The sequence below is a fragment of the Enterobacter sp. RCC_40 genome (assembly GCF_041360735.1).
Classification (GTDB): Bacteria; Pseudomonadota; Gammaproteobacteria; order Enterobacterales; family Enterobacteriaceae; genus Enterobacter; species Enterobacter ludwigii.
The window spans coordinates 1-57,671 of the sequence record NZ_JBFUPR010000004.1 but is presented as its reverse complement, the minus strand read 5'-3'; the positions used below and the strand labels follow the sequence as shown (position 1 = coordinate 57,671).

General features: G+C 54.8%; 49 protein-coding genes and 1 pseudogene (1 of these 50 running past the window's edge). 31 read left to right on the top strand and 19 right to left on the bottom strand.

From position 1 onward, the window contains the following. Positions 1–91: the start of a response regulator gene (locus tag AB6731_RS14865; protein ID WP_014171487.1), read on the bottom strand. It extends 611 nt beyond the left edge of the window; the window shows 91 of its 702 coding nt (coding positions 1–91); its start codon is at positions 89–91; its stop codon lies beyond the left edge, outside the window. A 3-nt stretch (positions 92–94) separates the two neighbouring features. Continuing rightward, on the bottom strand, positions 95–1,732 hold the full coding sequence (locus AB6731_RS14860) for an ATP-binding protein (RefSeq protein ID WP_371006515.1): 1,638 nt from the start codon (positions 1,730–1,732) through the stop codon (positions 95–97). Positions 1,733–1,910: 178 nt separating this feature from the next. Here AB6731_RS14860 and yjdI point away from each other — a divergent pair, with 178 nt between their 5' ends. Then, complete coding sequence (gene yjdI / locus AB6731_RS14855) at positions 1,911–2,141, top strand: 4Fe-4S mono-cluster protein YjdI (protein WP_020883756.1); 231 nt, start codon at positions 1,911–1,913, stop codon at positions 2,139–2,141. A gap of 10 nt (positions 2,142–2,151) precedes the next feature. Next, positions 2,152–2,424, top strand: a complete 273-nt coding sequence (locus AB6731_RS14850) for a GNAT family N-acetyltransferase (RefSeq protein ID WP_014171484.1) — start codon at positions 2,152–2,154, stop codon at positions 2,422–2,424. Positions 2,425–2,452: 28 nt separating this feature from the next. On the opposite strand, the gene AB6731_RS14845 is transcribed toward AB6731_RS14850, so the two are convergent. After that, positions 2,453–3,064, bottom strand: a complete 612-nt coding sequence (locus AB6731_RS14845) for a LysE family translocator (protein WP_032680350.1) — start codon at positions 3,062–3,064, stop codon at positions 2,453–2,455. A 116-nt stretch (positions 3,065–3,180) separates the two neighbouring features. Between AB6731_RS14845 and AB6731_RS14840 the strand changes: the two genes are divergently transcribed. Beyond that, complete coding sequence (locus tag AB6731_RS14840) at positions 3,181–3,654, top strand: Lrp/AsnC family transcriptional regulator (protein WP_032670215.1); 474 nt, start codon at positions 3,181–3,183, stop codon at positions 3,652–3,654. A 32-nt stretch (positions 3,655–3,686) separates the two neighbouring features. Here the strand turns inward: AB6731_RS14840 and AB6731_RS14835 are convergent, their stop codons facing one another. After that, positions 3,687–4,916, bottom strand: coding sequence for an amino acid permease (locus AB6731_RS14835; RefSeq protein ID WP_020883758.1), 1,230 nt, complete (start codon positions 4,914–4,916; stop codon positions 3,687–3,689). Positions 4,917–5,034: 118 nt separating this feature from the next. Next, positions 5,035–5,496: a multidrug/biocide efflux PACE transporter gene (locus tag AB6731_RS14830; protein ID WP_014171480.1), complete on the bottom strand. Its 462-nt coding sequence runs from the start codon at positions 5,494–5,496 to the stop codon at positions 5,035–5,037. Positions 5,497–5,599: 103 nt separating this feature from the next. Here AB6731_RS14830 and AB6731_RS14825 point away from each other — a divergent pair, with 103 nt between their 5' ends. The 3 genes from AB6731_RS14825 (at position 5,600) to AB6731_RS14815 (ending at position 8,739) form a co-directional block, all read left to right on the top strand. Beyond that, the gene (locus AB6731_RS14825; RefSeq protein WP_025203325.1) at positions 5,600–6,466 is read left to right on the top strand and encodes a LysR family transcriptional regulator; all 867 of its coding nucleotides are present in this window, start codon (positions 5,600–5,602) and stop codon (positions 6,464–6,466) included. 93 nt (positions 6,467–6,559) lie between these two features. Beyond that, positions 6,560–7,738 carry an acetyl-CoA C-acetyltransferase gene (locus tag AB6731_RS14820; RefSeq protein WP_032680352.1) on the top strand — a complete coding sequence of 393 codons (1,179 nt, stop codon included), beginning with the start codon at positions 6,560–6,562 and terminating at the stop codon, positions 7,736–7,738. A gap of 317 nt (positions 7,739–8,055) precedes the next feature. Beyond that, on the top strand, positions 8,056–8,739 hold the full coding sequence (locus tag AB6731_RS14815; protein WP_014171477.1) for a porin: 684 nt from the start codon (positions 8,056–8,058) through the stop codon (positions 8,737–8,739). Between the two features lie 152 nt (positions 8,740–8,891). On the opposite strand, the gene AB6731_RS14810 is transcribed toward AB6731_RS14815, so the two are convergent. Further along, complete coding sequence (locus AB6731_RS14810) at positions 8,892–10,067, bottom strand: oligogalacturonate lyase family protein (protein WP_020883760.1); 1,176 nt, start codon at positions 10,065–10,067, stop codon at positions 8,892–8,894. Between the two features lie 298 nt (positions 10,068–10,365). On the opposite strand from AB6731_RS14810, the gene kduI reads away from it, so the two are divergent. The 3 genes from kduI to AB6731_RS14795 all read left to right on the top strand — a co-directional run bounded on the left by kduI (position 10,366) and on the right by AB6731_RS14795 (position 13,756). Next, entirely contained in the window at positions 10,366–11,202 is an 837-nt protein-coding gene (gene kduI, locus AB6731_RS14805; RefSeq protein ID WP_371006514.1) for a 5-dehydro-4-deoxy-D-glucuronate isomerase, read from the top strand. A gap of 63 nt (positions 11,203–11,265) precedes the next feature. Continuing rightward, positions 11,266–12,027, top strand: coding sequence for a 2-dehydro-3-deoxy-D-gluconate 5-dehydrogenase KduD (gene kduD, locus AB6731_RS14800; protein ID WP_014171473.1), 762 nt, complete (start codon positions 11,266–11,268; stop codon positions 12,025–12,027). Positions 12,028–12,322: 295 nt separating this feature from the next. Beyond that, a complete protein-coding gene (locus tag AB6731_RS14795; protein ID WP_226777985.1) occupies positions 12,323–13,756 on the top strand; it encodes a sugar porter family MFS transporter in 1,434 nt (477 codons plus the stop codon). A 38-nt stretch (positions 13,757–13,794) separates the two neighbouring features. On the opposite strand, the gene AB6731_RS14790 is transcribed toward AB6731_RS14795, so the two are convergent. The 4 genes from AB6731_RS14790 to AB6731_RS14775 are packed head-to-tail and all read right to left on the bottom strand — an operon-like array spanning position 13,795 to position 18,021. Then, the gene (locus AB6731_RS14790) at positions 13,795–15,081 is read right to left on the bottom strand and encodes an ABC transporter substrate-binding protein (protein ID WP_050737351.1); all 1,287 of its coding nucleotides are present in this window, start codon (positions 15,079–15,081) and stop codon (positions 13,795–13,797) included. Positions 15,082–15,095: 14 nt separating this feature from the next. Beyond that, positions 15,096–16,223 carry an ABC transporter ATP-binding protein gene (locus tag AB6731_RS14785; protein WP_014171470.1) on the bottom strand — a complete coding sequence of 376 codons (1,128 nt, stop codon included), beginning with the start codon at positions 16,221–16,223 and terminating at the stop codon, positions 15,096–15,098. A gap of 12 nt (positions 16,224–16,235) precedes the next feature. After that, the gene (locus tag AB6731_RS14780) at positions 16,236–17,138 is read right to left on the bottom strand and encodes a carbohydrate ABC transporter permease (protein WP_025203331.1); all 903 of its coding nucleotides are present in this window, start codon (positions 17,136–17,138) and stop codon (positions 16,236–16,238) included. Further along, on the bottom strand, positions 17,131–18,021 hold the full coding sequence (locus tag AB6731_RS14775) for a carbohydrate ABC transporter permease (protein WP_014171468.1): 891 nt from the start codon (positions 18,019–18,021) through the stop codon (positions 17,131–17,133). The genes AB6731_RS14780 and AB6731_RS14775 overlap by 8 nt, the downstream gene beginning before the upstream one ends. A gap of 541 nt (positions 18,022–18,562) precedes the next feature. Between AB6731_RS14775 and wzz(fepE) the strand changes: the two genes are divergently transcribed. After that, positions 18,563–19,687, top strand: a complete 1,125-nt coding sequence (gene wzz(fepE) / locus AB6731_RS14770; RefSeq protein WP_371006513.1) for an LPS O-antigen length regulator Wzz(fepE) — start codon at positions 18,563–18,565, stop codon at positions 19,685–19,687. 41 nt (positions 19,688–19,728) lie between these two features. Here wzz(fepE) and AB6731_RS14765 read toward each other — a convergent pair whose 3' ends face one another. After that, positions 19,729–20,052, bottom strand: a complete 324-nt coding sequence (locus AB6731_RS14765) for a cupin domain-containing protein (protein WP_020883766.1) — start codon at positions 20,050–20,052, stop codon at positions 19,729–19,731. Positions 20,053–20,188: 136 nt separating this feature from the next. On the opposite strand from AB6731_RS14765, the gene AB6731_RS14760 reads away from it, so the two are divergent. Then, complete coding sequence (locus tag AB6731_RS14760) at positions 20,189–20,881, top strand: aspartate/glutamate racemase (RefSeq protein WP_032678900.1); 693 nt, start codon at positions 20,189–20,191, stop codon at positions 20,879–20,881. Here the strand turns inward: AB6731_RS14760 and AB6731_RS14755 are convergent. After that, entirely contained in the window at positions 20,876–21,799 is a 924-nt protein-coding gene (locus AB6731_RS14755) for a LysR family transcriptional regulator (protein ID WP_014171464.1), read from the bottom strand. The genes AB6731_RS14760 and AB6731_RS14755 overlap by 6 nt on opposite strands. Positions 21,800–21,921: 122 nt before the next feature. On the opposite strand from AB6731_RS14755, the gene lysA reads away from it, so the two are divergent. Continuing rightward, positions 21,922–23,184 (top strand): diaminopimelate decarboxylase, encoded by a 1,263-nt coding sequence (gene lysA / locus AB6731_RS14750; protein WP_025203335.1) that lies wholly within the window; start codon positions 21,922–21,924, stop codon positions 23,182–23,184. Here the strand turns inward: lysA and AB6731_RS14745 are convergent. Further along, positions 23,154–24,191 carry a LacI family DNA-binding transcriptional regulator gene (locus AB6731_RS14745; protein ID WP_032678896.1) on the bottom strand — a complete coding sequence of 346 codons (1,038 nt, stop codon included), beginning with the start codon at positions 24,189–24,191 and terminating at the stop codon, positions 23,154–23,156. The two genes, lysA and AB6731_RS14745, sit on opposite strands and share 31 nt — an antisense overlap. Positions 24,192–24,491: 300 nt before the next feature. Between AB6731_RS14745 and AB6731_RS14740 the strand changes: the two genes are divergently transcribed. The 4 genes from AB6731_RS14740 (at position 24,492) to AB6731_RS14725 (ending at position 28,589) form a co-directional block, all read left to right on the top strand. Further along, entirely contained in the window at positions 24,492–25,817 is a 1,326-nt protein-coding gene (locus AB6731_RS14740) for a PTS sugar transporter subunit IIC (protein WP_020883770.1), read from the top strand. A gap of 7 nt (positions 25,818–25,824) precedes the next feature. Further along, positions 25,825–27,252, top strand: coding sequence for a glycoside hydrolase family 1 protein (locus tag AB6731_RS14735; protein WP_371006512.1), 1,428 nt, complete (start codon positions 25,825–25,827; stop codon positions 27,250–27,252). Between the two features lie 90 nt (positions 27,253–27,342). Beyond that, positions 27,343–28,116, top strand: a complete 774-nt coding sequence (locus AB6731_RS14730; RefSeq protein WP_014171459.1) for a GntR family transcriptional regulator — start codon at positions 27,343–27,345, stop codon at positions 28,114–28,116. Then, positions 28,113–28,589 carry a GNAT family N-acetyltransferase gene (locus tag AB6731_RS14725; protein ID WP_063925560.1) on the top strand — a complete coding sequence of 159 codons (477 nt, stop codon included), beginning with the start codon at positions 28,113–28,115 and terminating at the stop codon, positions 28,587–28,589. The genes AB6731_RS14730 and AB6731_RS14725 overlap by 4 nt, the downstream gene beginning before the upstream one ends. On the opposite strand, the gene galR is transcribed toward AB6731_RS14725, so the two are convergent. Continuing rightward, a complete protein-coding gene (gene galR / locus AB6731_RS14720) occupies positions 28,550–29,566 on the bottom strand; it encodes an HTH-type transcriptional regulator GalR (protein WP_020883772.1) in 1,017 nt (338 codons plus the stop codon). The genes AB6731_RS14725 and galR overlap by 40 nt on opposite strands. Before the next feature lie 424 nt (positions 29,567–29,990). Here galR and aas point away from each other — a divergent pair, with 424 nt between their 5' ends. Further along, positions 29,991–32,150 carry a bifunctional acyl-ACP--phospholipid O-acyltransferase/long-chain-fatty-acid--ACP ligase gene (aas, locus tag AB6731_RS14715; RefSeq protein ID WP_020883773.1) on the top strand — a complete coding sequence of 720 codons (2,160 nt, stop codon included), beginning with the start codon at positions 29,991–29,993 and terminating at the stop codon, positions 32,148–32,150. Beyond that, the gene (gene lplT / locus AB6731_RS14710) at positions 32,143–33,336 is read left to right on the top strand and encodes a lysophospholipid transporter LplT (protein WP_025203340.1); all 1,194 of its coding nucleotides are present in this window, start codon (positions 32,143–32,145) and stop codon (positions 33,334–33,336) included. Before aas ends, lplT begins: the two co-directional genes overlap by 8 nt. A gap of 78 nt (positions 33,337–33,414) precedes the next feature. Here lplT and AB6731_RS14705 read toward each other — a convergent pair whose 3' ends face one another. From AB6731_RS14705 to AB6731_RS14690, 4 genes and pseudogenes are all read right to left on the bottom strand, one after another. Then, a complete protein-coding gene (locus AB6731_RS14705) occupies positions 33,415–34,455 on the bottom strand; it encodes an NADP(H)-dependent aldo-keto reductase (RefSeq protein WP_025203341.1) in 1,041 nt (346 codons plus the stop codon). Positions 34,456–34,587: 132 nt separating this feature from the next. Continuing rightward, positions 34,588–34,806, bottom strand: coding sequence for a YgdI/YgdR family lipoprotein (locus AB6731_RS14700; RefSeq protein WP_020883776.1), 219 nt, complete (start codon positions 34,804–34,806; stop codon positions 34,588–34,590). Positions 34,807–34,934: 128 nt separating this feature from the next. Next, complete coding sequence (gene mutH, locus AB6731_RS14695; RefSeq protein WP_032678891.1) at positions 34,935–35,627, bottom strand: DNA mismatch repair endonuclease MutH; 693 nt, start codon at positions 35,625–35,627, stop codon at positions 34,935–34,937. Between the two features lie 154 nt (positions 35,628–35,781). After that, positions 35,782–35,847, bottom strand: a pseudogene (locus AB6731_RS14690) (hypothetical protein); the annotation flags it as partial. A 463-nt stretch (positions 35,848–36,310) separates the two neighbouring features. On the opposite strand from AB6731_RS14690, the gene rppH reads away from it, so the two are divergent. From rppH to recD, 12 genes are all read left to right on the top strand, one after another. Then, complete coding sequence (gene rppH, locus AB6731_RS14685) at positions 36,311–36,841, top strand: RNA pyrophosphohydrolase (RefSeq protein ID WP_013098553.1); 531 nt, start codon at positions 36,311–36,313, stop codon at positions 36,839–36,841. A gap of 12 nt (positions 36,842–36,853) precedes the next feature. Then, positions 36,854–39,100: a phosphoenolpyruvate--protein phosphotransferase gene (gene ptsP / locus AB6731_RS14680; RefSeq protein WP_014171450.1), complete on the top strand. Its 2,247-nt coding sequence runs from the start codon at positions 36,854–36,856 to the stop codon at positions 39,098–39,100. A gap of 213 nt (positions 39,101–39,313) precedes the next feature. Next, positions 39,314–40,189, top strand: coding sequence for a prolipoprotein diacylglyceryl transferase (lgt, locus tag AB6731_RS14675; RefSeq protein WP_014171449.1), 876 nt, complete (start codon positions 39,314–39,316; stop codon positions 40,187–40,189). 6 nt (positions 40,190–40,195) lie between these two features. Further along, on the top strand, positions 40,196–40,990 hold the full coding sequence (thyA, locus tag AB6731_RS14670; protein WP_013098550.1) for a thymidylate synthase: 795 nt from the start codon (positions 40,196–40,198) through the stop codon (positions 40,988–40,990). Positions 40,991–41,174: 184 nt separating this feature from the next. Then, positions 41,175–41,639, top strand: a complete 465-nt coding sequence (locus AB6731_RS14665) for a prepilin peptidase-dependent protein (RefSeq protein ID WP_151711765.1) — start codon at positions 41,175–41,177, stop codon at positions 41,637–41,639. Beyond that, positions 41,630–42,190, top strand: a complete 561-nt coding sequence (locus AB6731_RS14660; RefSeq protein WP_223398789.1) for a prepilin peptidase-dependent protein — start codon at positions 41,630–41,632, stop codon at positions 42,188–42,190. The genes AB6731_RS14665 and AB6731_RS14660 overlap by 10 nt, the downstream gene beginning before the upstream one ends. Beyond that, positions 42,187–42,588 (top strand): DUF2509 family protein, encoded by a 402-nt coding sequence (locus AB6731_RS14655; protein ID WP_049023265.1) that lies wholly within the window; start codon positions 42,187–42,189, stop codon positions 42,586–42,588. The genes AB6731_RS14660 and AB6731_RS14655 overlap by 4 nt, the downstream gene beginning before the upstream one ends. After that, entirely contained in the window at positions 42,573–42,896 is a 324-nt protein-coding gene (locus tag AB6731_RS14650) for a prepilin-type N-terminal cleavage/methylation domain-containing protein (RefSeq protein ID WP_063925553.1), read from the top strand. The genes AB6731_RS14655 and AB6731_RS14650 overlap by 16 nt, the downstream gene beginning before the upstream one ends. A gap of 12 nt (positions 42,897–42,908) precedes the next feature. Continuing rightward, on the top strand, positions 42,909–46,283 hold the full coding sequence (gene recC / locus AB6731_RS14645; protein WP_371006511.1) for an exodeoxyribonuclease V subunit gamma: 3,375 nt from the start codon (positions 42,909–42,911) through the stop codon (positions 46,281–46,283). 139 nt (positions 46,284–46,422) lie between these two features. After that, positions 46,423–49,305, top strand: coding sequence for a pitrilysin (ptrA, locus tag AB6731_RS14640; RefSeq protein ID WP_025203346.1), 2,883 nt, complete (start codon positions 46,423–46,425; stop codon positions 49,303–49,305). Next, a complete protein-coding gene (gene recB / locus AB6731_RS14635) occupies positions 49,302–52,844 on the top strand; it encodes an exodeoxyribonuclease V subunit beta (protein ID WP_371006510.1) in 3,543 nt (1,180 codons plus the stop codon). Before ptrA ends, recB begins: the two co-directional genes overlap by 4 nt. Next, positions 52,841–54,661: an exodeoxyribonuclease V subunit alpha gene (gene recD / locus AB6731_RS14630; RefSeq protein WP_079231712.1), complete on the top strand. Its 1,821-nt coding sequence runs from the start codon at positions 52,841–52,843 to the stop codon at positions 54,659–54,661. Before recB ends, recD begins: the two co-directional genes overlap by 4 nt. A gap of 34 nt (positions 54,662–54,695) precedes the next feature. Here the strand turns inward: recD and argA are convergent, their stop codons facing one another. Next, entirely contained in the window at positions 54,696–56,027 is a 1,332-nt protein-coding gene (gene argA, locus AB6731_RS14625) for an amino-acid N-acetyltransferase (RefSeq protein ID WP_020883786.1), read from the bottom strand. A 226-nt stretch (positions 56,028–56,253) separates the two neighbouring features. On the opposite strand from argA, the gene amiC reads away from it, so the two are divergent. Continuing rightward, positions 56,254–57,507 (top strand): N-acetylmuramoyl-L-alanine amidase AmiC, encoded by a 1,254-nt coding sequence (amiC, locus tag AB6731_RS14620; RefSeq protein WP_371006509.1) that lies wholly within the window; start codon positions 56,254–56,256, stop codon positions 57,505–57,507. Positions 57,508–57,671: the final 164 nt, after the last annotated feature.

Sequence of the window (57,671 nt, the reverse complement as noted above, 5' to 3'; positions counted from 1 at the left end):
GGAAATTTTGCTCGATATACTCGCGATGCAGTTCCGCCAGGTGCGGCTCATCCTCAACAATCACAACATCAAGTGCTCGGGTCGTGGTCATGCGTTAGCCCTGTCGAACGGGGAGTGGATTGGGAATAAACACAGAGAATATCGTGCCTTGAGGAGCGTTATCCGTTATCTCAATGCTGCCGCCCGCCTTGTTGATATAGCCTGCCACCAGAAACAGGCCAATACCGTGCTCTGTGCCCACAATGTCGTTCTCGCTTTCCGGCTTACTGCTGAATCCCTGGCGAAAGAGATGCGGTTTCATCGCCTCATCCACCCCGCAACCCCGATCGGCCACCTCTATCAGCAACTCCTGGTTGCGATCGGAAATGTAAAGCTCTACAGGTGCGGGAACCGGGGCTTTCAGGGTGGCGTCAACGGCGTTATCCAGCAGGTTGCCAATCACCGACACCAGCTCCGTTTCCGTGATGCTGGCAGGCATGCGGGTGAGCTGGCAGGCGGGATCAAACTGCAGTTCAACGCCCTTTTCCCGGGCGCTGACATATTTCCCTAGCAGCAATCCGCACAGGGCCGGCGAGACAAAATGGGCTGAGACGAAGTCCAGCACGCGCTGCGCTCCTTCTGACTGTGCCTGGATGTAACGGATCGCCTCGTCATAGTGTTTCATCTGCAGCAACCCCACCAGCGTGGCGGTCCAGTTCAGCTGTTCATGACGCATAATGCGCAGGTTATCCGCATAGCGTTTAATCTGGCTTAGCTGGCTGCTGAGAGTGTTGATATCATTCTTGTCGCGAAAGCTATAAACCCAACCGCTTTCAACACCAGGTTCAACCTCAATCGCCACGCGGTTCACAATCACCTCGCGCTGGTTAAGCACCGCAATCTGGTCGTGGCTGCCGCGGCTAACCGAGGCGTAGCGCTGAGATAAAAAACCGGGGGACGTTTGCAGAACGTCTTCCAGCGGTTTGCCGATAAGCGCTTTCTCACTTTGATGAATATCCAGCATCTCTCTGGCGGCACGGTTAATTAAAATCAGCTGCTTTTCTTCATTGACGGCAAATACCCCTTCATACATTGCTTCCAGCAGCGCGCGTTGCTGTAAGACCAGTTGCGCAATATCTTTTGGCTCAAGGCGGAACATCTGCTTTTTAAGATTGCGGGTAAACAACCAGGAAAAAATAAACAGTAACAGCAACAGACCCATACCGTATAACCCGGACTGCCAGAGAATACGCGCATTGATATTCGCAATGTACGACGTCAAATAACCGACCGAGACAATCCCAATCACCTGATGCTGCGCATTAAACATGGGCGCTTTGCTGCGCAGTGAAACCCCAATCCCACCCTTACGCACCGAAATAATTGTTTTGCCTTGTAATACCTCCGCATTATCCCCGCCGATCATCGGTAAATTGATGCGTTCCGGTGATTCTGAATGATAGAGATGCTGTTCCCGGGTATCGCCAATGACAATATAACTGGCATCACTTTCGGCCCGTATAGGCTGAATTAAACGGGCGATGGCGGGGATATTTCTGGCCGCGACGTTTTCCGCCAGACCCGGCATCAACGCGATTTCGCTGGCCTGAACCCGGGCGCGCTGGCCGAGATCGTGATGCAATTGCCGGTCAATAAAATGAAACAGGATGGTTCCCAGCAGAACTAACAGCAGGCAGGAGAAGCACACCAGCGCTAAAAAAAGTTTTACCTGAAAAGAGAGTCTGCGTTTCATACGACCTGATGCGGGGAGTCTGATTAGAGCGGTCTGCGCAGACTGACATGAGGAAATGGGGGATGCAATCTGGCGAAAACAGAGTTGTGACCTGGCTTTTCGTTTTGGGGGTTATAGCTATCAGGATCGCGTAAGGCTATGCTTCATTCAGCACCCGAATAATTACAGAGGCAATGTCGTGGATAAAGCGCTACTGGATGCAGGCTACCGGGCCTATACCGGAGAGAAAATTGACGTTTACTTCAACACCGCGATCTGCAAACACTCAGGAAATTGCGTGCGCGGGAGCGCTAAGCTCTTCAACCTGAAACGTAAACCGTGGATTATACCGGATGAAGTGGACGTCGAAACGGTTGTACATGTGATTGATACCTGCCCGAGCGGTGCGCTGAAGTATCGCCAAAAATAAGCGAGGAACCATGGATATTCTGGAAGGCCATAACAAGTTTTACGTCAACGATGCTGACGGTAACCAGGTTGCAGAGATTGTCTTCGTACCGACCGGTGAGCATCTGAGCATTATCGAGCACACCGATGTGGATCCGAGCCTGAAAGGGCAAGGTGTGGGTAAACAGCTGGTGGCAAAAGTGGTCGCGAAGATGCGCGGTGAAAATCGAAAAATTATCCCGCTATGCCCGTTTGCCAAACATGAGTTTGATAATACGCGGGAATATGACGATATTCGGGCGTAGAAACACACCGGCGATGGCCGGTGTTTTTTTATCTGATCTGTTCAAACAGCAGCACCACCGCAATCACTACCATCATTCCCCCTGATGCTCTGCTCACCAGACGCGCGGCCTGCGGGCGGGTGGCCAGGATGGCTTTTGAACCGTATCCCACCAGCAGATAGACCAGCGTACAGGTGATGAGGTGTAGCAAGCCCAGCGCGGACATCTGCATCGCAACCGACCAGCTTCCTTTCGGGTCAGTAAATTGTGGAAGCAGGGCCAGGAACAGCAAAAAAACTTTCGGGTTAAGGCCGCTGATACATAATCCCTTCACCGCCCACTGTTTCCAGTTTGCCGCCGAGGTTGTGGCGCTTTCCGGTGCGCCAGGAGCGCGTAACAGTGAGATACCAAGCCACAGCAAGTAAAGTGCTCCCGCTATCGTCAGCCCGGATAATGCCAGCGGATGTTGCGCCATCATGACGCCCACGCCCGCGACCACAATCAGTGTCGCCAGCAGATGGCCGGACATGAGGCCCATCACTGCGGGTACCACGCGCCGCCCGTGGATGCCGGCGCTAATAGCGTAAGCCCAGTCGGCGCCCGGCGTCATGATGAGCAGGAAAGACACCACCCAAAACCCAGCCACAATACTCATTTCCATCGTCTGTAAAACTCCAGAATTTCACCCGTCAACAGAGAGAAAGCATATCGGTATCCGGACGAAATGAGTTTTCAATGTTATGCTCAAAAGACGGTGAAATTGACAAAATCTTCCACATGGACAGCATCGATCGAAAAATTCTTGCGCAGTTGCAGGCTGATGGCCGTTTATCTCTTACGGAGCTGGCTGAACGGGTGAACCTGAGCCTCTCGCCGTGTCACCGGCGCGTGCGGGCGCTGGAGCAAAGCGGGGCCATTACGGGATACCGGGCCAGTCTCGATCCCGCCAAAATGGGGTTTAACTTTCTGGCGATCGTGTTTGCGACGCTAAAAGAGGGCGACAGAAAAGCGGTGAGCGCCTTTGAGGAGGCGGTGGAAGAGATCCCGCAAATTGTGCTGGCGCAGCGTTTATTTGGCGATCCTGATTATCTGATGCACGTCGTGACCCGCGACCTGCCGGCTTTTCAGAAACTTTATGATGAGAAGCTCTCTGCGATGCCCGGCGTTCAGCATCTTCGCTCAACGCTGGTCATGAAAACGGTCGTGCAGGACAGGCCGTTTCCGCTCGACATTTCAGGGCGTGACGAATAACGCGCCCGGCAGAACGCCGGGCGCAGGGGCGTTTAGCCTACAAACATCACTGACACGCACAGTACGCCAACGATCAGCGTCAGCAGGTTGCCGACAGATCGGTACGGTTTCAGGGACGGGATCAGGTACGTCGACAGCGTCGGCATGATAAACAGGATCATGGCGATAAGCGGACCGCTGATGGCATAAATCATCGAAATGGCATTCGGATTAATGCAGCACACCGCAAAGGTGATTAACGACACCCCCATGATGGAGATCGCGCGGTTAAAGGCGCGGCTCTTTTTCACGCCCACCTGGTTCAGCGATGACTTCACAATCTCCGTCGCCCCTTCGATCACCCCAAAATAGGTGCCGAGGAACGATTTCGACATGGCGATAATCGCCACAATTATCCCGGAAATCCCCAGCCATGCCGGAGAAGAGGGCATCATCGACAGCGCCGACAGAATGGTTACCCCTTCCTCTTTTGCCGAAACGATATAGGACGGTGGAATAGAGAGCAGGCAGCTGAACACGAAGAACAGCACGCTCAGGCAGATAATCAGGTACGCCACCTTCATGATTTTCTTGCACTTGTCCATGGCGGCGTCGCCAAACTTCTCACGGCGGTCAACGGCAAACGTCGAGATAATCGGCGTATGGCTGAAAGCGAATACCATCACCGGGATCGAAATCCAGACCTGATGCAGCGTATGGCGGTCAAATGCCATCTGGCTTGTGAGCAGCGCGGGTTGCCAGCTTCCGGTCAGATAGAGCGAGACAAACAGGAAGTAGGCGATCAGCGGAAACACCAGGAAGCCCATCACTTTTATGGTGATATGCCGTCCCATCAGGAAGATCAGATTTAACACCAGCACCACGCCAAAACTGACCAGCACGCGAACGGCGGTATCCACCGTCATGTGTTTTGCCAGCTGCTCAGTTAACGAGTTGGTGATGGCCACTGCATAAATCTGCACCACCACGAAGAAGGCGATGAAATAGAGCGTGGTGATCAGGTTGCCTATCTTCCTGCCGTAATAATGGGAGACGGCGCCGGTGATCCCTTCATTGCCTTTTGTTTTCGACGACAGGATGAATTGTGCCAGCGCGCGGTGCGGCCAGTAGGTTAATGGGTAGGCCACAAGGGCAGTGATAAACAGGACGATAGCGCCTGCGGAGCCCAGCTGAATGGGCAAGAACAGCGTTCCTGCGCCCACGGCCGTGCCATAGAGAGCGAAACTCCAGAGAGTCTCATCTTTTGACCAAATTTTCGACATTAGAGCAACGTATCAACTATCAAACCAACAGAATGGAGCGCAATTTACCATAATTATGGGTTGAGAGCGCAGTTGCTTCGAAGGAGTTTGGCCGGAGCGGGCGTCCGGCCAGAGGGAATTAGCCTGCGAGGGCGCGTCGCTGCTGGCGACGTTTAAGGAATTTCTCGCGCAGCGTATCGTAAGCCCAGTTATAGAACATGGTGTACGGCAGGAAGAACAGGAAGAAACCAATTTCCAGTGTGAATGCCTGCAGCAGCGTGACGCCCAGCACCGCGGCGACTATCGACACGCCGATCACAATAAACCCGCACTCGAATCCCAGCGCATGCAGTGCGCGGATTTTTGCCGTGCGTGTGATGCGGTGAACCGGCCAGAAACGGTCGAAGCCGACGTTATAGATAATGTTCCAGAGCATGGCCGTGGTTGCCAGGATAATGGTCAATCCACCCATCTCCACCACGGAACGTTGCATAAGCCACGCCGCCGTCGGGGCGAGGATCGCCGTGGCAATCCCTTCGAAACAGACGGCATGAAAGATCCGCTCCGGCAGTTTACGTTGGAGTGCATCCTGATGTTGCATAGTTTTAGACCTCGTGAATACGCATTTTGGCGTTGATGCGGCCTATTGTTATCGCTAAAGGTGATATATTAAAGATGGTATCCATCGATAAAGTAGATAGTGCATGCGTTATTCTCCTGAAGCCCTTACCGCATTCGTTGAGACCGTCGCGGCGGGCTCTTTTTCTGCCGCCGCGCGTCGGTTACGTAAAAGCCAGTCGACCGTGAGCACATCCATCGCCAATCTTGAAGCCGATCTGGGCTTCGATCTGTTTGACCGTTCGGCCCGTCAGCCGGTGTTAACCGCGCAGGGCGAACAGGTACTGGGTTATGTGCAGGCGATCCTCGCGGCCAGCACGCGGCTTGACGAGCTGGCGGTGTCGTTAACGGCACAAACGGAGGCGCGCCTGACGTTTGTTCTTTCCGATACCCTCAACCCGGACGTGCTGGAAGACCTGATGAACCAGTTCGACCAGCGCTTTCCCCATACCGAATTTGAATGCCTGATTGGCGAGGAAGAGGACGTTATCGATCTGCTGCAGAAGTCGCGTGCGCAGGTTGGTCTCACGGAAGCGCGTGACAGTTATCCGACCGATATTGGTTTTACCCGGTTGCCGATACAGACCCGGATGGCAATCTATGTCGCGACCAACCATCCTCTGGCCGGGCAGCAAGTAATCCAGGCCGATGAGCTGCACGGCTGGCGGGAATTGCGGCTCAGCACCTATCTGGAGCGGGAGGCAACGCTCGCACGCGGACCCGTCTGGTCGGCACCCAACTACCTGTTACTGCTGAGTATGGCGGTGCAGGGATTTGGCTGGTGCGTGCTGCCGTGCGCGCTGGTGGATGAATTTGCCGCCGCGAAATCGCTGGTGCAGCTGAATGTCCCCGGGTGGCCACGGGCGATCGGTATCGATCTGCTCTGGAATAAACGATCCCCGCCCGGCGTTGCCGGAAGCTGGCTGCGGCAGTATCTGCAGGATGCGCGCTAATCCTTGTGATTAAACTCACTATTTTTAAACAATTAAGATAATTGCCAATAACAATCCACTACTATCGTCATGTCATTTAACACAGAGGTTGTGATGAAAGATGTCGTTATAGTGGGTGCGTTGCGTACGGCTATCGGCTGTTTTCAGGGGGCGCTTTCACGCCACTCGGCTGTTGATTTGGGCAGCGTAGTGGTGAAAGCGCTGGTGGAACGCAGCGGGATTGCAGCACATGAAATTGATGAGGTGATCCTGGGACAGGTGCTGACCGCCGGTGCCGGGCAAAACCCTGCCCGTCAGGCGGCGCTCAAGGGTGGCCTGCCCAATACCGTCTCCGCTATCACCATCAACGACGTCTGTGGCTCAGGGTTAAAAGCGCTGCATCTGGCGACGCAGGCCATTCAGTGTGGTGAAGCGGATGTCGTGATTGCCGGCGGACAAGAAAATATGAGCCGGGCACCACACGTGCTGACCGACAGCCGTACCGGCGCGCAGCTGGGCAACAGCCAGTTGCTCGACAGTCTGGTGCATGACGGTCTGTGGGATGCGTTCAATGACTATCATATGGGCGTGACGGCGGAAAATCTGGCACGTGAGTATGGTATCAGCCGTGAGTTGCAGGACGCTTACGCGTTAAGCTCGCAGCAAAAAGCGCGCGCGGCGATTGATGCCGGGCGCTTTCGGGATGAAATCGTCCCGGTCAGCACGCAGCGTCAGAACGGTGAGGTTGCCGTGGTGGATACCGATGAGCAGCCGCGCACCGACGCCAGCGCTGAAGGGCTGGCGAGGCTCAATCCTGCGTTTGAAACTCAGGGCTCAGTGACGGCGGGAAACGCCTCCTCCATTAATGATGGCGCTGCGGCCGTGATGATGATGAGTGAAAGCAAAGCCCTCGAGCTGGATCTGCCCGTTCTGGCCCGCATTAAGGCATTTGCCAGCGTGGGTGTTGATCCTGCGTTAATGGGTATCGCCCCGGTTTATGCTACCCGTCGCTGCCTGGAACGTGCAGGGTGGCAACTCTCTGATGTGGATCTGATTGAAGTCAACGAGGCCTTTGCCGCACAGGCAATCTCGGTTGGCAAAATGCTGGAATGGGATCCCCTGCGGGTAAACGTGAACGGTGGGGCAATCGCACTGGGTCATCCTATCGGCGCGTCCGGTTGTCGAATTCTGGTATCGCTGGTGCATGAGATGAAAAAGCGCAATGCCCGCAAAGGCATTGCGACGCTCTGTATCGGTGGTGGACAAGGTGTCGCCCTCGCCATTGAACGCTAAAATCCCGCCCGCATAAAAGAGCCTCCCTTCAGGAGGTTTTTTTTTACATAACGAATGACGAATTAACCGTTATTAGCACATTCTCACTCTGGTATTGAATAATTACGGCCTTAATTATTATCGTTGTTAACGTCTTAGTGTGATCTCCCTCCGGTAATTTCACGTTAATACATCCTGTTTGTTGATGGGTGTCACGTCCATCTTTGCCAAAAAAAATGAAACAAATAATTACGATCTTTGTCACTAAAATAATGTTCTTTAAAAAATAAACTGCAGTTTCATAAATAAGAAACATTATTTCAGTTGAGGGTTTTTTCATGTTTAAGAAATCTCTGGTCCTTACTTCCCTTATCGGTACGTCCTTCATGGCTCAGGCCGTTACCGTCGATCTGCGCCATGAATATATCGACAGTGGTGCCAATGCTGACCGTGTCTCGGTCTCACATCGCTTTGCTAACGGGGTCGGTTTTTCTGTAGAAGCTAAATGGAAATCCGGTGGTGATAAAGCCGACCAGCCGTTTGCGGATGTGGTGGGTAACGGGCATGAAGATCAAATTAGCTGGCGCTGGAAAGCGACTGAGAATATTGCACTGACGCCGGCGTTTACCCTTGAAAGTAACGACAGCCGCACAATATATAAACCGAATCTGCATCTGCAATATAGTTTCGACAACGGCTTCTACGTTGCCGCGCGTTATCGTTATGAATATACCCGCTACCCGTCAAGCTCGAATAAAGATGACGACAAAGTTAACCGTGGTGATGCCTGGGTTGGCTGGGTAATGGGTGACTGGCGTACCGAACTCAATTATGTTTATGCGAAGAGTTCTGAAGGTATGGTTCGTAATAATAACAAAGATTATTCCAACGAATATAACGCCAAGCTGGCGTATAAATGGGATAAAAACTGGGCACCGTATGTTGAAGTGGGTAACATCGGCGTGAAAGATACCGATGAACGCCAGACCCGCCTTCGTTTAGGCGTGGCCTATTCTTTCTGATATCACGTTATTCCGCTGAACATTGCCGGGTAGCGCCAGTGCCTACCCGGCTTTCCCATGTCTGATAAGCGCCGCCCAACGGGCAAAAGCCCACTGAAAAAAAAGCCCTCCGAAACGGAGGGCAAGGCCAGTTACAGAAACACAAACTCAAATCATGCATGCAACATTTCAGGTTGCTCAGGAAGTTTCGCGATATAGAGGGCGGGTTGACCGTCTTTATCGGAACTGAACAGCACCGCTTTCTCGTCCGGAGTAAAGGAGGGATGCGGGTGGGTGACCTGGCGGCTATTTGCCACCGTTGCCCAGGACGTGTCGTGACGGGCAATGCGGAAGTAGCTTTTTTTCGCCACGTCAAAGGCGTACAGATACGGATCGTTATCGATGGTGTAACCGTGCGTATCCTTCACATCAACCGGCGTGCCTGAACCGTCGCCCACCAGCAGGGAGCCGTCAACGTTGCTCATCAGATGGGAACAGGCGGGCATTGGCATGACTGCGTCATTGACGCCCGTATCCGGATTGAAGCTGCAGATGGTGCGGCCCTTTTGGCCCTTCAGATAAGAGACATACACAAGGGCAGAACCGTTCGGCACCCAGAATTCATGGGTACAGCTTTCGCCTTCCGCATGCGTTTTCACTTTGCGCACGTGCGTACCATCTTCGTTGACCAGCCACATGCGGGCGTCGACCAGGTCGTGCGGCCCTTCATGGCAAAACGCCACCGTGTTGTCATCGAACGGACGATAGATAGGGTGGCCAAGCCAGTTTTTCTCTTCGTGGATTGTGGTGCTTAAACCGGTTTTCAGATCCACCCGCAGCAGTCGACAGTGCGGCCCCTTATGGAAGAAGTCGTGGAAAATTTTCCAGTCGTTGAGCGGCGTCCAGTCACGTCGGGCGATTTCTATCCCAACCAGTTTGGTGCAGTCGCTGTTGGCGACCCAGGTACCGTAACCGACCCAGTCATCAGGGACACGGTACACCTCGCGTTCTACCAGGGTATGGAGATCCACCTCCAGCAGCGTGCGGTCGTTCTTCACATAGTAGAAGGATTTATCATCCGGAGAGAGGAACCCGCCAAAGGTATTATCCCCCGCGCCTTCCGTCAGCTGTACCGCTTCGGCCTTCTGCAGATCCAGCAGGTAGTAGTTCCAGTGACCGTCAAACGCCCCTGCGAACAGCAGGTGGCTGCCATCATTAAAGAAGCACTTCTGGTAGAAGTAGTTGCGGTGACAGGTCACGTCGGGTGGGGTCAGGCGGGTGACTTCCACGCCTGTATCCGGATCGTGGCTGACCTCGTAGTTCAGCTTGACCCGCATACCTTTAGCCATAATGCACTCCTTTGAACGATAAAAGTAGATTAAAAAGTGAGTATTAAATTATCAAAACAATGTTTCATTATGTGTGACTGATGGCGCACTTTGTCTGTTTCATTGGCGAGATTAATGTCTGGCTCTCTTTATCGTGATCCGAACGCCATTTCTGGTATAAACAAACAGAAAAAATGAAACGTTGTTTTAAATGTAATTGAAAACCCCCTTCTCTGGGGCTAGACTGTGCTCATCATGAAAACGGAACGTCGTTTCGTTAATTTTCTGCCTGCGGGCACGATCATTTCTGGAGGTTACGGTGGACGTCAGACAAAGCATCCACAGTGCGCACGCCAAAACGCTGGATACTCAGGGGCTGCGCAATGAGTTTTTAGTCGAGCAGGTGTTCGAGGCCGATAAGTACACCATGGTCTACAGCCATATCGACCGTATTATCATTGGCGGGATTATGCCGGTGACGCAGACCGTCTCCGTGGGCGGTGAAGTGGGTAAACAGCTTGGTGTGAGCTATTTCCTTGAGCGTCGCGAGCTGGGCGTGATTAACATCGGTGGCCCCGGCACCATCTCAGTAGACGGACAGTGCTATGAGATAGGTCATCGCGACGCGTTGTATGTCGGTAAAGGGGCGAAAGAGGTCGTGTTCGCCAGCATCGACAGCGGTAAACCGGCGAAGTTTTACTACAACTGTGCGCCCGCACATACCCCGTATCCCACCAAAAAAGTGACCCCGGCGGATGTCGCCCCGGTGACGCTGGGTGACAACCTCACCAGCAACCGTCGCACCATCAATAAATACTTTGTTCCGGATGTGCTGGAAACCTGCCAGCTCAGCATGGGGCTCACCGAGCTTGCTCCGGGCAACCTGTGGAACACCATGCCGTGCCATACCCACGAGCGCCGTATGGAAGTGTATTTCTACTTCAACATGGACGAGGACGCCTGCGTGTTCCACATGATGGGGCAACCGCAGGAAACGCGTCATATCGTGATGCATAACGAGCAGGCGGTTATTTCGCCGAGCTGGTCTATTCATTCGGGCGTAGGCACGAAAGCGTACACCTTCATCTGGGGTATGGTCGGTGAAAACCAGGTCTTTGATGACATGGACCACGTCGCGGTTAACGATCTGCGCTAGCCGCAGGCAGTTAAGCATAAACCTGCCTGTTGGTGACAGGCGCTGAACGATTAAGGAACAAACATGATTCTGGATGCATTTTCTCTGCAGGGTAAAGTGGCTGTGGTGTCCGGTTGTGACACCGGACTGGGCCAGGGTATGGCGTTAGGGCTGGCGGAAGCGGGCTGCGATATCGTCGGGATTAACATTGTTGAGCCTACTGAAACCATCGAGCGCGTCACCGCGCTGGGTCGTCGTTTTCTGAGCCTGACCGCCGATCTGCGTAAAATTGACGCCATCCCTGAACTGCTGGATCGCGCGGTGGCGGAATTCGGCCATATCGACATTCTGGTGAACAATGCCGGACTGATTCGCCGTGAAGACGCGATTAATTTCAGCGAGCGCGACTGGGACGACGTGATGAACCTGAACATTAAGAGCGTTTTCTTTATGTCCCAGGCAGCGGCGAAACACTTCATTGCCCAGGGGAAAGGCGGCAAGATCATTAATATCGCCTCCATGCTCTCCTTCCAGGGCGGTATCCGCGTGCCGTCTTATACCGCATCCAAGAGCGCGGTGATGGGCGTTACCCGTCTGCTGGCAAACGAGTGGGCGAAGCACAACATCAACGTCAACGCGATTGCGCCGGGGTACATGGCGACGAATAACACTCAGCAGTTGCGTGCTGACGAACAGCGTAGCGCGGAAATCCTCGACCGTATCCCGGCGGGCCGCTGGGGCCTTCCGGACGATCTCAAGGGGCCGATTGTATTCCTGGCCTCTCCGGCATCCGATTACATCAACGGCTATACCGTGGCGGTCGATGGCGGCTGGCTGGCGCGTTAATTGCGTATTCCGTCTTAAACCTCTGCCGGTGGGTGGAGGTTTTTTTTGCCCAAAAATTGCCATTATCCATATGGCTCAAGACGAAAAATCCATACTAAAAAAACATAAATGATATGTATCACATTTTTATTGCTTAAAAATTAAATGATTAATAAAAACTGGCGGTATTTCATCGTTAGTTGAAATTGTAATGTCCATCACAGAACGCTATGCCACAGCGAAATAATCCATATCTTCGCGAATTACGGCCTGACACTTTTCCGCGCTATCTCGTAATTTCAGTTAACGAATTTCGCTGTTCAGGCAGGAAAATATGACATCTATAAATGACTCTACCCTTATGCCCGCCGCGTTGCGTGATACCCGACGCATGAATCAGTTTGTCTCCATCGCGGCTGCAGTGGCCGGTTTACTGTTCGGTCTGGATATTGGCGTGATCGCCGGGGCGCTGCCCTTTATCACCGATCACTTTACGTTGAGTAACCGCCTGCAGGAGTGGGTGGTCAGCAGCATGATGCTGGGTGCGGCCATCGGCGCGCTGTTTAACGGCTGGCTTTCGTTCCGCCTCGGGCGCAAATACAGCCTGATGGTGGGGGCGATTCTGTTTGTCGCCGGCTCCATTGGGTCAGCATTTGCCACGAACGTGGAAATGCTGCTGCTCTCCCGCGTGCTGCTCGGCGTGGCGGTGGGGATTGCCTCTTACACTGCGCCGTTGTACCTCTCCGAAATGGCGAGCGAGAACGTGCGCGGCAAGATGATCAGTATGTACCAGCTGATGGTGACGCTGGGTATCGTGCTGGCGTTTTTGTCTGACACTTATTTCAGCTACAGCGGCAACTGGCGCGCGATGCTGGGCGTGCTGGCGCTCCCGGCGCTGGTGCTGATTGTTCTGGTGATTTTCCTGCCAAACAGTCCGCGCTGGCTGGCGCAAAAGGGCCGTCATGTGGAAGCGGAAGAGGTGCTGCGGATGCTGCGTGATACCTCAGAAAAAGCACGTGAAGAGCTGAACGAGATCCGCGAAAGCCTGAAGCTGAAGCAGGGGGGCTGGGCGCTGTTTAAGATCAACCGCAACGTACGCCGCGCGGTGTTCCTCGGCATGCTGCTGCAGGCGATGCAGCAGTTCACCGGGATGAACATCATCATGTACTACGCGCCACGTATCTTCAAAATGGCGGGGTTCACCACCACGGAACAGCAAATGGTTGCCACGCTGGTGGTGGGGCTGACCTTTATGTTCGCCACCTTTATCGCGGTGTTCACCGTGGATAAAGCCGGACGTAAACCGGCACTCAAGATTGGCTTTAGCGTCATGGCGCTCGGTACGCTGATCCTTGGCTACTGCCTGATGCAGTTTGATAACGGCACTGCCTCAAGCGGTCTTTCCTGGCTCTCTGTTGGCATGACCATGATGTGTATTGCCGGATATGCGATGAGCGCTGCGCCCGTCGTGTGGATCCTGTGTTCCGAAATTCAGCCGCTCAAATGCCGTGACTTTGGCATCACCTGTTCCACGACCACCAACTGGGTGTCGAACATGATCATCGGCGCGACCTTCCTGACGCTGCTGGATTCAATCGGCGCGGCAGGAACCTTCTGGCTCTATACGGTTCTCAACGTCGCGTTTATCGGGGTCACGTTCTGGCTGATCCCTGAAACCAAAGGCGTCACGCTGGAGCATATCGAGCGCAGGCTGATGTCCGGCGAGAAGCTGCGTAATATTGGCGTGTAGTCTGTTGCCGGGTGGCGAAGAGGCCACCCGGCTTTTCGTTAGCGCATCGCGCGTTTCAGAATACGTTCAGCCTGACGCTGGAAGTCAGCGGCAGTCTCTTCCACGGATTTCTGTCCATAATCGATGTACTGCAGAGAGGTGCCGAACTGGGCCACAATCTGCGGATCGTCAAAGTAAGGTGACACGGAAAGTTTGGCCGGCAGAGACTGCGCCAGACGCAGCCCCGCGACCGACGGATCGCTCTCTTTGATGGTGCCGTCTTCGGTCAGGAACTGCACCGCGGCTTTACTCAGCGGCACGCCACGCTCCAGACCCAGCGTATCTACTCCCTCTTTGCTGTTCAGCAGGAAGTTAATCAGTTTCGCCGCCGCTTCCGGGTTTTTGGTGGATTTACCAATCGAGAGCATCTGCGCCGGTTTGAAGAAAAGGCCCGCATCGGTTGCGCCCGGCAGCATCGGGTAACTGCCCAGCACCAGTTTTGCCGGTGGCTTCAGGTTGTCGGAATACTTGTTGATGGTGGAGTTCCACATGTAGGTTCCCGCCCATTCTCCCTGGATCCACGGCTTCATCTCATACATGTTGCTCTTACCAAACGACGCATAGTATTTGGTGTCCGGCATGACGTGGCTATCCACCAGCGTTTTGTAGGTCTGGAAGAATTCCACCCACTGCGCTTTGCTGTAGGCGAACTTCTTGGTTTTCTCGTCAACGGCAGGGATGTTGTACTTCTGAATCATGTACGAGTTCAGCAACGCCAGCGTGTCCTGATGCTCCAGCACGACCGGGTAGTACTGCTTGCCGAGTTTACTCTCGAAGGTTTTACCCGCCGCCATCAGCTCGTCCCAGGTTTTCGGGTATGCAATACCGGCTTTTTTCCAGGTCTCGTCGTTGAAGTAGAACACGCGTGCGGTGACGGAGATCGGAATGCCGTTCAGCTTGCCGTTGATGGTGGTGGACTGAAGTTCTTTGGGATCGAACTGGGTCAGGTCGATCACGTCTTTCATTTTGTTCAGGTCGTAGAACCCGTCGCCGGTTTTCGAGAAGATTGGCAGCCAGTTCCAGTTGGTCTGCATCACATCCGGCTCGGTGCCGCCCGCAATTTGAGTGGTCAGGCGGGAGAGGTGCCCATCCCAGCCGGTGTACTCTGCTTTAACGTTGATATCCGGGTTCTGCTTATGGAATTCCTCCAGCGCTTTCAACGTCACCTGATGGCGGCCATTACCGCCCCACCAGGACATGCGTAATTCGACATCTTGCGCCATCGATGGCAAAGCGGTAAGGGCCAGCGTCGCGGAGATTGCTGCGCTTAAAAGCACTTTTTTCATTTTTATAAACTCCATCAGAGAGAGAGGTTCTGTTCAGTTTTTGCGTCAAAAATATGACATTTATTCATATCAAATTTGAAATACACCTTGCGATGAAGGCCTTTATCAATCATTGGCTTAGCTTCATCGGATGGAATTCTGGCGGTCAGTTCGTAGTCCGCAACCTTCAGATAGACGAAGAATTCGTGGCCCATGTTTTCCACGCGAACCATTTCGCCACTGCAGCCCCCGTCAACGAATGGTGCGTCGGAGAGGGAAACGAATTCCGGACGTACGCCGTAGTAAATGGCCTGCCCGGCATAAGCGGAGACTTTCTCCTGCATCCCGGCGTTCAGCGGCATGGTTTCATTGCCGATGGCGATGTGCAGTTTCCCGGCGCTTTCCACCAGCTGGCTTTGACGAATGTTCATCTCCGGCGCGCCGATAAAGCCTGCCACGAACATGTTTTTCGGCTTGTGGTAGAGGTTGTCAGGGGTATCAACCTGCATGATGTGGCCGAGCTTCATCACGCAGATGCGGTCGCCCATGGTCATCGCTTCGGTCTGGTCGTGGGTGACGTAGACGGTGGTCGCCGGTTTACCGGATTTCTTCAACTGCTTGTGCAGATCGGAAATACGAATGCGCATTGAGGCACGTAGTTTGGCGTCGAGGTTTGACAGCGGTTCGTCGAACAGGAATACATCCGGCTTTTTCACAATCGCACGGCCTACCGCCACGCGCTGTGCCTGGCCGCCGGAAAGCTGGCGTGGCAGGCGGTCGAGTAACTCTTCCAGCTCAAGGATTTTGGCCGCTTCGTTGACCTGAGATTCAATCTGATCTTTTGGCAGTTTGCTCAGCTTCAGACCAAAGGCCAGGTTTTCGCGCACCGTCATGTGGGGATAGAGCGCGTAGTTCTGAAACACCATCGCAATCCCGCGCTCTTTCGGCGCGAGGTTGTTCACAATCTTATCGCCGATGCGGACTTCACCCCCGCTGATGGTTTCCAGGCCAGCCAGCATGCGCAGGGTGGTGGATTTGGCGCAGCCGGAGGGGCCAACGATCACCATGAACTCTCCTTCAGCGATTTTCAGGTCAATGGCATGTACCGCTTTAAAGCCGTTGGAGTAGACCTTTTCCAGTTTGTTGAAGATAACTTCAGCCATAATATTTCCCTCTTAACCTTTAATTCCGCTGCTGGTGACGCCCTGGACGAAGTAGCGCTGTGCCAGGAAGAAGACAATGATGGATGGCAGAATGGAGATGCTCGCCATTGCCAGAATTTCGTTCCACGGCGCCCCTTCGGTGACGTCGATGGACATTTTCAGAGCCAGTGCAATCGGGTATTTATCCACGCTGTAGACATAAATCAGCGGCCCGATAAAGTCGTTCATTGACCACATGAACTGGAACAGGGCGACGGAGATAATGGCCGGTTTCAGGATCGGCACCACCACGTACCACAGCACCTGAAGCGAGTTACAGCCGTCAATTTGCGCCGCCTCCTCCATGTCACGCGGCACGCCGCGCAGGAACTGGATAAGCATGAAGACGAAGAACCCCTGGGTGGCGAAGGCCAGCGGCAGGTACAGCGGCATATAGCTGTTGAGCATGCCCATTTCACGGAACATCAGGTACTGCGGGATCAGCAGCACGGTGCTGGGGAGCAGCATGGTGGTGATGAGGGTAGCGAACCAGAATTTCTTCCACGGGATTTCAAAGCGCGCAAAGCCGTACGCCACGATGGTGGAGGAGATAATGGTCAGGATCACTTTCGGGATCACATACTTAAAGGTGTTCAGCATGTAATGGCCGAAGTTGTATTCGGTACCGGTTTTCCAGCCATTCACAAAACCGTCCCAGGTCGCATGGGCAGGCCACAGGCTGAGAGTGGTGAAAATCTCGTGGTTCGGTTTGAACGACGCCGAGAACATCCACACCAGCGGATAAAGCATCAGCAGGCCGACAAACAGCAGGATCACGTAGCGCACTGCGGCGTTAATTTTCTCTCTGCGCAGCGTGCGGGCGACTTCACGCTCGGCAATCGTCCTCGCCGTGGAAAGTTGTTGGATATCAGCCATTTTTGCCTCCTTTATCGGCGGAGTAGAACACCCAATATTTCGATGACTTAAAGGCGATACCGGCAAAAATGGCCACCACCAGGAACAGGATCCACGCCAGTGCTGCGCCGTAACCCATGTCAAAGTATTTAAACGCGGTGTCGTAGATGTAGAGTGAGAACAGGTAAGTGGAATACGTTGGCCCGCCGCCGGTAATGACATACGGTCCAGTAAATTCCTGGAACGCCTGGGTGGTCTGCATAATGAAGTTGAAGAAAATCACCGGCGTGATCAGCGGCACGGTCACTTTCGTGAACATCTGCCATTTGGATGCCCCATCGATCATCGCCGCTTCATACTGCGACTGCGGTACGTTTTGCAGCGCGGCCAGGAAGATGACCATCGCGGAACCGAACTGCCAGACGCGCAGCAGGGTGACCGACATCAGGGCCAGCGAGGGCTCACCCAGCCAGTTCACCGGGTCAAAACCAAATACGCCAATAAAGCTGTTCAGCAGACCATCAATGGCAAAGAGCGCGCGCCACAAAACAGCAATGGCCACGGAGCTGCCGAGGATCGACGGAATATAGTAGGCGGTACGGAAGAATCCAATACCGCGTAATTTAAAGTTCAGAACAAACGCAATCCCTAATGCAAAGGCGAGTTTCAGGGGGATGGTCAGAAATACATACGCAAACGTCACTCCCATTGATGTCCAGAAGAGCGTGTCTTCCGTAAACATGTAGCGATAATTTTCAATGCCGTTAAATACCGGCGGGCTCATCAGGTCGTAATCCGTAAAACTCAGGAAAAACGATGAGACGAAGGGGAAAGCCGTAAAGAGTATCAACCCAATGATGTAGGGTGATATCCACGCGAGCCCCAGCAGCTTGTTTTCATTCATACTTACCTACCTGGTAATCAATGGTTTAAAACGGAATCTGCGTCTGTAACAACCTTTCAGGCTGTCGAAACCGAGCCTGAACGGCGATGTTCTGGGTAATACGTGTCACGGTTACTTCATTTAACTTTGTTTTATAAGGCTTTTTTCGATTTCATCGTTGAGCGAAATGCCTGGGTTTCAATACGGTCGAACTCGTGTTTCTGGATAATAAAACGGCGTTTTATTTTATATTATTGCTATTTGTTTCTGCGTCATTCGCTTAATAGCGGAAATGTGATCAAAGTCGGAACAGTGTTTCAATAAGGTGATGAGGATGGCATTTTTGCGCTATTTTAGGCGTTCAAAGAAGAGAGAGGAGGGCGGGGCGGAAAGAAACGGATGATTAATAAAGACAATACCGTGGAGAAACTAACTACTAATTCTGATAGCAGGTCTACAGCTGGATCATTCTTTCGTTCAGATAATTCTTACTTTCTTGTATCATCGGACCACTGTAACCAATCAGGCAGAAATGGTCTGCACCCTCAAAAGAAGAATGGCTATGTCAGCAATGGATTTCAAAAAAAATACGGATCTCGACTTCCCCCATTACGCGGCTCCGGCAGTCAGTTCCAAAGAAATTGACCTTCTGGGACTGTTAGAAGTTCTTCTGGCGGCAAAAAAACGTATCGTCGTGATTGCCTTCGCATTCGCACTGGTTGGACTGGCCATCGCGTTCTTACTGCCACAAAAATGGACCAGTAAAGCGGTGATCACACCGGCGGAACAGACGCAGTGGAACCCGCTGCGCCAGATGATGGTCGCCCTGCAGGTGCTCGACGTGGACGTGAAAATTACCCGTCCGGACGTGTTTAACCAGTTTATTAAAAAGTTCCAGTCGCAGTCGTTGCTTGAGGAGTACATGAAATCCTCACCTTACGTGATGGCACAGCTGGAAGGCACTGATGTGGATCCGCTTGAGCTGCATCGTGCGGTGGTCAATATCTCCGAAAAGATGAAAGCGGTAGATAACACCCAGGCAAAAGACGCGGATAAAGTGCCGTACGTCGCGTGGACATTGAGCTTCACCGCGCCGACGGCGGGGGATGCGCAAACGGTTCTTAAAGGTTACGTGGATTACATCTCACAGATTGTTGAGCAGGAAACCATGGAGAATATCCGTAACCAGATCACCCTGAAAACCAAAGTGGTGGAGCAGCAGCTGGAGCTGGATCGGGTACGTCTGACGAATGTTCACAACACCAATCTGCAGCGTCTTAACTATTCTCTGGAAGTGGCCAACGCGGCGGGTATCAAAAAGCCGGTCTACAGCAACGGTCAGGCGGTTAAAGACGATCCGGATTACTCCGTCGCGCTCGGTGCCGACGGTATTGCGCAAAAACTGCAGATTGAAAAAAATCTCAAGGACATCGCTGAGCTGAACGCGGACTTCCAGAACCGGGAATACTACCTGGCGCAGCTGAAAAAGCTGTCTGTCGAAGACGTCAAACTTGAACCGTTCAAGTATCAGCTCTCTCCATCCATGCCGGTGAAAAAAGACGGTCCGGGCAAAGCCCTGATTGTGATCCTGGCGGGACTGCTGGGCGGGCTGTTTGCCTGTGGCAGCGTATTACTGCGTGAGGCCATGCTCAGCCGCAATCCTCTGGTCGAGCCTGTAACGGAATAAAAAACGCAGACGAGAAGGGCGCTGTTATCAGCGCCCTTTTTTTATTTCAAAAAATCCTCACGTACCGGCGTGAAGGTATCCAGCAGCGTGCCGGGTTTAAGACACACGCAGCCGTGCATCACATGTGGCTTTTTGTAGAGGGTATCCCCGGCTGTCACCACATGTTTTTCATCTCCAATCGTGAACTCAAACTCGCCGGACAGCACATAGGTTAACTGTTCATGAGGATGGTTATGCAGTGGGCCTGTCGCGCCCTGTTCAAAATTCACCTCCACCGCCATCATTTTACCGCCATGGGCAAGAATACGGCGCGTCACGCCGTTCCCCAGATCGTCAAGCGTGGTCTCGTTGTGGAAAATAAACATATCGTCACCCCAGAATGTATTAAAACAATGTTTCATTTAATTTATATCACCAGGGGTTAAAAAGAAACGACGTGACAAAGAACTGGAAACACGATCACAAGTTTGCTTCACTGGGATAAACACATAAGGAGGGATGATGAAAACGATCGGCCTGTTAGGGGGGATGAGCTGGGAATCGACAATCCCCTATTACCGCCTGATTAATGAAGGGGTGAAGCAACGTCTGGGGGGCCTGCATTCTGCCAGCCTGCTGCTGCACAGCGTAGATTTCCATGAAATCGAAGCCTGCCAGTCAAGTGGTGAATGGGATAAAGCCGGGGAAATACTGGCCGAGGCCGCGCTGGGGCTGGAGCGTGCGGGAGCAGAGGGGATTTTGCTCTGTACCAACACCATGCATAAAGTCGCGTCCCATATCGAAGCGCGCTGTTCGCTGCCCTTCCTGCACATTGCCGATGCAACCGGGCGGGCCATCACCGCAACCGGATTACGTCGTGTGGCGCTGCTGGGAACGCGCTACACCATGGAGCAGGATTTTTACCGCGGTCGGTTGAGCAGCCAGTTTGGCATTGAAAGCCTGATCCCGGATGAGGCAGACCGGGCCCGCATCAACCAGATTATCTTTGATGAACTCTGCCTCGGCACCTTTAGCGAATCATCCCGGGCATATTACGTCAGCGTGATTGAAAAACTCGCGCAGCAGGGGGCGGAAGGGGTGATCTTCGGCTGTACGGAAATCGGTTTACTGGTGCCGGTTGAGCAAAGCCCGATTCCGGTCTTCGATACCGCCGCGATTCATGCCGCCGATGCCGTGGAGTTTATGCTGTCATAAACTTTGCCGATCGGATAAACGAAGCGCCACCTGACGGGCATGGGCTATCAGGTGTTCCGTAAACGCCTCCACCAGCGCTGAGACCGGGCGATGGAGGGGGCGGATCAGGCTCACGGTGAACGGGACTGACAGGCTAAACGGGCGGATGACAATATCGCGCCCGGCGTAATCCAGCGCCGTCAGTGGATTCACCACCGAAACGCCCACCCCGGCGCGCACCATGGCGCAAATGGAGGCCGCACTGTGGGTCTCGACCACCATCCTGCGCTTCACCTGATGCTCGGCAAACAGTGAATCCAGCAGCTGCCGGTAGCTGTCGGTTTGTGACAGGCTAATGTAGTTCTCACCGTGAAAATCCGCTGGCGTCAGAATCTGCTTGCGGGCAAGCGGATGCCCGGCTGGCAGCACGCACACCTCATCTAAAGAGAGCAGTTCCGTGCGTTCCGTTCCCGCGGGCGTAGAGAGGGTTTCGGTCAGGCCTAAATCATGGCGCTGTGCGGAGAGCCACTCCTCGAGCAGCGGTGACTCCTGCGGGACAATCGTGAGATTCACCTCCGGATATCGGGCCAGAAAAGGCTGGAGCAGCGTCGGCAAAAAAGACTGTGAAAAGACGGGCAGGCAGACAATCGATAGCTCGCCCTGCCGAAACTCGCGCAGGCTTTCCGCCGCACTGACAATGCGGTCCAGCCCGTACCATGAGCGCTGCACTTCCTCGAACAGGCGCAGCCCCTGTACCGTCGGGTGAAGCCTGCCCCGGGTGCGTTCGAACAGCTTCAGTCCCAGCACTTTCTCGAATCGCGCCAGCTCGCGGCTGACCGTTGGCTGCGAGGTATGGAGCATCTGCGCAGCCTCGGTGAGGTTGCCCGTGGTCATCACGGCGTGAAAAATCTCGATATGGCGTAAATTGACGGCGGGCATAGGTCACCTGAATACAAAGAACTGTCCATATCATTTTTGCATAGACTCGCGATAAAACGATATTTTTTATTCTCTTCCTGCTGTGGCGTAATCATAAAAAAATATCACCCCGGAGAAAGACCATGCCACGCCCGCTTAACCAGACTGATACTGATTTGAATGCCGAAAACCTGCTACGCCTGCCTGCCGAGTTTGGCTGTCCGGTGTGGGTCTACGACGCGCAGATTGTTCGCGAGAAGATTGCTGCCCTGCATCAGTTTGACGTGGTGCGTTTTGCCCAGAAGGCGTGCTCCAATATCCACATTCTGCGTCTGATGCGTGAGCAGGGTGTGAAGGTCGACTCCGTCTCCCTGGGGGAGATTGAGCGCGCGCTGGCGGCCGGGTTTGATCCGAAAGCCGATCCTGACGCGATTGTGTTTACCGCCGATGTGATCGACGACGCCACGCTTGCTCGCGTCCATGAGCTGCAGGTGCCGGTAAATGCCGGGTCCGTGGATATGCTGGAACAACTTGGGCAAGTTTCTCCGGGCCACCGCGTCTGGCTGCGCGTGAATCCTGGCTTTGGTCACGGTCATAGCCAAAAAACCAATACCGGCGGCGAAAACAGCAAGCACGGTATCTGGTATGCCGATATGCCCGCTGCCCTGGACGTACTGCAGCGTTACAATCTGAAGCTGGTGGGCATTCATATGCACATCGGCTCCGGCGTGGATTACGCGCACCTTGAGCAGGTCTGTGGCGCAATGGTGCGCCAGGTGATCGAGTTTGGTCAGGATCTGGAGGCGATCTCCGCCGGGGGCGGTCTTTCCATTCCCTACCGTGAAGGGGAAGAGGCAATCGACACCGATCACTATTACGGCCTGTGGAGCGCCGCGCGTGACCAGGTCGCCGCGCATCTTGGTCATGCCGTGAAGCTGGAAATTGAGCCGGGTCGTTTCCTGGTGGCTGAATCCGGGGTGCTGGTGGCGCAGGTTCGCAGCGTGAAAGAGATGGGCTCGCGCCACTTTGTGCTGATTGACGCCGGCTTTAACGATCTGATGCGCCCGTCAATGTACGGCAGCTATCACCACATTTCGGCTCTGGCTGCCGATGGCCGCGATTTAACTCACGCGCCGCGTATTGAGACGGTTGTTGCGGGCCCGCTGTGTGAGTCTGGTGATGTCTTTACCCAGCAGGAAGGGGGGAAAGTGGAAACCCGCGCGTTGCCGGAAGTTAAACCAGGCGACTATCTGGTGCTGCACGATACCGGTGCCTACGGGGCGTCAATGTCCTCAAACTACAACAGCCGCCCGCTGCTGCCAGAAGTGTTGTTTGATAACGGCAAGGCGCGGCTGATCCGCCGCCGCCAGACCATTCAGGAGCTGCTGGCGCTGGAACTCGTCTGAGTGAAGTACGGCCCCGTCGTGACCGAGTCGCGTAATACCAGCGTACCGGTGAACGGCGGGATCGCATCGACCGGTTGGTTTTTTGCCAGCCGGATCGCCTGATCGATAGCCGTAACGATCATATTGTCGATAGGCAGATAAACCGACGAGAGCGCTGGCTCCAGCCATTTCGCGCATGGGGCATCGTCAAAGCCAAACAGGGAAATATCCTGTGGGATCCGCAGCCCCGCCTGGTGTAGCGCCTTGGACGCACCCAGCGCCATATCATCGTTACAGGCAAACAGAGCGCTAAACGCTATACCGTCGGCAATCAGCTCTTTGCAGAGCTCATATCCTCGCGTCATTCCCGCATCGCCATACTTAATCCGCCGCTCGTCCAGACGAATGCCGTGCTTTTCCAGCGCTTTACGGTAGCCCATCAGCCTCGCTTTCCCGGTTGGCGTGTGGATCGGGACGGTGATACAGGCGATCTCCCGGTGGCCCTGGTTGATCAGGTAATCCACGGCCTTAAAGGCGGCATCCTGCTGTTCGAAGAACACGCAGCGATCGGGCGCCTGGCTGACTTCACGGTTGATGACCACCAGCGGGGTTTGCACCGAATGGATCAGCTTCATGATCGCTTTTTCGCTCATGTAGCGGGTGTAAAGCACGATGGCATCGCATTTGCGATCGGCCAGCATTTGTACCGCCTGCTCTTCCTGCTCCGGGGCGTCGTGACCATCCGTGACGATCAGCTGTTTGCCGTGGGTTTCCGTCTGCCGGGAGGCCTGCTGAAGAAGACGACCAAAGTAAAAACCATCAAAGGTAGAGACCACCAGACCAATGCTGTTGCTGGTCTGGTTCGCCAGCGAACGCGCGAGAAAATTTGGGCGGTAGCCCAGCTCTTCCATCGCATTAAACACCTGCTGACGCGTACTCTCTTTAACCTGACCTGTGCCGTTCAGCACGCGCGATACCGTGGCTTTCGACACGCCCGCGCGCAATGAGACATCCAGCATTGTTGCCATTAGACATTCCTGATTCCACGTAACGATCTGCAGTTTAACACAGACCATCCGGTGCATAAGCGATGCGGGAAGGGCAAAACTTCCAGCACGATCACGCTTTTAGGTAACGATCGGTCAGTTCGACATACAGGGTTTTAAGTGGTATGCCAAAATCGATATAAACCGCATTTTGGAATACCTGTTACGTCGTTGAGAGCTTAATCACAGAACAAAACCCGACATGTAGCTATTTTTGGTATGCCAATAGTATCCGGCTGTACACCTTATCCAATAAAAGCCCTTTTACTGAGGTATTACCCTATGGCATTACAGGAAAAACTGATCGACGCTCTGGGCAGTTTTGCCACAAAATTCAACAGTTATCGCTATATCATGGCGATCAAGTCTGCCTTTATTACCTTAATGCCGGTCATCATCGTTGGGGCATTCTCTGTCTTGATCTCCAATATGGTACTGGATCCGAAAAATGGCCTGGCGAGCTTCCAGTCCCTCTCTTTTCTCGCCACGCTAAAACCCATCACCAGCGCGCTCAATTACGCCACCCTGAATTTCCTTAACATTGGCGCGGTGTTCTTAATCGGTATCGAACTGGGCCGCATCAACGGGATCAAATCCTTATTCCCTGGCCTGCTGGCGGTGATCTGCTTTATCTGCGTGACGCCGACAACCGTCGAGATGCTGGTGGATGGTGAAATGCACGTGGTGAAAGACGTGCTGCTGCGTCAGTTCTCTGATACCCGTAGCCTGTTCCTCGGCATGTTTATCGCGATTCTGTCGGTTGAAATTTACTGCTGGCTGGAAAATCGCAAGGGGCTGAAGATCAGGATGCCGGACACCGTACCGCCAAACGTGGCGGCATCGTTCTCCGCGCTGATCCCGGCGATCATCACCACTACCGCGATTGCCACATTGGGTTTCGTCTTCCATCAACTCACCGGCATGTATCTCTATGACGCGGTCTATCAGGTGGTGCAACAGCCGCTGGAGCGCGTGGTGCAAAGCCTGCCGGGCATTCTGCTGCTGATGTTTGTCGCACAGCTTTTCTGGGTGATTGGTATTCACGGCAACCAGATGATCAAGCCGATCCGCGAGCCGCTGCTGTTAGGCGCCATCACCGTTAATATGAGCGCCTTTGAGCAGGGCAAAGAGGTGCCGAATATCATCACCATGCCGTTCTGGGATGTGTACATGAGCATCGGCGGGTCGGGGCTGACCATCGGCCTGCTGATCGCGGTCATGATTGCCACCAAACGCAAAGAGATGAAAGAGATCGCCAAGCTTTCCATTGGTCCGGGGCTCTTTAACATCAACGAGCCGGTGATCTTCGGCATGCCAATCATGCTTAACCCGATCCTCGCCATTCCTTTCATTATCACGCCGCTGGTGACCGGCTCTATCGGTTACTTTGCCACTGTGACCGGCTTTGCCGGTAAAGCCGTGGTGATGGTGCCGTGGACCACGCCGCCGCTGATCAACGCCTGGCTCTCCACCGCCGGATCGATGGGGGCGGTCATCACTCAGCTTATCTGCATTGTGACTGCCGTCATTATCTACCTGCCGTTTGTGAAGATTGCTTCACGACGTGCCGAACAGGCCGCACTGCAACAGGCGACCGACAATGCATGAGGATGTGATGACGACGAAACAGATAACCATTCCGCAGGATTTCATTCTGGGCGCGGCCGCGTCAGCCTGGCAAACCGAAGGCTGGAGCGGCAAAAAGGCGGGGCAGGATTCGTGGATCGATCTCTGGTACAAAAACGATCGCCACGTCTGGCACAACGGCTATGGCCCGGCGGTGGCGACCGACTTTATCAACCGCTTTCGCGAGGATGTGGCGCTGATGAAGCAGGCGGGGTTGACGCACTACCGAACCTCGATTAACTGGTCACGTTTTTTAACCGACTATGAAAAAGTGACGGTGGACGAGGAGTACGCCGCCTATTACGACGCGTTATTCGATGAGATGCACCGTCAGGGTATTGAGCCGATGATCTGCCTTGAGCATTACGAGCTGCCGGGCGTGCTGCTTGACACTTACGGCGGCTGGGCTTCAAAGCAGGTTGTTGAACTGTTTGTCCGCTATGCGGAAAAAGTCTTTGAACGCTACCACGGTAAAGTCACCCGCTGGTTTACCTTCAATGAACCGATCGTGGTACAGACCCGCGTTTATCTCGATGCGCTGCGCTGGCCCTACGAGCAGAATACCGGTAAATGGATGCAGTGGAACCACAATAAGGTTCTGGCGACGGCAAAGGTTGTACAGCTGTTTCGTGCCAAAGGCTACCCTGGCTCGGTTGGCTGTATTCTCAACCCCGAAGTCACCTATCCTCGATCGTGCGCACCGCACGATGTTAACGCCGCAGAGAAGTACGATCTGTTCTATAACCGCGTATTTCTCGATCCGCTGGTGCACGGGCGCTACCCGCCAGAACTGTTTACGCTGCTGGAACAGCATCAGGTGGCGTGGGACTACACCGCAGAAGAGCTGGAACTGATTGCGCAGAACACCGTCGATGAGCTGGGGATAAACCTCTATTACCCGCATCGGGTGAAAGCGCCGTCTCGTGCCTGGCATCCGGAGACACCGTTCCACCCGGTGTACTACTACGAACCGTTCGAACTGCCAGGACGGCGAATGAATAAATCCCGCGGCTGGGAAATCTACCCCCGCATTATCTACGATATGGCGATGCGGATAAAAAATGACTACCGCAATATCGACTGGTTCGTGGCGGAGAGCGGGATGGGCGTGGAGAACGAAACGCAATTTCGCAACAGTGACGGGGTCATTGACGACGAGTACCGCATTGCGTTCATTCGCGAGCACCTCTATTACACGCTGCTGGCGCGGGAGGAGGGGGCAAACTGTCATGGCTATATGCTGTGGGCCTTTACGGACAACGTATCACCGATGAACGCCTTCAAAAACCGCTACGGGCTCATTGAGATCGATCTCGATAACAATCGCGCCAGGCGGGCGAAAAGGTCGGCGAGCTGGTTCCGGCAGCTGCGCGATGCGCGCGTGCTCACGCTCCCGGTCGATGATGAATGGAAGTAAGCGAAAACCATGCTGGTTCTGGTAAAATAGCGCACAAACTGGCCGGGAGGACGCCCGGCCTGCGCATTAACTGAAAAAACAGGTGAAAACGTGGATAAGGCTGTCATCCTGCCGGAAAAAAAACAGTACCAGGAAATTGGCGAGGATTTACGGGCGCAAATTATCCAGGGGCACTATCCTGTAGGTTCCCGTCTGCCGCCCGAGCGTAATATTGCTGAGAAGTACGGCGTAAGTCGTACCATCGTGCGTGAGGCATTGCTGATGCTGGAGCTGCAGGGCACGGTGGATATCCGCCAGGGTTCTGGCGTTTATGTGATGCGCATTCCTGAAGAACACGAAAACGAAGAAGAGCGTTTTCTGAACAGCGACGTCGGCCCCTTTGAGATCCTGCAGGCGCGCCAGCTCCTCGAAAGCAACATCGCCGCGTTTGCTGCCAAAATGGCGACACGCGCAGACATCGACAATCTGCGCCGTATTATTGAGCAGGAGCAACGCGCCATTGCCGCCAACGATAACAGCCAGGACAACAATAAAATGTTTCACCTGGTGCTGGCGGGGGCAACGCAAAACCAGATGCTGCTGGCAACGGTAGAGAGTATCTGGCACCACATGGACAGCAGCCCGCTGTGGCAGCAATTTAATGGGCATATCGCCAGCCGTGCATACCGCCTGAAATGGCTGGGCGACAGGCAAACTATCCTCGCGGCGCTTCGTCGTCGTGACGTGATGGGCGCCTGGCAGGCGATGTTCCAGCATCTGGAAAATGTGAAAAAGAGTTTACTTGAACTCTCCGATGAAGATGCGCCGGATTTTGACGGTTATCTTTTTGAATCTGTGCCCGTTTTTCAGGGGAAGCTGGTGTGACTATTCTGCCTCTCTATGCCGCGCCTCAGTATGCGGAACAGGTAACTGACTGGATCTGGCAGGCGTTCGGTGACGGGCTTACGCGGGCGTTTTTCCAGAGCATCGTTGAACACAGCCAGACGCCGGGCGCGTTACCGTTGACCTTTATTGCTCTGGAGGGCGAACAGCTTCTGGGTACGGTCGGGCTCTGGCGCTGCGATTTAATCACCCGACAGGATCTTTGTCCGTGGCTGGCTGCGCTGTACGTTGATGAAGCGGCGCGTGGTAAGGGACTGGCGGGAAAACTGCAGCAGCATGTTATCGCCTATGCCGCGCAGGCCGGCTATCACGAACTGCATCTGTGGTCTGCCTGCCGCGACTTCTACGAACGTTACGGCTGGCAGTACATTGGCGATGCGCTTGAATACCCGAACAAAACGGTACATCTGTATCGCTATTCCTCTCCCGCTTCTGCTGGCGAACCTACAGAGTGACGGCGGACTAAGGTGGGGCTGAACAGGTGGGTGATATCCGGTGGCTGGCGTTGTTCGGCCAGCGCCAGTGCCAGCTCCGCAGCCTGCGTTGCCATTGTGATAATCGGGTAACGTACGGTGGTCAGGCGGGGACGCACGTAGCGGGACACCAGCACATCATCGAAGCCAATGAGTGAAATTTCTCCCGGCACCTCGATTCCGTTGTCATTTAACACCCCCATTGCCCCGGCGGCCATCGAGTCGTTATAGCTGGCAACCGCCGTGAAATTCCGTCCACGCCCCAGCAGCTCTGTCATTGCCTGTTCGCCGCCACTCTCATCCGGTTCGCCGTAGGCCACCAGCCGGTCATTACACGGCAAACCGTTTTCGCGCAGGGCATCGTAGTAGCCCTGCAGGCGATCTTCGGCATCGGAAATCGGGTGATTGGAGCAGAGATAACCAATGCGGGTATGGCCCTGCTGAATCAAATGGCGGGTAGCAAGCCAGGCGCCGTAGCGGTCGTCGAGTGCCACGCAGCGTTTCTCAAAACCGGGAATAATTCGATTGATGATCACCATGCCGGGGATCTGCTTCATCAGATGAATGAGTTCAGCATCGGGGATCATTTTGGCGTGAACAACCAGCGCAGCGCAGCGGTGGCGCATCAGCTGTTCGATAGCCTGGCGTTCTTTTTGTTCGTTGTGATAGCCATTGCCGATCAGCAGAAAATTGCCGGTCTGATAAGAAACCTGTTCAACCGCTTTTACCATGGCGCCGAAAAACGGGTCAGACACATCGCCCACCACCAGTCCGATGGTTTCAGTAGACTGTTGGGCAAGGGCCCGGGCGTTGGCATTCGGATGGTAATTCAATGATTCCATGGCGTTTTGCACCGCCTGGCGTGATGCGTCACTGGCTTTAGGGGAGTCGTTAATCACGCGCGAGACGGTCGCCACGGAAACACCAGCCAGACGGGCCACATCCTTTATTGTCGCCATTACATACCTTCTTAGTGGGGGTAAGCGTTTACACACGAAATAGTGTTGCGGAAAAGCGCCGTGCATTCAAGGGGCGCGGGGGTTCGCCCTCCACAAACGTGACGCAGCACAACCCTGGCCGTGTAATCGTTACACGGCCAGTCATGTCTGAATAATGTCAATCTGAACCTTTAGTTACACTTTGCCTCAGGCTGTTGCGATTGTCCGATGGCGAGGATGAGGGGGAGATTGATAGAGTCGAGATCCCAGAGGTATTGATTGGTGAGAATTCTTAGTACGGTTTCGTACTCTTCTCTTGCACCAACCTGCGCGGATGCGCAGGTTTTTTTTCGCCTCAACTTTGCAGTCGCTCCCGTATCACTTCTCGTGTAATCTGCCACCATTTACTATCAACCCTTCACACTGGCTGGCAAAGGGAGTTGAGATGCTTTTTGGGTTCTTCCGTACACTCTTTCGTATTCTCTTTCGCATTCGCGTCACTGGCGATGCTCAGGCGCTTCGCGGCGAACGCGTTCTTATCACACCAAACCATGTTTCCTTTATCGACGGCATTCTGCTGGCGCTATTTCTGCCCGTGCGTCCGGTGTTTGCGGTTTATACCTCCATCAGCCAGCAGTGGTACATGCGCTGGCTCACGCCGCTGATTGATTTTGTGCCGCTCGACCCGACCAAACCGATGATGATTAAACATCTGGTGCGTCTGGTGGAGCAGGGGCGTCCGGTGGTTATTTTCCCGGAAGGGCGCATCTCGGTGACCGGTTCACTGATGAAAATCTACGACGGCGCCGGGTTTGTCGCGGCGAAGTCAAAAGCAACCGTGGTGCCACTGCGTATTGAAGGGGCGGAGCGCTCCTATTTCAGCCGTCTGAAAGGGCTGGTAAAGCAGCGCGTGTTCCCAAAAATTACGTTGCATATCCTGCCGCCAACGTCGTTACCGATGCCTGACGCGCCCCGTGCACGCGATCGCCGTAAAATTGCTGGAGAGATGCTGCACCAGATTATGATGGAAGCGCGTATGGCGGTCCGCCCGCGCGAGACGCTGTATGAATCCCTGCTGTCGGCACAGCACCGCTACGGCGCGAAGAAAAACTGCATCGAAGACATCAACTTTACCCCGGATACCTATCGCAAGCTGCTGACCAAAACATTGTTCGTGGGCCGTATTCTTGAGAAGTACAGTCAGCAGGGCGAAAAGATTGGCCTGATGCTGCCCAACGCAGGCATCAGTGCGGCGGTGATTTTTGGAGCCGTTTCCCGTGGCCGTATTCCGGCGATGATGAACTACACGGCGGGCGTGAAAGGGCTGACCAGCGCCATCACGGCAGCGCAAATCAAAACCGTCTTTACCTCCCGCCAGTTCCTCGACAAAGGCAAACTGTGGCATCTTCCTGAACAGCTTACCCAGGTACGCTGGGTCTTCCTGGAAGATCTTAAAGCGGACGTGACGACAGGCGACAAACTGTGGATTTTTGCTCATCTGCTGATGCCGCGTCTGGCCCAGGTGAAACAGCAGCCGGAAGACGACGCGATTATCCTCTTCACCTCTGGCTCTGAAGGCAACCCGAAAGGTGTCGTCCACAGTCACAAGAGTATTCTGGCGAACGTTGAGCAGATCAAAAGCATTGCCGACTTTACCGCGAAAGACCGGTTTATGTCAGCGCTGCCGCTGTTCCACTCGTTTGGCCTGACGGTGGGGCTTTTCACGCCGCTGCTGACCGGTGCCGAAGTCTTCCTTTATCCAAGCCCGTTGCATTACCGCATTGTGCCGGAGCTGGTGTATGACCGTAACTGTACCGTGTTGTTTGGAACCTCAACCTTCCTCGGAAACTACGCGCGTTTCGCCAATCCGTATGACTTCTTCCGCGTGCGCTACGTGGTTGCTGGCGCGGAAAAACTGCAGGAGAGCACGCGACAGATCTGGCAGGACAAATTTGGTCTGCGCATCCTCGAGGGGTATGGCGTGACAGAGTGTGCGCCGGTGGTCTCTATCAACGTGCCAATGGCGGCGAAGCCGGGGACAGTAGGCCGAATTCTGCCTGGGCTGGATGCTCGTCTGCTGGCGGTGCCTGGTATTGAAGACGGCGGCCGTCTGCAGCTGAAAGGGCCAAACGTGATGAACGGCTATCTGCGCGTGGAAAACCCCGGTGTGCTGGAAGCACCGACCGCAGAAAACGTTAATGGCGAGATTGAAACGGGCTGGTACGACACCGGCGATATTGTACGTTTCGATGAGCAAGGCTTTGTGCAGATCCAGGGGCGTGCAAAACGCTTTGCCAAGATTGCGGGTGAAATGGTCTCGCTTGAGATGGTTGAACAGCTGGCATCGGGCGTATCCGCCGACAAGATGCATGCCACGGTTGTGAAGAGTGATGCAAGTAAAGGCGAGGCGCTGGTGCTGTTCACCACCGACAGCGAGCTTAAGCGCGACCAGTTACTGAGCTATGCCCGCGAGCACGGCATTCCGGAGCTGGCGGTACCTCGTGATATTCGCTACCTGAAACAGCTTCCGGTGCTCGGCAGCGGTAAGCCCGACTTCGTGACCCTCAAGGGCATGGTTGAACAGGCGGAACAACATAATGCGTGAGTCAGTACACACTAACACCTCTCTGCGCTCAAAAGGCATGATGGCGGTGATTGCCGCCCAGTTCCTTTCCGCCTTTGGCGATAACGCGCTGCTGTTTGCCACGCTGGCACTGCTCAAGGCTGAGTTTTACCCCGACTGGAGTCAGCCGGTTCTGCAGATGGTGTTTGTGGGCGCTTACATTATCTTTGCACCGTTTGTCGGACAGGTTGCGGACAGCTTCCCGAAAGGCCGGGTAATGATGTTTGCCAACGGTCTGAAACTGCTGGGAGCCGCCAGCATTTGTTTTGGTTTCAATCCATTTATTGGCTATACGCTGGTCGGCATTGGTGCCGCAGCCTACTCCCCGGCGAAGTATGGCATCCTCGGGGAGCTGACCACCGGTGATAAGCTGGTGAAAGCCAATGGGCTGATGGAGTCCTCCACCATTGCGGCAATCCTGCTTGGCTCCGTCGCAGGCGGTGTCCTCGCTGACTGGCACGTGCTGGCGGCCCTCGGCGTGTGTGCTGTGGTGTACGGTGGCGCGGTAGTCGCTAACCTGTTTATTCCGAAACTGCCGGTGGCGCGTCCGGGGCAATCCTGGCGCTTTAAGCCGATGACCGGCAGCTTCTTCAATGCCTGCCGCGTGCTGTGGCGTAATGGTGAAACGCGATTCTCTCTGATGGGCACCAGTATGTTCTGGGGCGCAGGCGTTACGCTGCGCTTCCTGCTGGTGCTGTGGGTGCCGGTGGCGCTGGGGATCACGGACAACGCGACGCCAACCTACCTTAATGCGATGGTGGCGATCGGGATTGTGGTGGGCGCGGGGGCAGCGGCAAAACTGGTGACGCTCGACACCGTTGCTCGCTGCATGCCGGCAGGGATCCTGATTGGCGTTGCGGTGCTTTTTTTCGCACTGCAACACGCGTTATTGCCAGCCTACGTACTGCTGATCCTGATTGGTATTCTGGGGGGCTTCTTCGTGGTGCCGCTGAATGCGCTTTTGCAGGAGCGTGGCAAGCAGACGGTCGGGGCGGGCAATGCTATTGCGGTGCAAAACCTCGGTGAAAACCTGGCGATGCTGCTGATGCTGGGCCTGTATTCGCTGGCGGTTAAAGCCGGCGCGCCGGTGGTGGGGATTGGCGTCGGGTTCGGTGGACTGTTCGCGCTGGCGATTGCTGGCTTGTGGGTCTGGCAGCGCCGCCGCTGATTCGGGTCGTCTTCAGCGCCTTTTCACAAGCGGGTGCAAACATTAAAAACGGCAACAGAGGTTGCCGTTTTGTTTTTTTTACGGTGCCGGATAGGTATAAACCTGATGCACCGCGTCAATCTCCGCCAGCACGTCCTCGCTCAGGTCCAGATGGAAACTCTCAATGTTGGTTTTCAACTGTTCCATCGTCGTTGCGCCCAGCAGGGTGCTGGCCACAAACGGCTGACGGCGTACGAAGGCCAGTGCCATCTGGGCAGGATCGAGCCCGTGACGCTTCGCAATATCAACGTAGGCCGCGACGGCTTTCTGCGTCTGCTCGCCGCTATAGCGGGTAAAGCGGCTGAAAAGCGTATTACGCGCGCCGGCCGGCTTCGCACCGTTCAGGTATTTACCCGTCAGCGTACCAAAGCCCAGGCAGGAATAGGCGAGCAGCTCAACCTCTTCATATTGCGTCACTTCGGCCAGACCCACTTCGTAACTGCGGTTGAGCAGGCTGTAGGGGTTCTGGATGGTGACAATGCGCGGCAGATCGTGTTTATCAGCCAGGTGCAGGTAGCGCATAACGCCAAAAGCCGTTTCGTTAGACACGCCGATGTAGCGGATTTTGCCCGCTCGCTGGCATTCGGTCAGCGCTTCCAGCGTTTCAAGCAGCGTAACGGCGGGAGCGCTTTCGTTCCAGCTGTAGCCGAGCTTACCAAAGCAGTTGGTTGGACGCTGCGGCCAGTGTACCTGGTAGAGATCAAGATAATCGGTTTGCAGGCGCTTCAGGCTGGCATCCAGCGCGGCACGGATATTCTTGCGATCGAGGATCTGGTTTGGGCGGATCCCGGCATCGCTGTTACGCGCAGGGCCGCTGACTTTCGAGGCGATAACCAGTTTTTCGCGATTGCCGCGTTTTGCCAGCCAGTTGCCGACGTAGGTTTCGGTAAGCCCCTGCGTTTCCGGGCGTGGAGGAACAGGGTACATCTCTGCGACATCAATCAGGTTAATGCCCTGGCTGACGGCATAATCGAGTTGTGCATGGGCATCGGCTTCGCTGTTTTGTTCACCAAATGTCATCGTGCCCAACCCCAGTTGGCTTATCTCCAGAGAGCTGTGGGGGATACGGTGATAATGCATAGCCGGCTTCCTTCAATAGACATGTAGACCGCGTCAGGAACCTCCCGACAAAGGAATATAAACATGGCAGAGGGGAAGCAAAAGGGGAAGAAAAAAATCAAAAAGGCCAGCAAGGTACTGACCTCTCTCTGTTTATCGCTCGATAATTTGCGAGACTTCGTCGCGATTGATCTGCATTTTATTCCCGGACTGATCGCGGTAGCTGACCAGGCCGGTGTCATCATCGACTTCCGGCTTGCCGTCTGTCAGGATCATCCGGCCATCTTTTGTCGCCATCACGTAATCGCTGCTACAGCCCGATACTGCAAACGCTAATCCGACTGCTGAAATTAACACTGCCCATTTTTTCATCGTTATCGTCCTCACCTGGCTCGTATCAAATCATAGTGTAGTAATAACCCGATATTTCGACAGGAGGAAGCGGTAAAATCTTAAAAACCAGGTGATTATGTTTGAGCGCTCTCAAAATAAGTAAAAAACTACGTTTTGAGTAAGAAATGGCGAGCAAGGAGCGCCCCGGTAAAGTTCTTTTTGAGATAAAAACCGCGTGGCAATGTCAGTATCGGCTCGCCCCGGGCACCGATTGCTTCCGTGAGCGCTTTACTGTTCGCCGCCTTTGGCCGCAGCTGTAACACCTCTCCGTGTCGGGCGGTGATGCGCTCAACCTGACCGAGGACAATCATATCCATCAGCTCTTCCCAGTCCAGACGCAGCTGATGCTCTTCATCTTCATCCGGACTCCACAACAGCGGTGCGCCAACCCGGCGTTCAGCCAGCGGGATCTGACGTTCTCCTTCTACGGGAACCCAAAGCACGCGCTTCAGTTTATGGCGAACGTGACTGGTTTCCCACGTCACACCGGTATTCCCGGTTAACGGTGCAACGCAGACAAATGTCGTTTCCAGGGGCTTCCCAAGGCTATCGATGGGAATGGTTTTTAACTCTACGCCCAGGGCGGCGAAATCCTGCTCCGGTTTACTCCCTGCGCTTGCACCCAGCCACAGCTCCAGCAGCATGCCGATCCAGCCTTTATCCCGCTTCAGATCCTGAGGGATCGGCAGGCCAGCCATTGCCGCCAGCTCGCCAAGCGAAAAGCCAGCCAGACGCTGCGCCTGCTGTAGCAACTGGGTTTCGCTGGACGGCGGTGAAAGCAAGGGTAAAAGCGAATGCATGAAGGTAACCTTTTGATTAAAAAATACACTAAGAAATTGTCCCCTGTGGATAGAGTTTAACTTTTTCTGTACGAATATGCCATGTGCATGATTTATAGGTTTTTTTAGTACACTAAAAATGGATGGCGAGGGACAAAAATTCGGTTGTTCAATTCTGGTCACTGACAATGAACAGGATCTTACACCATGTTATCCACAGAAAAGTGGGATAACTGGGCATAACCCTGACTACTGTTTCAATTTACAGCCTTGACGTGCGACGAAAATCCAATTTTCAAACAAATTGTGCCTAACTTATTGGCACAATCTGTGGATAAAACCGACGCTGTTCGATCTTTCATCAGCACAACGATCCCTGATGTGACGATCGTCACGCTTAAGCGGTGTGGGTTGGTTTTATGACGATTAACTTTATGAAAATAATGATTTTATTTTTTATTGGTAATGGAGGGAGATTGACGGCGGCTGAGGTTGTTCATCGGTAATCAGACACTTCTTCACAACTATATCCACAGAAAAGGTGAATAAAATTCCCCTCAGAGCCGCTCATCTGTTTATAACTCTGCCTGTATTTGTGAGTTATTCAAATGTTATTAGGTTGCAGCCCTGTAAGAGAGTGGTTTACCGCCTCCCTGTAGTGTGAAACAATCATTCATATATAAGGTTTAGTTTGGGGTAGTCCGGTGATTGATGACGATGGCTACCGCCCGAACGTAGGAATAGTAATTTGTAATCGTCAGGGCCAGGTGATGTGGGCCCGTCGATATGGTCAGCACTCCTGGCAGTTCCCGCAAGGCGGGATCAACCCGGGAGAGTCCCCAGAACAAGCGATGTACCGGGAGCTGTTTGAAGAGGTTGGTTTAAGCCGAAAAGATGTTCGCATCCTGGCTTCGACCCGCAACTGGTTGCGTTACAAGTTACCGAAACGTTTGGTGCGTTGGGACACAAAGCCGGTTTGTATCGGCCAGAAACAAAAATGGTTTCTACTGCAGTTGGTGGGCAACGATTCAGATATCAATATGCAAACCAGCAGTACGCCGGAGTTTGATGGCTGGCGTTGGGTGAGCTATTGGTATCCTGTTCGTCAGGTCGTGTCATTTAAACGCGATGTTTACCGTAGGGTGATGAAAGAGTTCGCAAGTGTTGTCATGCAGCTTCAGGAGATCCCGCCTAAGCCGCAGAGCGCACCTGCCTGGCGACGTAAAAGAGGTTAAGCTACGCAAATCATGCTCACCCGCTTGCGAGAAATAGTCGAGAAGGTGGCCAGTGCGCCGCGTCTGAATGAGGCGCTGAACATTCTGGTTACCGACATCTGTCTTGCGATGGAGACCGAAGTCTGTTCGGTGTATCTGGCCGACCACGATCGGCGTTGCTATTACCTGATGGCGACCCGTGGTTTGAAAAAGCCACGTGGACGCACCGTAACGCTCGCGTTTGATGAAGGTATCGTTGGTCTGGTTGGGCGACTCGCCGAACCTATCAACCTTGCCGACGCGCAAAAACACCCCAGCTTTAAATATATCCCCTCCGTAAAAGAAGATCGTTTCCGCGCCTTCCTGGGCGTGCCGATTATTCAGCGCCGTCAGCTGCTTGGTGTGCTGGTGGTACAGCAGCGTGAGTTGCGTCAGTACGATGAAAGCGAAGAGTCTTTCCTCGTCACGCTGGCCACGCAGATGGCCGCGATCCTCTCCCAGTCCCAGTTGACGGCACTGTTTGGTCAGTATCGTCATACGCGTATTCGCGCGCTTCCGGCGTCGCCGGGCGTCGCTATCGCCGAAGGCTGGATGGACGCCACTCTGCCGTTGATGGAGCAAGTGTACGAAGCCTCAACGCTTGATGAAGCGCTTGAGCGTGAGCGTCTCACCGCCGCGCTGGAAGAGGCGTCGAATGAGTTTCGTCGCTACAGCAAGCGCTTTGCCGCTGGGGCGCAAAAAGAGACGGCGGCCATTTTTGACCTCTACTCGCACCTTCTCTCCGATGCACGTCTGCGCCGCGAGCTTTTTGACGAAGTCGACAAAGGTGCGGTTGCGGAGTGGGCGGTTAAAAAGGTCATCGAAAAATTTGCCGAACAGTTTGCGGCACTGACCGACGGTTACCTGAAAGAGCGGGCCGGTGATTTACGCGCCCTGGGGCAGCGTTTACTGTTCCATCTTGATGACACTATTCAGGGCGCGAATGCCTGGCCAAAACGTTTTGTGCTGGTTGCCGATGAACTCTCCGCGACAACGCTGGCTGAACTGCCTCATGACCGCCTGGCGGGCGTAGTGGTACGTGATGGCGCGGCGAACTCGCACGCGGCCATTATGGTGCGCGCGCTGGGAATTCCCACCGTTATGGGGGCGGATATCCAGCCATCGGTGCTGCACCGACGCACCCTGGTGGTCGACGGTTATCGCGGTGAGCTGTTGGTTGATCCTGAGCCGGTTCTGCTTCAGGAATACCAGCGCCTTATCAGCGAAGAGAATGAATTAAGCAAGCTGGCAGAGGATGACGTTAATCTGCCCGCGCAGCTCAAAAGCGGCGAGCGAATCAAAGTCATGCTCAACGCAGGTTTAAGCCCCGAGCATGAAGAGAAGCTCGGCAGCCGCATCGACGGTATCGGCTTATACCGCACCGAAATCCCGTTCATGCTGCAAAGTGGCTTTCCCTCTGAAGAGGAGCAGGTTGCGCAGTATCAGGGCATGCTGCAGATGTTTAACGACAAACCGGTCACCCTGCGCACCCTTGATGTCGGGGCAGATAAACAGCTGCCGTACATGCCGATCAGTGAAGAAAACCCGTGCCTGGGCTGGCGTGGGATACGCATTACGCTCGATCAGCCTGAGATCTTCCTGATCCAAGTGCGTGCCATGCTGCGCGCGAATGCGGCGACGGGTAACCTCAGCATTTTACTGCCGATGGTCACCAGCATTGATGAGATTGACGAGGCGCGGCGTCTGATTGAGCGTGCCGGTCGTGAAGTCGAAGAGATGATTGGCTATGCGATCCCCAAACCACGAATTGGGGTGATGCTTGAAGTGCCGTCTATGGTCTTTATGCTGCCGCAGCTGGCTAACCGTGTCGACTTTATCTCGGTCGGTACCAATGACCTGACGCAGTATATTCTGGCCGTCGACCGTAACAACACGCGTGTTGCCAGCATCTATGACAGCCTGCACCCGGCGATGATCCGGGCGTTAGCGATGATCGCGCGAGAAGCCGAACAGCACGATATTGATTTGCGCTTGTGTGGTGAAATGGCTGGAGATTCGATGTGCGTTGCAATCCTGATTGGGCTGGGGTACCGCCACCTCTCCATGAACGGCCGTGCGGTTGCCCGCGTGAAGTACCTGCTGCGGCATATCGATATTGAGGATGCCCGCGAGCTGGCTGAACGCAGTCTTGAAGCGCAGCTGGCCGCCGAAGTGCGTCATCAGGTGGCTGCTTTCATGGAACGACGCGGTATGGGCGGCCTGATTCGCGGCGGTCGCTAATACGTACTTTTCTCCTCACTCCGTCCTCGTCCTTTGTGACAGGGCGGAGGTGAGGATATAACACACTCCTCTATACACATCTTTTACATCTCTGGCGCATCCTCCGCGTCCGCCTTATGCTATGATTCGCAACTTTGGAGCCTCTGCTAACAGCAGAATCGCATTTCTACCGCTGTCCACTTTCAGCGGAATAACAACATCTTGTGGTGACAGATGAACAGTGGTTATCTGCATTTTCCGGAATTTGATCCGGTCATTTTCTCAATAGGACCTGTTTCGCTTCACTGGTACGGTCTGATGTACCTGGTCGGCTTCATTTTTGCCATGTGGCTTGCTGGCCGTCGCGCCAGTCGTCCCGGCAGTGGCTGGACCAAAAACGAAGTCGAGAACCTGCTGTATGCAGGCTTCCTTGGCGTGTTCCTGGGCGGCCGTATTGGGTATGTTCTGTTCTATAACCTCCCGGTATTCCTGAACGATCCACTCTACCTGTTCCGCGTCTGGGATGGCGGCATGTCCTTCCACGGCGGGCTGATTGGTGTGATCCTGGTGATGGTGATTTTTGCCAAACGCACCAAACGCAACTTCTTCCAGGTGTCAGATTTTATCGCGCCACTGATCCCGTTTGGTCTGGGAGCAGGACGTCTGGGCAACTTTATCAATGGTGAGCTCTGGGGGCGTGTCGACCCGAGTGTCTCCTTTACCATGCTGTTCCCGGGCTCGCGTGCAGAGGACATGGCGCTGTTGCCGTCTCATCCTGAGTGGCAATCCCTGTTCGATACTTACGGTGTTCTGCCGCGCCACATGTCTCAGCTTTACGAGCTGGCGCTGGAAGGTGTGGTGCTGTTTATCATCCTGAATCTGTTTATCCGTAAACCGCGTCCGATGGGGTCTGTCTCCGGTCTGTTCCTGATTGGCTACGGTGCATTCCGTATCATCGTCGAGTTCTTCCGCCAGCCGGATGCACAGTTCACCGGCGAATGGGTACAGTACATCAGCATGGGGCAGATCCTCTCCATTCCGATGATTGTCGCGGGTGTCATTATGATGATTTGGGCGTATCGTCGTCGTCCACAGCAACAACTTTCCTGAGGAACCATGAAACAGTATCTTGAACTGATGAAAAAAGTGCTCGATGAGGGCACGCCGAAAAATGACCGTACCGGTACCGGCACGCTCTCCATTTTTGGCCACCAGATGCGCTTCAATCTGCAGGAAGGTTTTCCGCTGGTGACGACAAAGCGCTGCCACCTGCGCTCGATCATTCATGAACTGCTCTGGTTCCTGCAAGGCGATACCAACGTTGCGTATCTGCATGAAAACAACGTCTCTATCTGGGACGAATGGGCAGATGAAAACGGCAACCTGGGCCCGGTGTACGGTAAGCAGTGGCGCGCATGGCCTACGCCGGATGGCCGCCATATTGACCAGATCACCACCGTGATGAACCAGCTGAAAAACGATCCGGACTCGCGCCGTATTATCGTTTCCGCCTGGAACGTCGGCGAGCTGGACAAAATGGCACTGGCACCGTGCCATGCGTTCTTCCAGTTCTATGTGGCAGACGGTAAGCTCTCCTGCCAGCTCTATCAGCGCTCCTGCGACGTGTTCCTCGGCCTGCCGTTCAACATTGCCAGCTATGCGCTGTTAGTGCATATGATGGCGCAGCAGTGCGATCTGGAAGTGGGCGATTTCGTCTGGACCGGTGGGGATACCCACCTCTACAGCAACCATATGGAACAGACGCATCTCCAGCTGACTCGCGAACCGCGCGCCTTGCCTAAGCTGATTATCAAACGCAAACCGGAATCCATTTTTGATTACCGCTTTGACGATTTTGAGATTGAGGGTTATGACCCTCATCCTGGCATCAAAGCGCCCGTCGCTATCTGAGGCCGTCAATCGTGACATAACCGGTGCTGTTTAGCGCCGGTTTTTTTTCGCCTTCTTCCCGCTTTCCGACGCGTAATCCAGAACGTATGCAACACACTGCAACCGCTTAACTTTCCTTGATAAGGGCTCGTAAAACGGTCATCCGTTGCTCGTCAATTCCAGGCCATTTCGCCACACTCCCGGCATGAAAAAAGAGAACGGTTTTACGCTTATCGAAACCCTGGTGGCTATCTCGCTGGTGGTCATTCTCAGCGCCTCCGGGCTATACGGCTGGGACAACTGGCAACGGCAGCAACGGCTCTGGCAAACCGCCGGGCAGGTGCGTGATTACCTGGTATTTCTGCGTAATGACGCAAACCGGCACAACCGTGACCACCAGGTCACACTGCGACGCGACAGGGGTGTCACCTGTCTGATGAGCGCATTCGTGCAGGGCTGTGATAAGGGCAGTCCGTTTGTATTTATTCCCCTGTGGCCGGAGATCACGGTAAGTGAAATAACGCCGTTATTTGGCTTCTATGGACTCAGGGATACGGCATGGGCAGGGCGAATACGCCTGCAAAGTCGTGCAGGAGAATGGCTCGTCATTGTCTCGAATGGAGGGCGAATCAGGATGTGCAATGTCACAGGAGAAGGTTCATGTCCCTAAACCAGCAGGGTTTCTCACTGATGGAAGTTCTGATTGCCACGGCGATCAGCAGTCTGTTACTGATAAGCGCCTCGCGCTTTTTACCGGGCTTGCAGCGGGCTGTTTTACAGCAGTCCGGTCAGCGGGAGCTTGAGGAGGAGGTGTGGCAACGCCTTTTTTCCCTCGGCAAACAGCTTCAGCGTGCGGGGTATTGCGCCGGAAACTGTGCGGGGCAGGGACTGACGATCGGCAGGCAAGGTCGCTGTGTCATTGTACGGTGGGATGCAAACAGTAACGGTAACTGGGATAGCTCGTCTTCGGAAAACGACAGCACAGGTTTTCGTCTGGAATCAGGTGCACTGGAGACCCTGCATGGGGCGACATCGTGTGAGGGTAAAGGATGGGAGAAACTCACTGACCCCAACAGGCTTCTCATCCAGCACTTTGTGGTGAGTCAAGTTGAGCATGCGGGGTTTGCCCCCCAGCTGAATATTGAAATGACCGCCCTTCGTCAGGGCGAGCAGGGGGTGCCTTGTCAGGCTTTTTATGGCGTCACGGGGTACAACCTGTGAACCGGCAGCGCGGGATGTCCTCGCTGGCGCTGGTGTTACTTTTACTGGTGTTGGGCACGCTGATCCTCACCGGCCTCAATCAGCAGCTGGCCACGTTTAGCGCACTGGTGGGCGGTGAGAGCCGCTCGGTTCAACAGCAGGCATCCGTGCAGTCAGCGCTTGAATGGGGACGCGTTCAGAGCTGGTTATCTGAGCCTGAGATCCAGTGCAAAAAGGTATCGGCGTGGCGAGTTTGCCTGCGGCTACTGAATGAAGCGCGTGTGCTGCTTATCGCCGGGAGTGATGACCTGCTGCTATGGCGCAGAGGCGAAATCATCGACGGTAAGATCCATTTCTCGCCACACGGCTGGAGTGATTTTTGTCCGCTTAAGGAGAATGCGTTATGCCAGTTGCCGTGAGCAGAGAAAAAGGCTTTAGCATGGTTGAGGTGTTACTGGCGATGATGCTGCTGGTGATGATTGTCACGGCACTGTCGGGTTATCAGCGGGCACTGGCGACGCGGTTCTCCATGTTTAATCAGTATCGTCAGCTCTGGCACCATGCCTGGAATCAGTCTCAGCTTTCAACAATTGCTCTCCCGGCAGGCTGGCAGGTCAGTCGGGGGCAGACAACACTCTCTGGATGTGTCAGCATCACGGTTACACTTATTTCTCCTCTGGGGCGGCGCGGCGAGATGACGCGTCTGCATTGCCCGGTTAGCCAGTAGTCGGGAGCGTCTATGTTAAGGGTCTACCACTCAAATCGTCTGGATGTGCTGGAAGCGCTGATGGAATTTATCGTTGAGCGCGAGCGGCTTGACGATCCTTTTGAGCCAGAAATGGTGCTGGTGCAGAGCACCGGTATGGCACAGTGGCTGCAGATGTCGCTTTCGCGTAAATTCAGCATTGCCGCAAATATCGATTTCCCGCTGCCCGCGAGTTTTATCTGGGAGATGTTTGTCCGCGTGTTGCCGGACATCCCGGAACAGAGTGCCTTCAACAAGCAAAGCATGGGCTGGAAGCTGATGGCATTGCTGCCGGACATGCTGCAGCATGATGAATTCGTCATGCTGCGCCACTACCTCAATGACGACACCGATAAACGCAAACTGTTCCAGCTGGCATCGCGCACCGCCGATCTCTATGACCAGTATCTGGTGTATCGCCCGGAATGGCTGACTCGCTGGGAAGCGGGCGAGCGGGTCGACGGGTTACCGGAGGCGCAAGTCTGGCAGGCACCGCTCTGGAAAGCGCTGGTGGAACACACTGAGAAACTCGGCCAGCCGAAGTGGCACCGTGCAAACCTCTACCAGCGGTTTATCTCCATACTGGAAAACAGCGCTGAGCGACCAGCCCGGCTGCCCTCTCGCGTATTTATCTGCGGCATCTCGGCGCTGCCACCGGTGTATTTGCAGGCGCTGAGTGCGCTGGGTAAACACATCGACATACATATCCTCTTTACCAATCCGTGTCGCCAGTACTGGGGCGACATTCAGGATGAACGCTGGCTTTCGCGGCTGGTGTCTCGTCAGAGACGACGCCTGTTTGAAGAGCGTACCGTGCCACTGTTTAAAGACAGCGCGTCTGCCGCACAGCTATTTGATGAGCACGGCATTCAAAATCTGCCGAACCCGCTACTTGCCTCCTGGGGAAAGCTGGGCCGTGACTACATTCACATGCTCTCAGACATCACGTCGTCAGGCGAAGGGGATGTGGATGCCTTCGTCGAGATCGCTCCGGATAGCCTGCTGCATAATATCCAGCTCGACATTCTGGATCTCGAAAACCGCGCCGTCATGGGCGTTACGGCGAAAGAATTTGAACGCAGCGACAGTAAGCGCAAGCTGGACGGCGACGATCGCAGCGTCACGATCCACGTTTGCCACAGCCCGCAGCGCGAGGTTGAAGTGCTTCACGATCAACTGCTGGCGATGCTGCAGGACGATCCTGAGCTGACGCCACGTGACATTGTGGTGATGGTGGCGGATATCGACAGTTACAGTCCTTTTATTCAGGCTGTTTTTGGGAGTGCGACAGGTGAACGCTACCTGCCGTACGCCATTTCTGACCGACGGGCCCGCCAGTCTCATCCGGCCTTGCAGGCCTTTATTACTTTGCTTTCATTACCGGATAGCCGGTTTATCTCCGAAGATGTCCTGGCATTACTGGATGTCCCAGTCCTGGCCGCACGTTTCAATATCAATGAAGAGGGGCTGCGTTACCTTCGTCAGTGGGTTAACGAGTCCGGGGTACGCTGGGGCATTGATGATGACAACGTTCAGGCGTTCGAGCTTCCTCCCACCGGCCAGCACACCTGGCGGTTTGGCCTGACGCGTATGCTGCTGGGCTATGCGATGGAAAGCAGTCAGGGCGAGTGGAATGAAGTCCTGCCCTACGATGAGTCCAGCGGGTTGATCGCTGAGCTGGTCGGTCATTTAGCTTCCCTGCTGATGCAACTTAACCGCTGGCGGCTTGAGTTGATGCAGCCGCGTCCGCTGGATGCGTGGCTCCCGGTTTGCAGGGCATTGCTCAATGATTTCTTCCTGCCGGACAGTGATACTGAAGCCGCTATGGCGCTCATTGAAACGCAGTGGCAGGCAATCGTCGAAGAGGGCGTGAGTTCCCACTATAACGAGGCTATCCCGTTGTCATTGCTGCGCGATGAGCTGACGCAACGGCTCGATCAGGAGCGAATTAGCCAGCGTTTCCTGGCAGGCCCAATCAATATTTGCACCCTGATGCCAATGCGTTCTATCCCGTTCAAAGTGGTGTGCCTGCTCGGAATGAATGACGGTATATACCCACGCGCCCTGGCGCCGCTGGGTTTTGATCTGATGAGTGCGAATCCAAAGCGGGGCGATCGTAGCCGTCGTGACGATGACCGCTATCTCTTCCTTGAGGCGCTCATTTCGGCTCAACGTCAGCTGTATATCAGCTATATCGGCCGCTCTATCCAGGACAACAGCGAGCGCTTTCCTTCTGTTCTGGTGCAGGAACTGGTGGATTATATCGGGCAGAGCCACTATCTGGCGGGGGATGAAGCCCGTAACTGTGATGAAAGCGCGCAGCGAGTGAAGGCGCATATCACCCGCTTCCATAGCCGCATGCCGTTTGACCCGGTGAACTACGTGGTCAGCGATCATCAGAGCTATGCCCACGAATGGCTGCCTGCGGCGAAAAAAGAGGGGAGAGCGCATACCGATTTCATTCAGGAGCTTGATCCTCGCCCGATAGACACCCTGACCTTTGAACAGCTTCAGCGGTTTTGGGGGCATCCGGTACGCGCTTTCTTCCAGCAACGGTTGCAGGTCAATTTCCGTTCTGAAGAGAGTGAAATTCCTGATGCAGAGCCGTTTACGCTGGAAGGGCTGGAGCGTTATCAGCTAAACCTGCAGCTGCTGAACGCGCTGGTTGAAGAGGAAGATGCCGACAAGCTTTACCGCCGCTACCGTGCTGCGGGGCAGTTACCCTACGGGGCGTTCGGAGAAATTGTCTGGGAGGCGCAGCGCCAGGAGATGGAAGCTCTGGCAGAACGCGTGAGGGAATGCCGGCAACCCGGAACCAGTCTTGAAATCGATCTCAACTGCCAGGGTGTGCAGCTCACGGGCTGGCTAACTCAGGTACAGCCGGATGGGCTCCTGCGCTGGCGTCCTTCCATGCTTAGCGTTTCACAAGGTTTGCAACTCTGGCTCGAACATCTTGTCTACAGTGCTGGCGGCCATAAAGGCGAAAGCCGTATTTTTGTCCGCAAAGAGGGCGAATGGCGCTTTCCGCCGATGGACGCAGAGCAGGCGTTACGTTATTTATCCTTGTACGTTGAAGGCTACCTGCGGGGAATGAATAAACCGCTCCTGCTACTGCCCGAGAGCGGTGGCGCCTGGATAAAAGCTTGTTATGACGCACAGAATGATGCCATGTTAACGGATGACGCTTCACTGCAGAAAGCACGGAGTAAATTCATGCAGGTGTATGAAGGTAACATGATGGTGCGCGGCGAAGGTGAGGATGTCTGGTATCAACGTTTATGGCGAACGCTTGAGCCTGAATACTTCGAGGCTATCACGGAAGAAGCACAACGCTACCTGTTACCGTTGTTCAAATTTAATCAGTCCTGAGTGCTGTATAAAAATTGCGCAGCATGGGGTGTTCATTTATGATGCACTTCTTATCACGGACTGATGTACCCAAAGAAAGAGATGTTGGTGAGTCCAGCACGCAGTTTGTTAATGATGTAGCCGTGATAAAGAGGTCGTAATGCCAGGCAGCACCTTGTTCAAAGCGTTTGTTTTGTTTGTCGCCCTTTGGGCACCTTTCACTCAGGCAGGCTCCGGTTGGCAACCCATTCAGGAAACTATCCGTAAGAGCGAAAAAGATACCCGTCAGTATCAGGCTATTCGCCTTGATAACGGGATGACTGTGCTGCTGGTTTCCGATCCGCAGGCGGTAAAATCCCTGTCGGCACTGGTGGTGCCGGTTGGGTCGCTGGAAGATCCGGAAGCCCACCCTGGGCTTGCACACTATCTGGAACATATGACGCTTATGGGTTCCAAAAAATACCCACAGCCAGATAGCCTGTCCGAATTTCTCAAAATGCATGGCGGCAGCCACAACGCCAGCACGGCGCCGTACCGTACAGCCTTCTATCTCGAAGTTGAGAATGATGCGCTGGGAGGTGCAGTGGATCGTCTGGCGGATTCTATCGCGGCTCCCCTGCTGGATAAAAAATACGCTGACCGCGAACGCAATGCCGTTAATGCTGAACTGACCCTTGCCCGTACGCGAGACGGGATGCGCATGGCGCAGGTGAGTGCAGAAACCATTAACCCGGCGCACCCGGGATCGCGTTTTTCCGGTGGTAACCTGGAGACGCTGAGCGATAAACCGAACAGCCCGGTGCTGGATGCCCTGCATGCCTTTCGCGATAAATACTACTCCGCCAATCTGATGAAAGCGGTCATCTACAGCAACAAACCGTTGCCTGAGCTGGCAAGCATGGCGGCACGGACGTTTGGCCGGGTACCGAATAAAAATATCGACCTGCCGCAGATAAACGTTCCTGTGGTCACGGACGCGCAAAAAGGGATCGTTATCCACTACGTTCCTGCACTGCCGCGTAAAGTGTTACGCGTTGAGTTCCGCATTGATAACAATACGGCGCAGTTTCGCAGCAAAACCGATGAACTGGTCACCTACCTGATTGGCAACCGTAGCCCGGGAACACTTTCTGACTGGCTGCAAAAACAAGGGCTAGTGGAAGGTATCCGTGCCGACTCCGATCCGGTTGTGAACGGCAACAGCGGCGTGCTGGCGATCTCCGCCACCCTGACTGACAAAGGTCTGGCTCACCGTGATGACGTCGTAGCGGCTATCTTCAGCTACCTCTCTTTGCTGCGCGATAAAGGCGTCGATAAACGCTACTTTGATGAACTGGCGCACGTGCTGGATCTCGATTTCCGTTATCCGTCTATTACCCGCGACATGGATTACGTTGAGTGGCTGGCGGATACCATGATCCGTGTGCCGGTGGAACATACCCTCGACGCGGTCAATATTGCCGACCAGTATGACGCCGACGCGGTAAAAGCCCGCCTGGCGATGATGACGCCGCAGAATGCCCGCGTCTGGTATATCAGCCCGAACGAACCGCATAACAAAATGGCCTATTTTGTCGATGCCCCTTACCAGGTGGATAAAATCAGTGACCAGACCTTCGCCGACTGGCAGAAAAAGGCCGGTGAGATCGCGCTTAAATTGCCGGAGCTGAACCCCTACATTCCGGATGATTTCTCGCTGATTAAAACCACGAAAGCCTATCCGCACCCGGAACTTATCGTTGACGAGCCGACGCTGCGCGTGGTGTATACGCCAAGCCGCTATTTCGCGAGTGAACCGAAAGCCGATGTGAGCGTGGTTCTGCGTAACCCAAAAGCAATGAACAGCGCTAAAAATCAGGTGATGTTTGCGCTCAATGACTATCTTGCCGGTATTGCACTCGATCAGCTTAGCAATCAGGCGGCCGTCGGCGGGATAAGCTTCTCGACCAACGCCAATAACGGTCTGATGGTCAATGCCAACGGCTACACCCAGCGTCTGCCGCAGCTGTTCCAGGCGTTACTGGAAGGTTATTTCAGTTATACCCCGACCGAAGAGCAACTTGAGCAGGCCAAATCCTGGTATGCGCAGATGATGGATTCTGCCGAGAAGGGTAAAGCGTATGACCTGGCGCTCATGCCGACGCAAATGCTTTCGCAAATTCCCTATTTCCAGCGCGAAGATCGCCGGGCGCTGCTGCCCTCTATCACCTTAAAAGATGTGCTGGCGTATCGTGATGCGCTGAAAACGAACACGCGTCCGGAGTTCCTTATCGTCGGGAATATGAGTGACGTACAGGCCAAAACACTGGCAGAAAATGTCCGTACGCAGCTTGGTTCAAAAGGCGACGAGTGGTGCCGCAACCAGGACGTACTGGTTGAGAAAAAACAGAATGTGATTTTTGAAAAGGCGGGTAACAGCACGGATTCTGCACTGGCCGCTGTGTTTGTACCCACGGGTTATGATGAATTCACCAGTACCGCGCAGAGTGCGGTGCTGGGGCAGATTATTCAGCCGTGGTTCTACAACCAGCTGCGTACAGAAGAGCAGCTTGGTTACGCGGTCTTTGCCTTCTCCATGAACGTGGGTCGCCAGTGGGGGCTGGGCTTCCTGCTGCAAAGCAGTGATAAACAGCCTGCTTATCTCTGGCAGCGTTATCAGGCATTCTTCCCACAGGCGGAAGCGAAGCTGCGGGCGATGAAGCCGGAGGAGTTTGCTCAGATTCAGCAGGCCGTCATCGCGCAGGTGATGCAGCCGCCGCAGACGCTGGGTGAAGAAGCATCACAACTGAGCAAAGATTTTGATCGCGGTAATCTGAAATTTGATTCGCGTGATAAAGTAGTGGCCGAGATAAAACAGCTGACGCCGCAGAAGGTTGCTGATTTCTTCCACCAGGCGGTGGTTAAACCGCAGGGAATGGCGATTCTGTCGCAGGTTTCCGGTAGTCAGAACGGGAAAACGGACTACGTTAACCCGAAAGGCTGGACGATCTGGAAGAGCGTCAGCGCGCTGCAGCAATCTATGCCCTGGAGTAAGAAAGAATGACCGATACCGCTGAGCCCCTTAATCCCTTACGTTTACCTCTACAGGGTGAACGATTGATTGAAGCCTCAGCGGGAACGGGAAAAACCTTCACCATCGCCGCGCTCTATCTGCGTCTTCTGTTAGGGCTTGGTGGTAACGCCGCTTTTCCACGTCCGTTAAGCGTGGAAGAGCTGCTGGTGGTCACCTTCACCGAGGCCGCTACCGCTGAGCTGCGCGGTCGTATTCGTGCCAATATTCATGAGCTGCGCATCGCCTGCCTGCGCCAGACCACGGATAACCCTCTCTACGCCAGCCTTCTTGAAGAGATTGCAGATAAGCAACAGGCCGCCCAGTGGCTGCTGTTGGCGGAACGGCAGATGGACGAAGCGTCCGTTTTCACCATTCATGGTTTTTGTCAGCGCATGCTGAGCCTGAATGCGTTTGAATCCGGAATGCTGTTTGAACAGCAGCTCATTGAAGATGAATCTGTGCTTCGCTATCAGGCCTGTGCGGATTTCTGGCGTCGCCACTGTTACCCTTTATCGCGCGATATCGCTGAAGCGGTCCATGCGTTGTGGAAAGGTCCCGAAGAGCTTCTTCGCGCTATCGACCGTTATCTTCAGGGCGAAGCGCCGGTTATCAAATCTCCGCCACCTGCTGACGAAACGCTGGCTTCACGGCATGAAAAGATTGTCGGAAAAATTGCTGCGCTCAAGCAAAAATGGAATGAGTCTGTCGGTGAGATTGAGGCGATCATCGAAAACTCCGGGATCGACAGACGTAAATTTAACCGCGGCAACCAGGGTAAATGGATCGAGAAGATCAGCGCCTGGGCGCAGGAAGAGACGCGCGGTTATCAGCTTCCGGACGCACTGGAGAAATTCTCGCAGCGTTTTTTGATTGAGCGGACTAAAGCCGACGGCATTGTGCCTGAGCATCCTCTGTTTGTTGCGATTGAATCGCTGCTCGCTGAGCCACTTACGCTCAATGACCTGATGATCACCCGCGCCATGACGGAAATTCGCGAAGCCGTATCACGTGAGAAACGTCGCCGTGGCGAACTGGGTTTTGACGATATGTTGAGCCGCCTTGATGCGGCGCTGTGCAGTGAAAACGGCGAAGCCCTTGCCTGCGCGATCCGTACCCGCTTCCCGGTAGCGATGATTGACGAATTTCAGGATACGGACCCTCAGCAGTACCGTATTTTCCGCCGCATCTGGCGACAACAGCCCGACACCGCGCTGTTGTTAATCGGCGATCCGAAACAGGCCATTTACGCCTTCCGCGGTGCGGATATTTTCACCTACATGAAGGCCCGCAGTGAGGTAGAGGCGCACTATACGCTGGATACCAACTGGCGCTCTTCCCCGGGCATGGTGCAAAGCGTCAATGCGCTGTTTAGCCGCATGGATACGGCGTTTATGTTCCGTGAGATCCCCTTTCAGCCGGTAAAGTTTGCCGCAAAAAATAGCTCGTTGCGTTTCGAATTCAACGGGGTGACGCAGCCAGCCATGAACTTCTGGCTGCTGGACGGTGAAGGCTGTGGCGTCGCGGACTATCAAAATGCCATGGCCCAGCATTGTGCCGCGCAGATCCGTGACTGGCTCAGCGCTGGTGCGCGTGGCGAGGCGCTGTTGTGGAAGGAAAATGAGTCAGCCCCCGTGAAGGCGTCTGATATCACGGTGCTGGTGCGCAGTCGTCAGGAGGCGTCGCTGATCCGCGATGCACTTACCCTGCTGAACATCCCGTCCGTGTACCTCTCAAACCGTGACAGCGTTTTTGAAACCCTGGAAGCACAGGAGATGTTGTGGCTGCTTCAGGCCGTGCTGTCTCCGGAGCGCGAAAGTACGCTTCGCAGCGCACTAGCCAGCGCAATGCTCGGTCTGAACGCCCGTGACATTGATGCACTCAATAATGACGAAGCCGCATGGGATGCGGTCGTCGAAGAGTTCGTTCACTACCGTGAGCGATGGCAGAAGCGCGGTGTGATGGCGATGGTGCGCGAGCTCATGGCGAAGCGACACCTTGCGGAGAATATGCTCGCGACAGCAGGCGGTGAACGCCGTCTGACCGACATTTTACATATCAGTGAGCTGTTGCAGGAGGCGGGCACGCAGCTTGAAAGCGAACATGCTCTGGTGCGTTGGCTGGCGCAACAGATTGCTGACCCAAACAGCAACGCCTCCAGCCAGCAGATGCGTCTTGAGAGTGATAAACATCTGGTACAGATCGTCACGATTCACAAGTCGAAAGGCCTGGAGTATCCGCTGGTCTGGCTGCCGTTTATCGCCAATTACCGCGTGCAGGATCAGGCCTTTTACCACGATCGCGAATCGTTCGACGCGGTGCTCGATCTCAGTAAAGCGGAGTCCAGCGTTGAGCTGGCCGAGGCCGAACGTCTGGCAGAAGATTTACGCCTGCTCTACGTGGCATTGACCCGTTCGGTCTGGCACTGCAGCCTGGGCGTGGCGCCGCTATTCCGCCGTCGTGGCGACAAGTCGGGGGAGAGCGATTTCCACCTGAGCGCGCTGGGGCGACTCATTCAGCTCGGTGAGCCCAAAGATGCTGCCGGATTGCGCCAGTGCATCGAGTCGCTGTGCGGCGAGCATGTTGCCCTGCACATTCCGTCGCCACCCGATAACAGCCGCTGGCAGATGCCGGACTGGCGGGAATCTGAACTGGAAGCCCGGCAGATTCTGCGCACCATTGCCGACGACTGGCGCGTTACCAGCTACTCCGGGTTACAGCAGCACGGGCAGAGCATTGCGCAGGACCTGATGCCAAAGCTGGATATTGATGCCGCCGGAGCCGGTAGCGTACCTGTTGAGCCTGCGCTTACGCCGCATCAATTTCCACGCGGCGCGTCACCGGGAACCTTTTTGCATAGCCTGTTTGAAGAGCTTGATTTTACCCAGCCTGTCTCTGACGAATGGGTCCTGAAGATGTTACAGAGTGGGGGCTATGATGCACAATGGCAGCCGGTCCTCACCGAGTGGATCCGCGCTATTCTGCACGCCCCGCTCACGGCAGAGGGCCTCTCTCTCAGCCAGTTGACCGCCAAAGATAAACAGGTGGAGATGGAGTTTTACCTTCCCATCGCCAGCCCGCTGCGGGCTGACGCGCTTGATGCGGTGATCCGCGAGTATGACCCGTTGTCTGCCGGTTGCCCGCCGCTGAACTTCCGCCAGGTGCAGGGGATGTTAAAAGGCTTTATCGACCTGGTTTTCCGTCACGAAGGGCGCTACTACCTGCTGGATTACAAATCAAACTGGCTGGGTGAGAACAGCGAAGCCTACACCCAGCAGGCGATGGCATCCGCCATGCAAATGCATCGCTACGATCTGCAGTACCAGCTCTACACTCTGGCGCTGCATCGTTATCTGCGCCATCGCATTGCTGACTACCGTTACGAAGAGCACTTTGGTGGGGTGATTTACCTTTTCCTGCGCGGTGTGGATGCGGCTGACCCGCGTTCAGGCATCTTTAGCACACGCCCGCATGCGGCACTGATTGAGAAAATGGATAACTTATTTGCAGCAAACACGGAGGAAGTGACATGACGATGCAGGAATTGTTGCTGGAAGCGGTAGAACAGCGACTACTGCGCCACCTGGACGTACAGTTCGCCATGATGGTGTCAGGTGATGAGCCTGCCGTGATGCTCGCCGCTGCCATCCTGAGTAAAGACGCAGGGGAAGGGCACGTTTGCCTGCCGCTTTCGCGTCTGGCGATGGATGAGAAAATGCCCGCGGCCCTGCAGTCCTGCTTTGCTCTGCTGGGAGAATCCGTGGACTGGCCGACGGTGTTGCACCGTTCGCCTGCCGTCAGCGCAGCCGATAGCCAGACACCCATGATCCTGACGGGCGATCGTTTGTATCTCAACCGACTGTGGCGTAATGAACTGGCGGTCGCGCGTTTTTTCAGCGAGACCAATGCGCCTCTTCCCTGCGATGAAGCCCAACTGCGGCAAACGCTGGATACCTTGTTTACCTCTGTTGAGGCGACTGACTGGCAGAAAGTGGCGGCGGCCGTGGCCTTAACACGGCGGATCTCCGTCATCTCTGGCGGCCCGGGAACCGGTAAAACCACCACCGTGGCCAAACTGCTTGCCGCCCTGATTCAGTTATCAGGTGAGCAAAAGTGCCGTATTCGTCTGGCGGCCCCTACTGGCAAAGCGGCGGCGCGCCTGACCGAGTCGTTAGGTGGTGCGCTGCAGAAGTTGCCACTCACCGGGGAGCAGCTTGCCCTTTTCCCAAACGAAGCCAGCACGCTGCACCGGCTGCTGGGCGCTCAGCCGGGAAGTCAGCGTCTGCGCTATCACGCCGGTAACCCGTTGCATCTGGATGTGCTGGTGGTGGATGAGGCGTCAATGATCGACCTGACGATGATGGCGCGGTTGATTGATGCTCTGCCAGCGCACGCCCGCGTCATTTTCCTGGGCGATCGCGACCAGCTTGCCTCGGTGGAAGCCGGGGCGGTGCTGGGAGATATCTGCACTTATGCAAGCCTGGGATATACCGCTGAACGCGCTGAGGAGCTGTCCCGTCTGACCGGCTGTTCGCTCGCCAGTGAAAACCATTCCCTGGCGGGGGCGCTGCGCGACAGCCTGTGCCTGCTGCAAAAAAGCTACCGTTTCGGCAGCGACTCGGGCATCGGTCAGCTGGCTTCGGCTGTGAACAGAGGCGACCGGCAGACGACCTGTGCGGTATTTGACGGTCAATTCACCGATATCGAGAAAAAATCGCTGCAAACCGGGGAAGAGTATCAGGCGATGCTTGATGACGCCCTGCAGGGGTATCAGCATTTCCTGACGGGTGTACAACAGCAATGCACGCCGGCACAGGCGCTCGCCGCCTTTGGCGAGTATCAGCTACTGTGCGCACTGAGGGAAGGGCCATTTGGCGTAAGCGGTCTGAACGACAGGTTCGAACAGCTCCTGGGCCAGAAACGCAAAATCCACCGCACCCCGCACTCGCGCTGGTATGAGGGACGCCCGGTGATGATCGCCCGCAACGATAGCGCGCTGGGGCTGTTTAACGGGGATATCGGGATTGCCCTCGATCGTGGACTGGGGCTGCGCGTCTGGTTCCAGATGCCGGATGGAAGCGTGAAATCCGTTCAGCCCAGCCGTCTGCCTGAACATGAAACGGCCTGGGCAATGACGGTGCATAAGTCTCAGGGCTCCGAGTTCAACCATGCGGCGCTGATCCTGCCGACACAGCTTTCGCCCGTCATTACCCGCGAACTGATTTATACCGCCATTACGCGCGCGCGTCAGCGCCTGTCGCTGTATGCCGATGAACGTGTGCTGCTACAGGCGATTGCCACCCGCACGGAACGTCGAAGCGGCCTGAGCGCGATATTTGAATCCCTTTAAGCGATAGCCCCCACCGGGTGGTGAGGGCTTCGTATTATCCCAGATCGGCCATCAGCACTTTTGATCGGCGCTGATAGTTGTACATCTCTTTCTTACTCTCCGGCAGTGATTCAATGTCCACCGGTGTAAATCCGCGCTCCTGGAACCAGTGAATGCTGCGCGTAGTCAGCACGAACAGCTTGTTCAGCCCCATCTGACGCGCCTGAGCCGCCACGCGCTCAAGCAGCATTTCACCCCGTGAAGAGCTCCGGTAGTCAGGATGCACCGCCACGCAGGCCATTTCTCCGATCTGCTCTTCCGGGAACGGGTAGAGGGCGGCGCAGGCAATGGTCAGGTTATCGCGCTGAATAATGGTGAATTTGTCGATCTCCATCTCCAGCTGTTCGCGGGAGCGCCGAACCAGAATGCCCTGCTGTTCCAGTGGGCGAATCAGCTCCAGAATTCCGCCGATATCATTGATGGTGGCGCGACGGATCTGCTCCGCGCTCTCCATCACAATCTGGGTGCCGATACCATCGCGGGAGAACAGTTCCTGCAGCAGGGCACCGTCTTCCTGATAGCTGATCAGGTGGCTACGACGCACGCCGCTGCGGCAGGCCTTCACGGCACCGCGCAAAAAACGCACGGTACCCGAGTGGTAATCCCCTTCGGCTTCCAGCGCTTCCACGCGAGCCTGGGCCTCATTCGGGAAGAGCTCTGGCACAATCACCCCTTCATCATTCACGACGCCCTGGGAAGAGCAAAACCCAATCATTTTCTCCGCCTTCAGCTTGATGGCCAACTGAGTGGCAATCTCTTCTGAGGTGAGGTTAAAGCTTTCACCGGTCACGGACACTGCCACAGGCCCCATCAGCACGATGGCACCGCTGTCCAGCTGGCGGTGAATGGCCTCTTCATCGATACGACGAATACGTCCGCTATGGCAATAGTCCACGCCATCGTCCACGCCGAGAGGCTGAGCGATGATAAAATTGCCGCTCACAACGTTGATGTGCGCGCCCTGCAGCGGTGTGTTGTTAAGGCTCATCGACAGGCGAGCGGTAATATCCAGCTGCAGCAAACCCGCCGCCTGTTTCACCAGCTCAAGGGTTTTCGCATCCGTGACGCGGGTATGTTTATGGTAAATCGGCTCGTGGTGATGCGCGGCCAGGTTGGCATCAATCTGCGGGCGCGCGCCATACACTACAACCAGGCGGATCCCGAGGCTGTGCAGCAGGCCAATGTCATTGACGATGCTGGAAAAGTTTTCATGCTCAATGGCTTCGCCGCCGAGCATGATAACAAACGTTTTCCCCCGATGGGCGTTGATATAGGGAACAGAATGGCGGAATCCCTGGACCAGTTCGGTTCTACGTTCCTTCACCATGACACAACCCTTAATGAATGTTTATTCGTAATTTCTGTATTTTTATTCGATTGTGGCCGTGTGTGCAAGCCTAAATTTTCTGCGACCCACAGAAATTGATAAGTAATCCGTGCGTTAGCGTATGAATGTTTACCCTTTTATAGATGACAGTTTATGCGTCATTCGTTAAAGTTTTCGGTCAATTTAGCGATTTTGTAAATCAATCACTTTCTTGCTCGGGAGAAGCATGTCGGGATCCAATTCAGCAATAAGCCGCCGCCGGTTGTTAAAAGGGGCAGGGGCGATGTGGTTGCTTAGCGTCAGCCAGGTGGGTCTTGCCGCCACCAGTCAGGTGGTGGCGGTGCGCGTCTGGCCGTCGTCGACCTATACACGCGTTACGGTAGAATCCAATCGGGTGCTGAAATATAAGCAATTTGCCCTCAGCAATCCTGAGCGTGTGGTGGTGGATCTCGAAGGTGTTAACCTCAACTCTGTGCTTAAGGGAATGGCGGCGGAGATCCGCGGCGACGATCCGTTTATCAAATCGGCGCGCGTGGGTCAGTTTGATCCGCAAACCGTGCGCATGGTGTTCGAGCTGAAGCAAAACGTTAAACCGCAGCTGTTTGCCCTGGCACCTGTTGCGACGTTTAAAGAGCGTCTGGTCATGGATCTCTACCCGGCGAATGCGACGGATATTCAGGATCCGCTGCTGGCATTACTGGAAGACTACAACCAGGGTAACCTGGAGAAGCAGGTGCCACCGGCCCAGAGCGGTCCGCAGCCCGGAAAAGCAGGGCGCGATCGCCCGATTGTGATCATGCTTGATCCTGGCCATGGCGGCGAAGACTCGGGCGCAGTGGGGAAATATCGTACCCGGGAAAAAGATGTGGTGCTGCAAATCGCCCGTCGGCTGAAGGCGCTGATCGATAAAGAAGGCAATATGCGCGCCTATATGACGCGAAACGAAGATGTCTTTATTCCACTGAAAGTCCGCGTGGCGAAAGCCCAGAAGCAGCGTGCAGACTTGTTCGTCTCGATCCATGCCGATGCGTTTACCAGCCGCCAGCCGAGCGGTTCGTCGGTGTTTGCGCTCTCGACTAAAGGGGCAACCAGCACCGCCGCAAGATTTCTGGCTGACTCTCAGAACGCCTCGGACCTGATTGGCGGCGTGAGCAAAAGTGGCGACCGCTATGTCGACCACACCTTGTTTGATATGGTGCAGTCGCTGACCATCACCGACAGCCTGAAATTTGGTAAAGCGGTGCTGGGCAAGCTAGGCAATGTTAATAAGCTGCACAAAAACAGCGTTGAACAGGCCGGGTTCGCGGTGCTGAAGGCCCCGGATATTCCGTCGATTCTGGTCGAGACCGCGTTTATCAGTAACGTGGAAGAAGAGCGTAAGCTCAGGACGGCAAAATTCCAGCAGGAAGTGGCAGAGTCGATTCTGGCAGGGATCCGGGCGTATTTCTCAGATGGGGCGACGCTGGCAAGGCTTGGGTAGTTGAGTGCGCCGGGTAAACGCCCGGCAGTTTCACACACCGCAGATACAAAAAAACACCCTGAAGGGTGTTTATTGTTTTTAGAAGTGTTGGTTGCGGGGGCCGGATTTGAACCGACGACCTTCGGGTTATGAGCCCGACGAGCTACCAGGCTGCTCCACCCCGC

Bases quoted from the DNA above. Each gene is read 5' to 3' on its own strand.
- AB6731_RS14780 (WP_025203331.1), bottom strand. From the start codon at position 17,138: ATGGCTGATATCCAACAACTTTCCACGGCGAGGACGATTGCCGAGCGT.
- AB6731_RS14835 (WP_020883758.1), bottom strand. From the start codon at position 4,916: ATGTCGAAAATTTGGTCAAAAGATGAGACTCTCTGGAGTTTCGCTCTC.
- AB6731_RS14860 (WP_371006515.1), bottom strand. From the start codon at position 1,732: ATGAAACGCAGACTCTCTTTTCAGGTAAAACTTTTTTTAGCGCTGGTG.
- argA (WP_020883786.1), bottom strand. From the start codon at position 56,027: ATGGTGAAGGAACGTAGAACCGAACTGGTCCAGGGATTCCGCCATTCT.
- ptrA (WP_025203346.1), top strand. From the start codon at position 46,423: ATGCCAGGCAGCACCTTGTTCAAAGCGTTTGTTTTGTTTGTCGCCCTT.
- AB6731_RS14775 (WP_014171468.1), bottom strand. From the start codon at position 18,021: ATGAATGAAAACAAGCTGCTGGGGCTCGCGTGGATATCACCCTACATC.
- AB6731_RS14700 (WP_020883776.1), bottom strand. From the start codon at position 34,806: ATGAAAAAATGGGCAGTGTTAATTTCAGCAGTCGGATTAGCGTTTGCA.
- AB6731_RS14825 (WP_025203325.1), top strand. From the start codon at position 5,600: ATGCGTTATTCTCCTGAAGCCCTTACCGCATTCGTTGAGACCGTCGCG.
- AB6731_RS14815 (WP_014171477.1), top strand. From the start codon at position 8,056: ATGTTTAAGAAATCTCTGGTCCTTACTTCCCTTATCGGTACGTCCTTC.
- AB6731_RS14660 (WP_223398789.1), top strand. From the start codon at position 41,630: ATGTCCCTAAACCAGCAGGGTTTCTCACTGATGGAAGTTCTGATTGCC.
- AB6731_RS14790 (WP_050737351.1), bottom strand. From the start codon at position 15,081: ATGAAAAAAGTGCTTTTAAGCGCAGCAATCTCCGCGACGCTGGCCCTT.
- aas (WP_020883773.1), top strand. From the start codon at position 29,991: ATGCTTTTTGGGTTCTTCCGTACACTCTTTCGTATTCTCTTTCGCATT.
- AB6731_RS14740 (WP_020883770.1), top strand. From the start codon at position 24,492: ATGGCATTACAGGAAAAACTGATCGACGCTCTGGGCAGTTTTGCCACA.
- thyA (WP_013098550.1), top strand. From the start codon at position 40,196: ATGAAACAGTATCTTGAACTGATGAAAAAAGTGCTCGATGAGGGCACG.
- recC (WP_371006511.1), top strand. From the start codon at position 42,909: ATGTTAAGGGTCTACCACTCAAATCGTCTGGATGTGCTGGAAGCGCTG.
- AB6731_RS14850 (WP_014171484.1), top strand. From the start codon at position 2,152: ATGGATATTCTGGAAGGCCATAACAAGTTTTACGTCAACGATGCTGAC.
- AB6731_RS14785 (WP_014171470.1), bottom strand. From the start codon at position 16,223: ATGGCTGAAGTTATCTTCAACAAACTGGAAAAGGTCTACTCCAACGGC.
- AB6731_RS14665 (WP_151711765.1), top strand. From the start codon at position 41,175: ATGAAAAAAGAGAACGGTTTTACGCTTATCGAAACCCTGGTGGCTATC.
- AB6731_RS14735 (WP_371006512.1), top strand. From the start codon at position 25,825: ATGACGACGAAACAGATAACCATTCCGCAGGATTTCATTCTGGGCGCG.
- AB6731_RS14745 (WP_032678896.1), bottom strand. From the start codon at position 24,191: ATGGCAACAATGCTGGATGTCTCATTGCGCGCGGGCGTGTCGAAAGCC.
- lysA (WP_025203335.1), top strand. From the start codon at position 21,922: ATGCCACGCCCGCTTAACCAGACTGATACTGATTTGAATGCCGAAAAC.
- AB6731_RS14810 (WP_020883760.1), bottom strand. From the start codon at position 10,067: ATGGCTAAAGGTATGCGGGTCAAGCTGAACTACGAGGTCAGCCACGAT.
- recB (WP_371006510.1), top strand. From the start codon at position 49,302: ATGACCGATACCGCTGAGCCCCTTAATCCCTTACGTTTACCTCTACAG.
- AB6731_RS14755 (WP_014171464.1), bottom strand. From the start codon at position 21,799: ATGCCCGCCGTCAATTTACGCCATATCGAGATTTTTCACGCCGTGATG.
- galR (WP_020883772.1), bottom strand. From the start codon at position 29,566: ATGGCGACAATAAAGGATGTGGCCCGTCTGGCTGGTGTTTCCGTGGCG.
- AB6731_RS14650 (WP_063925553.1), top strand. From the start codon at position 42,573: ATGCCAGTTGCCGTGAGCAGAGAAAAAGGCTTTAGCATGGTTGAGGTG.
- AB6731_RS14830 (WP_014171480.1), bottom strand. From the start codon at position 5,496: ATGCAACATCAGGATGCACTCCAACGTAAACTGCCGGAGCGGATCTTT.
- AB6731_RS14705 (WP_025203341.1), bottom strand. From the start codon at position 34,455: ATGCATTATCACCGTATCCCCCACAGCTCTCTGGAGATAAGCCAACTG.
- mutH (WP_032678891.1), bottom strand. From the start codon at position 35,627: ATGCATTCGCTTTTACCCTTGCTTTCACCGCCGTCCAGCGAAACCCAG.
- recD (WP_079231712.1), top strand. From the start codon at position 52,841: ATGACGATGCAGGAATTGTTGCTGGAAGCGGTAGAACAGCGACTACTG.
- ptsP (WP_014171450.1), top strand. From the start codon at position 36,854: ATGCTCACCCGCTTGCGAGAAATAGTCGAGAAGGTGGCCAGTGCGCCG.
- AB6731_RS14820 (WP_032680352.1), top strand. From the start codon at position 6,560: ATGAAAGATGTCGTTATAGTGGGTGCGTTGCGTACGGCTATCGGCTGT.
- lgt (WP_014171449.1), top strand. From the start codon at position 39,314: ATGAACAGTGGTTATCTGCATTTTCCGGAATTTGATCCGGTCATTTTC.
- AB6731_RS14765 (WP_020883766.1), bottom strand. From the start codon at position 20,052: ATGTTTATTTTCCACAACGAGACCACGCTTGACGATCTGGGGAACGGC.
- kduD (WP_014171473.1), top strand. From the start codon at position 11,266: ATGATTCTGGATGCATTTTCTCTGCAGGGTAAAGTGGCTGTGGTGTCC.
- amiC (WP_371006509.1), top strand. From the start codon at position 56,254: ATGTCGGGATCCAATTCAGCAATAAGCCGCCGCCGGTTGTTAAAAGGG.
- AB6731_RS14840 (WP_032670215.1), top strand. From the start codon at position 3,181: ATGGACAGCATCGATCGAAAAATTCTTGCGCAGTTGCAGGCTGATGGC.
- AB6731_RS14760 (WP_032678900.1), top strand. From the start codon at position 20,189: ATGAAAACGATCGGCCTGTTAGGGGGGATGAGCTGGGAATCGACAATC.
- lplT (WP_025203340.1), top strand. From the start codon at position 32,143: ATGCGTGAGTCAGTACACACTAACACCTCTCTGCGCTCAAAAGGCATG.
- AB6731_RS14845 (WP_032680350.1), bottom strand. From the start codon at position 3,064: ATGGAAATGAGTATTGTGGCTGGGTTTTGGGTGGTGTCTTTCCTGCTC.